The 57,671-nt window shown below is 61.2% G+C and carries 48 protein-coding genes (2 of these 48 running past the window's edge); 22 read left to right on the top strand and 26 right to left on the bottom strand.

What is annotated here, in order from left to right; genetic code table 11:
• On the top strand, window positions 1-484 hold the 3' portion of the coding sequence (gene cobA / locus HU742_RS17280; RefSeq protein ID WP_186636707.1) for a uroporphyrinogen-III C-methyltransferase. Its footprint begins 272 nt before the window's first position; only the last 484 of its 756 coding nucleotides appear in the window; its start codon lies off the left edge, out of view; it ends in the stop codon at window positions 482-484.
• 656 nt (window positions 485-1,140) lie between these two features.
• On the opposite strand, the gene HU742_RS17285 is transcribed toward cobA, so the two are convergent.
• The 8 genes from HU742_RS17285 to ppsA all read right to left on the bottom strand — a co-directional run bounded on the left by HU742_RS17285 (window position 1,141) and on the right by ppsA (window position 9,190).
• A complete protein-coding gene (locus tag HU742_RS17285; protein WP_058542369.1) occupies window positions 1,141-2,175 on the bottom strand; it encodes an OmpA family protein in 1,035 nt (344 codons plus the stop codon).
• A gap of 107 nt (window positions 2,176-2,282) precedes the next feature.
• Window positions 2,283-2,873 (bottom strand): RNA polymerase sigma factor SigX, encoded by a 591-nt coding sequence (gene sigX / locus HU742_RS17290; RefSeq protein WP_025212681.1) that lies wholly within the window; start codon window positions 2,871-2,873, stop codon window positions 2,283-2,285.
• Between the two features lie 91 nt (window positions 2,874-2,964).
• On the bottom strand, window positions 2,965-3,789 hold the full coding sequence (locus HU742_RS17295) for a mechanosensitive ion channel family protein (protein WP_045155488.1): 825 nt from the start codon (window positions 3,787-3,789) through the stop codon (window positions 2,965-2,967).
• Between the two features lie 2 nt (window positions 3,790-3,791).
• Window positions 3,792-4,037, bottom strand: a complete 246-nt coding sequence (locus HU742_RS17300; protein ID WP_014337331.1) for a hypothetical protein — start codon at window positions 4,035-4,037, stop codon at window positions 3,792-3,794.
• A gap of 63 nt (window positions 4,038-4,100) precedes the next feature.
• The gene (cmaX, locus tag HU742_RS17305; RefSeq protein WP_186636710.1) at window positions 4,101-5,096 is read right to left on the bottom strand and encodes a divalent cation transporter CmaX; all 996 of its coding nucleotides are present in this window, start codon (window positions 5,094-5,096) and stop codon (window positions 4,101-4,103) included.
• 25 nt (window positions 5,097-5,121) lie between these two features.
• Window positions 5,122-5,613 carry a ribonuclease E activity regulator RraA gene (gene rraA / locus HU742_RS17310; RefSeq protein ID WP_041021633.1) on the bottom strand — a complete coding sequence of 164 codons (492 nt, stop codon included), beginning with the start codon at window positions 5,611-5,613 and terminating at the stop codon, window positions 5,122-5,124.
• A gap of 127 nt (window positions 5,614-5,740) precedes the next feature.
• Window positions 5,741-6,730, bottom strand: a complete 990-nt coding sequence (locus tag HU742_RS17315; protein ID WP_186636712.1) for an alpha/beta fold hydrolase — start codon at window positions 6,728-6,730, stop codon at window positions 5,741-5,743.
• A gap of 84 nt (window positions 6,731-6,814) precedes the next feature.
• Window positions 6,815-9,190, bottom strand: a complete 2,376-nt coding sequence (gene ppsA / locus HU742_RS17320; RefSeq protein ID WP_186643136.1) for a phosphoenolpyruvate synthase — start codon at window positions 9,188-9,190, stop codon at window positions 6,815-6,817.
• A gap of 184 nt (window positions 9,191-9,374) precedes the next feature.
• On the opposite strand from ppsA, the gene ppsR reads away from it, so the two are divergent.
• Entirely contained in the window at window positions 9,375-10,193 is an 819-nt protein-coding gene (ppsR, locus tag HU742_RS17325; RefSeq protein ID WP_186609894.1) for a posphoenolpyruvate synthetase regulatory kinase/phosphorylase PpsR, read from the top strand.
• Between the two features lie 58 nt (window positions 10,194-10,251).
• Here the strand turns inward: ppsR and HU742_RS17330 are convergent, their stop codons facing one another.
• From HU742_RS17330 to HU742_RS17345, 4 genes are all read right to left on the bottom strand, one after another.
• On the bottom strand, window positions 10,252-10,479 hold the full coding sequence (locus HU742_RS17330) for an MbtH family protein (RefSeq protein ID WP_186609895.1): 228 nt from the start codon (window positions 10,477-10,479) through the stop codon (window positions 10,252-10,254).
• Between the two features lie 84 nt (window positions 10,480-10,563).
• Window positions 10,564-11,976 (bottom strand): aspartate aminotransferase family protein, encoded by a 1,413-nt coding sequence (locus HU742_RS17335; protein WP_186643135.1) that lies wholly within the window; start codon window positions 11,974-11,976, stop codon window positions 10,564-10,566.
• A gap of 118 nt (window positions 11,977-12,094) precedes the next feature.
• Window positions 12,095-13,429, bottom strand: coding sequence for a sensor histidine kinase (locus HU742_RS17340; protein WP_186643134.1), 1,335 nt, complete (start codon window positions 13,427-13,429; stop codon window positions 12,095-12,097).
• Window positions 13,426-14,106, bottom strand: a complete 681-nt coding sequence (locus HU742_RS17345) for a response regulator (RefSeq protein ID WP_186636721.1) — start codon at window positions 14,104-14,106, stop codon at window positions 13,426-13,428. The genes HU742_RS17340 and HU742_RS17345 overlap by 4 nt, the downstream gene beginning before the upstream one ends.
• Before the next feature lie 176 nt (window positions 14,107-14,282).
• Here HU742_RS17345 and dsbD point away from each other — a divergent pair, with 176 nt between their 5' ends.
• From dsbD to dsbG, 3 genes are read left to right on the top strand one after another with little or no spacing between them, the layout of a single operon-like run.
• The gene (gene dsbD, locus HU742_RS17350; RefSeq protein ID WP_186643133.1) at window positions 14,283-16,010 is read left to right on the top strand and encodes a protein-disulfide reductase DsbD; all 1,728 of its coding nucleotides are present in this window, start codon (window positions 14,283-14,285) and stop codon (window positions 16,008-16,010) included.
• Window positions 16,010-16,879, top strand: a complete 870-nt coding sequence (locus HU742_RS17355) for a TlpA family protein disulfide reductase (protein WP_186643132.1) — start codon at window positions 16,010-16,012, stop codon at window positions 16,877-16,879. The genes dsbD and HU742_RS17355 overlap by 1 nt, the downstream gene beginning before the upstream one ends.
• Window positions 16,855-17,622 (top strand): thiol:disulfide interchange protein DsbG, encoded by a 768-nt coding sequence (gene dsbG / locus HU742_RS17360; protein ID WP_186636736.1) that lies wholly within the window; start codon window positions 16,855-16,857, stop codon window positions 17,620-17,622. The genes HU742_RS17355 and dsbG overlap by 25 nt, the downstream gene beginning before the upstream one ends.
• 168 nt (window positions 17,623-17,790) lie before the next feature.
• Here dsbG and HU742_RS17365 read toward each other — a convergent pair whose 3' ends face one another.
• Together HU742_RS17365 and HU742_RS17370 are read right to left on the bottom strand one after the other, a co-directional pair.
• Window positions 17,791-18,603, bottom strand: coding sequence for an alpha/beta fold hydrolase (locus tag HU742_RS17365; protein WP_186643131.1), 813 nt, complete (start codon window positions 18,601-18,603; stop codon window positions 17,791-17,793).
• 129 nt (window positions 18,604-18,732) lie between these two features.
• Entirely contained in the window at window positions 18,733-31,719 is a 12,987-nt protein-coding gene (locus tag HU742_RS17370) for a non-ribosomal peptide synthetase (protein ID WP_186643130.1), read from the bottom strand.
• Window positions 31,720-31,990: 271 nt separating this feature from the next.
• Here HU742_RS17370 and HU742_RS17375 point away from each other — a divergent pair, with 271 nt between their 5' ends.
• Entirely contained in the window at window positions 31,991-32,539 is a 549-nt protein-coding gene (locus HU742_RS17375; protein ID WP_186636745.1) for an RNA polymerase factor sigma-70, read from the top strand.
• Between the two features lie 55 nt (window positions 32,540-32,594).
• On the opposite strand, the gene HU742_RS17380 is transcribed toward HU742_RS17375, so the two are convergent.
• From HU742_RS17380 to HU742_RS17390, 3 genes are all read right to left on the bottom strand, one after another.
• Window positions 32,595-33,608, bottom strand: a complete 1,014-nt coding sequence (locus tag HU742_RS17380) for a GNAT family N-acetyltransferase (protein WP_186643129.1) — start codon at window positions 33,606-33,608, stop codon at window positions 32,595-32,597.
• Window positions 33,609-33,678: 70 nt separating this feature from the next.
• A complete protein-coding gene (locus tag HU742_RS17385; RefSeq protein ID WP_186643331.1) occupies window positions 33,679-34,455 on the bottom strand; it encodes a substrate-binding periplasmic protein in 777 nt (258 codons plus the stop codon).
• A gap of 113 nt (window positions 34,456-34,568) precedes the next feature.
• Entirely contained in the window at window positions 34,569-35,195 is a 627-nt protein-coding gene (locus HU742_RS17390; protein WP_186636752.1) for a TetR-type transcription factor C-terminal domain-containing protein, read from the bottom strand.
• A gap of 227 nt (window positions 35,196-35,422) precedes the next feature.
• Between HU742_RS17390 and HU742_RS17395 the strand changes: the two genes are divergently transcribed.
• Both HU742_RS17395 and ppnP read left to right on the top strand, forming a co-directional pair.
• The gene (locus HU742_RS17395; protein WP_186643128.1) at window positions 35,423-35,965 is read left to right on the top strand and encodes a 3'-5' exonuclease; all 543 of its coding nucleotides are present in this window, start codon (window positions 35,423-35,425) and stop codon (window positions 35,963-35,965) included.
• An 87-nt stretch (window positions 35,966-36,052) separates the two neighbouring features.
• Window positions 36,053-36,337 carry a pyrimidine/purine nucleoside phosphorylase gene (ppnP, locus tag HU742_RS17400; RefSeq protein ID WP_186636758.1) on the top strand — a complete coding sequence of 95 codons (285 nt, stop codon included), beginning with the start codon at window positions 36,053-36,055 and terminating at the stop codon, window positions 36,335-36,337.
• Window positions 36,338-36,440: 103 nt separating this feature from the next.
• On the opposite strand, the gene HU742_RS17405 is transcribed toward ppnP, so the two are convergent.
• Window positions 36,441-37,250 carry an MOSC domain-containing protein gene (locus HU742_RS17405; RefSeq protein WP_186643127.1) on the bottom strand — a complete coding sequence of 270 codons (810 nt, stop codon included), beginning with the start codon at window positions 37,248-37,250 and terminating at the stop codon, window positions 36,441-36,443.
• Window positions 37,251-37,315: 65 nt separating this feature from the next.
• Complete coding sequence (locus tag HU742_RS17410) at window positions 37,316-38,245, bottom strand: chemotaxis protein CheV (RefSeq protein ID WP_186636764.1); 930 nt, start codon at window positions 38,243-38,245, stop codon at window positions 37,316-37,318.
• 479 nt (window positions 38,246-38,724) lie between these two features.
• Between HU742_RS17410 and HU742_RS17415 the strand changes: the two genes are divergently transcribed.
• The 3 genes from HU742_RS17415 to HU742_RS17425 all read left to right on the top strand — a co-directional run bounded on the left by HU742_RS17415 (window position 38,725) and on the right by HU742_RS17425 (window position 40,970).
• Complete coding sequence (locus HU742_RS17415; protein ID WP_186636767.1) at window positions 38,725-39,195, top strand: hypothetical protein; 471 nt, start codon at window positions 38,725-38,727, stop codon at window positions 39,193-39,195.
• Between the two features lie 225 nt (window positions 39,196-39,420).
• Window positions 39,421-40,314: a sensor histidine kinase gene (locus HU742_RS17420; protein ID WP_186636856.1), complete on the top strand. Its 894-nt coding sequence runs from the start codon at window positions 39,421-39,423 to the stop codon at window positions 40,312-40,314.
• Complete coding sequence (locus tag HU742_RS17425; RefSeq protein WP_186643126.1) at window positions 40,311-40,970, top strand: response regulator; 660 nt, start codon at window positions 40,311-40,313, stop codon at window positions 40,968-40,970. Before HU742_RS17420 ends, HU742_RS17425 begins: the two co-directional genes overlap by 4 nt.
• On the opposite strand, the gene yegS is transcribed toward HU742_RS17425, so the two are convergent.
• Window positions 40,954-41,871, bottom strand: a complete 918-nt coding sequence (gene yegS / locus HU742_RS17430; protein ID WP_186636784.1) for a lipid kinase YegS — start codon at window positions 41,869-41,871, stop codon at window positions 40,954-40,956. The genes HU742_RS17425 and yegS overlap by 17 nt on opposite strands.
• Before the next feature lie 345 nt (window positions 41,872-42,216).
• Here yegS and HU742_RS26815 point away from each other — a divergent pair, with 345 nt between their 5' ends.
• The gene (locus HU742_RS26815; RefSeq protein ID WP_225923586.1) at window positions 42,217-42,525 is read left to right on the top strand and encodes a hypothetical protein; all 309 of its coding nucleotides are present in this window, start codon (window positions 42,217-42,219) and stop codon (window positions 42,523-42,525) included.
• 55 nt (window positions 42,526-42,580) lie between these two features.
• On the opposite strand, the gene HU742_RS17440 is transcribed toward HU742_RS26815, so the two are convergent.
• Window positions 42,581-43,768 carry a molybdopterin molybdotransferase MoeA gene (locus HU742_RS17440; RefSeq protein WP_186643330.1) on the bottom strand — a complete coding sequence of 396 codons (1,188 nt, stop codon included), beginning with the start codon at window positions 43,766-43,768 and terminating at the stop codon, window positions 42,581-42,583.
• Between the two features lie 22 nt (window positions 43,769-43,790).
• The gene (gene moaB / locus HU742_RS17445; RefSeq protein ID WP_186609916.1) at window positions 43,791-44,330 is read right to left on the bottom strand and encodes a molybdenum cofactor biosynthesis protein B; all 540 of its coding nucleotides are present in this window, start codon (window positions 44,328-44,330) and stop codon (window positions 43,791-43,793) included.
• A 78-nt stretch (window positions 44,331-44,408) separates the two neighbouring features.
• Here moaB and mobA point away from each other — a divergent pair, with 78 nt between their 5' ends.
• Both mobA and HU742_RS17455 read left to right on the top strand, forming a co-directional pair.
• Window positions 44,409-45,011: a molybdenum cofactor guanylyltransferase MobA gene (gene mobA, locus HU742_RS17450; RefSeq protein WP_186643125.1), complete on the top strand. Its 603-nt coding sequence runs from the start codon at window positions 44,409-44,411 to the stop codon at window positions 45,009-45,011.
• Between the two features lie 75 nt (window positions 45,012-45,086).
• Entirely contained in the window at window positions 45,087-45,308 is a 222-nt protein-coding gene (locus HU742_RS17455) for a YgdI/YgdR family lipoprotein (RefSeq protein WP_039588986.1), read from the top strand.
• Window positions 45,309-45,383: 75 nt separating this feature from the next.
• On the opposite strand, the gene HU742_RS17460 is transcribed toward HU742_RS17455, so the two are convergent.
• From HU742_RS17460 to HU742_RS17470, 3 genes are all read right to left on the bottom strand, one after another.
• On the bottom strand, window positions 45,384-46,274 hold the full coding sequence (locus tag HU742_RS17460) for a pseudouridine synthase (protein ID WP_186643124.1): 891 nt from the start codon (window positions 46,272-46,274) through the stop codon (window positions 45,384-45,386).
• Window positions 46,275-46,345: 71 nt separating this feature from the next.
• Entirely contained in the window at window positions 46,346-46,666 is a 321-nt protein-coding gene (locus tag HU742_RS17465) for a transcriptional regulator (protein WP_186609944.1), read from the bottom strand.
• 90 nt (window positions 46,667-46,756) lie between these two features.
• Complete coding sequence (locus HU742_RS17470) at window positions 46,757-46,993, bottom strand: glutaredoxin family protein (protein WP_186636796.1); 237 nt, start codon at window positions 46,991-46,993, stop codon at window positions 46,757-46,759.
• A 188-nt stretch (window positions 46,994-47,181) separates the two neighbouring features.
• Here HU742_RS17470 and HU742_RS17475 point away from each other — a divergent pair, with 188 nt between their 5' ends.
• Window positions 47,182-48,894 (top strand): cation:proton antiporter, encoded by a 1,713-nt coding sequence (locus HU742_RS17475; RefSeq protein ID WP_186643123.1) that lies wholly within the window; start codon window positions 47,182-47,184, stop codon window positions 48,892-48,894.
• 8 nt (window positions 48,895-48,902) lie between these two features.
• On the opposite strand, the gene HU742_RS17480 is transcribed toward HU742_RS17475, so the two are convergent.
• On the bottom strand, window positions 48,903-50,111 hold the full coding sequence (locus tag HU742_RS17480; RefSeq protein WP_186636809.1) for an ammonium transporter: 1,209 nt from the start codon (window positions 50,109-50,111) through the stop codon (window positions 48,903-48,905).
• A gap of 338 nt (window positions 50,112-50,449) precedes the next feature.
• Here HU742_RS17480 and HU742_RS17485 point away from each other — a divergent pair, with 338 nt between their 5' ends.
• From HU742_RS17485 to HU742_RS17515, 7 genes are all read left to right on the top strand, one after another.
• On the top strand, window positions 50,450-50,764 hold the full coding sequence (locus HU742_RS17485; protein WP_186609922.1) for an ElaB/YgaM/YqjD family protein: 315 nt from the start codon (window positions 50,450-50,452) through the stop codon (window positions 50,762-50,764).
• A gap of 2 nt (window positions 50,765-50,766) precedes the next feature.
• Window positions 50,767-51,156 carry a phage holin family protein gene (locus HU742_RS17490; protein ID WP_186609945.1) on the top strand — a complete coding sequence of 130 codons (390 nt, stop codon included), beginning with the start codon at window positions 50,767-50,769 and terminating at the stop codon, window positions 51,154-51,156.
• Window positions 51,153-51,488: a hypothetical protein gene (locus tag HU742_RS17495; RefSeq protein ID WP_186609923.1), complete on the top strand. Its 336-nt coding sequence runs from the start codon at window positions 51,153-51,155 to the stop codon at window positions 51,486-51,488. Before HU742_RS17490 ends, HU742_RS17495 begins: the two co-directional genes overlap by 4 nt.
• Before the next feature lie 137 nt (window positions 51,489-51,625).
• Window positions 51,626-52,954: a deoxyguanosinetriphosphate triphosphohydrolase gene (locus HU742_RS17500; protein WP_186643122.1), complete on the top strand. Its 1,329-nt coding sequence runs from the start codon at window positions 51,626-51,628 to the stop codon at window positions 52,952-52,954.
• Between the two features lie 309 nt (window positions 52,955-53,263).
• Window positions 53,264-53,890 (top strand): response regulator transcription factor, encoded by a 627-nt coding sequence (locus HU742_RS17505; RefSeq protein ID WP_186636811.1) that lies wholly within the window; start codon window positions 53,264-53,266, stop codon window positions 53,888-53,890.
• Between the two features lie 11 nt (window positions 53,891-53,901).
• Window positions 53,902-57,522, top strand: a complete 3,621-nt coding sequence (locus tag HU742_RS17510; RefSeq protein ID WP_186643121.1) for a transporter substrate-binding domain-containing protein — start codon at window positions 53,902-53,904, stop codon at window positions 57,520-57,522.
• A gap of 75 nt (window positions 57,523-57,597) precedes the next feature.
• Window positions 57,598-57,671 carry the start of an HD domain-containing phosphohydrolase gene (locus HU742_RS17515; protein ID WP_186643120.1) on the top strand. It continues 2,875 nt past the right edge of the window, so the window shows 74 of its 2,949 coding nt (coding positions 1-74); it begins with the start codon at window positions 57,598-57,600; its stop codon lies off the right edge, out of view.

The raw sequence follows: 57,671 nt of genomic DNA on the forward strand, positions 1-57,671 counted from the left end.
CATCTTCGGTCGCGGCGGTGAAGAGGCGCAGTGGTTGCGCGAGCATGGGGTCGAAGTGGAATTGGTCAACGGCATCACCGCCGGCCTCGCGGGCGCCACCCAATGCGATATTTCACTGACCCTGCGCGGAATCGCCCGGGGCGTGACCCTGGTCACGGCCCACACTCAGGACGGCAGCAGCCTGAACTGGCAAGCCCTGGCGCAAAGCGGGACCACCCTGGTGGTGTACATGGGCGTGGCGAAACTGAGCGAGATCCGCGAGCAGTTGTTGGCCGGTGGCCTGGCGGCGGACACGCCCGTGGCCATGATCGAAAACGCCTCCCTGCCCCACCAGCGCGACTGCCGCAGCGACCTGGCCTCGATGGAAGCCGATGCCAGCGCGTTTCAACTCAAGAGCCCGGCGATCCTGGTGATTGGCGCGGTGGCCGGCGCTGCTGAACTGCCCGCCTCGCAGCGTGCCTGGGCGCGGGCGTCAGCCCTCTGACAGACAACCCCTACCATGTGGGAGCGAGCTTGCTCGCGATGGCAATGTATCAGCAACCTGAAGGGTGACTGACACACCTCAATCGCGAGCAGGCTCCCACAATGAGATTGAAGTACAGCCGCCGGAGATAGGTCGGCTGTCAGGCCGCCTTCGCGAGCAAGCCCGCTCCACAATGAGATCGAGCACGACCGGGAAAGCCAGGTCGGCTGTTAGGCCGCCTCGCTTTTGATTTTGATCTGGGGCGCCCCGTTAACCACGATGGCCGAACGCAGGTATTGTGGAGTGGGCATCTCGGCATGGATGCCGGGATAGCCGCGCTGGGCCATGGATGGCCCTTCGCGGCGGGCCCACGGAGCAATGCCGGAGTGAGGGCATGCCGAGCCTAAGCGAGGCACCGAGTGGTGGGGCAAGCCTTTTTTGCTTACTTTTTTTGGCGTCTGAAAAAAAGTGAGCCGCCGTAAGGGCGGAACCCTAAGTAGCCGTTACCGCAGCAATGGATATGTACCCAGTCAACAACCCCCCGGCCGACTGTCAAACCGCCATCGCGAGCAAGCTCGCTCCCACAGGTCTCGTGCTTTCCCAGCCCCCTGATTTCCATAAATCCCACGCAAAGAAAAGCCCGGCCTAGGCCGGGCTTTTCCAAAGCTGTGGGCTAATTACTTAGCTTGGGCTTCAACCTGCGCTTCTACGCGACGGTTAACTGCACGACCAGCTTCAGTGGCGTTGTCAGCAACTGGGCGGGATTCGCCGTAGCCAACAGACTGAACGCGGGACGATTCAACACCGTACTGGTTGGTCAGAACTTGCTTAACGGCGTTTGCACGACGCTCAGACAGCTTCTGGTTGTAAGCGTCAGGACCGACGGAGTCAGTGTGACCTTCAACAGTGGTGCTGGTGGATGGGTACTGCTTCATGAAATCAGCCAGGTTCTTGATGTCGCCGTAGCTGTTTTCTTTAACGACCGACTTGTCGAAGTCGAACTTGACGTCCAGCTCAACACGTACGACTTCAGCAACAGCTGGGCAGCCATCAGCGTCAACGGTTACGTTGGCTGGGGTGTCAGGGCACTTGTCGACGTTGTCGCACACGCCATCGTTGTCGCTGTCGGAGCAGACTTCAGCTGGCGCTGGAACTGGAGCAGCAGCAGGCTTGGAGCCGCCACCGAAGTTCACACCGATACCGACGCTTGGCGCCCACTCGGTGTCGCCCTGGTCGATGTTGTACTGAGCTTCAACGCCGGCACGGGCGTAGAAGTTGTCAGTGAAATACAGCTTGGCGCCGCCACCAACGTTGGCGAAGGTAGAACGGTTACGACCGTTGCTGCCATTCTGGTCGATGCTCTGGTCCGAGAAACCGGCAGAGACGTATGGACGCAGCATGTCGCCTGGGTTGTTGAAGTGGTACAGAGCGTCCAGAGCGGTGTTGGCGCCCTTGACGTTAGTGCCATCGTCGGTACGTGCGTTGTGCACTTCGTCGTAGGCCAGACGCAGTTCAACGTCGTCGGTCAGGAAGTAACCGACCGAACCGCCGAACAGGTTGCCGTTGTTCTTGAAGTCACGAGCGCTGTCGAACATTTCTTTCTTGGCGAAGCCTTCGATTTCAACTGCGCCTTGGCCTTGTGCCAGAGCGCCGAACGAAGTGGCAGCAATCAAAGAACCAATGGCAAAGCCCAAGGTGTTTTTCAGTTTCATCCGTTAAATCCCCATCTGGTGATTGTGAAGCAGTCCCGCAAACCGGGGGACAACTCGGCGGCAAGTCTATCAGAACTTGCCTACACGTAAGAGATATTTGCGCCGAACTAAGTTTCAGCAATGCCCGCAAATTTCTCACGTAGCTTATCGAGAGCGCGCTTGTAACGCATTTTTGTCGCACTCAAACCCATATGCATTATGTCTGCGATCTCCTGGAATTCCAGTTCTGCGACAAATCGTAGCACCAGAATTTCCCGATCGATCGGGTTCACATAAACCAGCCAGCGATCGAGTCCACCTTTTTCCTCGGGCTTGGGCGCCTTTTCTTCGGACGCTTCCTCGAGAGGGTCAAGGCTCAATGCATCCATCAAGCGACGCTTTCGCCGTTCCTTGCGATACTGCGTGATGCATTCGTTGTAAGTGATGCTGTATAGCCAAGTCTTGAACTTCGATTTCCCCTCGAAGTTCTTCAGGCCGTACAGCACCTTCAACATCACCTCCTGACAGACATCGTCAGCGTCGCGATCGTTCCCAAGATATCGTGCACAAACGTTAAATAATGTCCGCTGGTAGCGGCGCATCAACTCTTCGTAGGCCCGCGTAACGTGAAACAGCTCCGTATGCGCGCGCGCGACCAACTCCTCATCAGAGAGATCACGGGGGTCGTAGCGCGTGGATAGCGATTGGGGTTTGTTCAAAACAAGTCGGGCCGACAGTCTAGGTCAATGTGCGCCGCACCCTGCGGTGGCAGGCATTTCGCGGCGGCATACATTAGCAGGGTTTGCCGGGTTAGCGGCTACTCACATGCTGTTCCAGCAGGATCCGATTGGAAAGCGACACCAGCTCGCCCTCTTCGGTCAGCAATGTGGTTTTCACCGTGCCGATCTCTTCGATCTGGCCTTCGACCTCGCCAACACGCACTTGTTGTCCAACCTCATACAGCTCACGCACATAGATTCCCGCAAGAATCTGACCGGCGATTTCCCGGCTTCCCAACCCCATCGCCAGCGCAACCGCCAGACCAACGGTAATCAAGACAATCACGATCACATGGTTGAGCAGGTCAGTCTTGACCTCCAACTGGCTGATCGCGACCGAAATACTGATGATGATGACAAGCCCTTGGGCGATTCGCCCAAGTCCCGAAGCGTAGTCCAGTCCAACGCCCTCGGCGGCGCCGCGTACCAGCCCGTTGGCCAGTTGCGCCAACAGGACGCCCACCAGCAACACCAACGCCGCGCCAAACACCTTCGGCAAATACAGCGCAAGCATGTCGAGCGTAGCTGAAACGCGCTCCAGGCCCAGGGATTCAGCCGCCGACACAAGAAATATAAGCAGCACGAACCAATAGACGATCTTGCCCACCAGCGTCGAGATCGGCACCTGGATGCCGCCGCGAGACAACAGTTTGGTCAGGCCGGTGCCGCCCATCAGGCGGTCGAGGCCCAATTTGGCGAGCAGCTTGGAAAGCAGCGTGTCCAGCAGCTTGGCCACGACGAACCCCAGCAACAGCACCACCAGGGCGCCAAAAAGGTTGGGGATAAAATTAGCTATCTTGGTCCACAACGCAGTCATTGCCGTGACGAGGCTCTGGGTCCAGAGATCAAGTTCCATATTCAATCAGCCTTATCAGCGGTGCGAGTAACAGGTTTGCGACGGGAAACCGGCGAGACATGGGCCGACCCGTTGTTCAACGCGATCATCAGCGCGGGCAACCAACGGCCCAGCAGGCTGAACAGATCGCCGGCGCCGACCTGGCGGTTGGCGGTTTTCAGTACACGCCCCAGGCATGCATCGTCGTCCCGGCTGGACGGCGAGGCCTTGAGCATGTCGCGCAGAGACTGTTCGAACGGATCGTGCATACGCACCTCTCGTGATGTCTGTGGAAGACGCGACCAGATTTCGTCGGGTCACATGAAAGCCCATCACACCCAACGCAAACGGCGGAATAACCACCATTGCCCCAAGGCCACGCACGCCATCAGCAGGCAGGCGACCAGGAATCCGTAAGGGCTGTCGGACAAGGGAATGCCGCCGACATTGATACCCAGCAGGCCGGTGAGAAAACTCATCGGCAGGAAGATCCCGGTAATGATGCCGAAGCGGTACATGGTGCGGTTCATGCGCACCGAAAGACGCCGGTCCTCGGCCTCCAGCACAAGCCCCACGCGCTCTCGGGTCAATTCCAGCTCTTCGAGGTAGCGCGTCAGGCTGTTGTTCAATTCATTCCAATAGTCGCCATCGTCCTCGACGAACCAAGGCAACTTGATCCGCGACATCTGGCCGAAGATGTCCCGCTGTGGCGCCAGGAATCGCTTCAGTCCGGCGGCCCTGCGACGGATGTGCAAAATGGCGTCGTGCTCGGGTGTATACCGTTCGTCGGTATCGAGTTTTTCTTCCTCGCTGTCGACGATTTCAGACAGGCACGTCACCAGGTCCTGCACTTTATTGGTCAGGTATTGCGCCATATAAAGGATGAGTTCCGACGCGGTCTTCGGACCCTTGCCTTCAACCAGCTCCGCCAGCAGCTCATCGGTGGCGCGCAGTGGGCGCAACCGCAGGGAGATCACACGCTGGGCCGAGGCAAAGATGCGCACCGACACCATGTCTTCAGGCTCGGCACCCGGATTGAGGTTGATCCCGCGAAGAAACAGCAGCAATTCGGCATTGGGCAGGGGCAACAAGCGTGGCCGGGTGTTCTCTTCCAGCAACAGATCGCAGTTGAATTCACTCAAGCCACTGGATTTGCGCAACCACGTATGGGTTTGTGGATGGCTGCGATCCCAGTGCAGCCACAGGCTTTCATGGGCCTGCAACTGCAAATCGTCAAGTTCGGTCCGGGCTATCGAACGCGCGCCGCCTTTACCATCCAGCACCAGGGCATGAACCAGCCCCCATTGCGCGTTTTCTTCCTCGAACATCCTCATCCCTTATGGCTATTTCGTTTCATTCAGGCATTTTCAGTGGGCTTGGCGAGACGATCACGCCGTTGTTGTCCGCATAGACATACTCGCCCGGACGAAAGGTCACGCCGGCGAAGGTCACGGCAACATTGAGATCGCCGATGCCGCGCTTGTCGGTTTTCATCGGATGACTGGCCAGGGCCTGGACGCCCAGGTCGGTCTGGGCAATGACGTCGACGTCGCGGATGCAACCGTAGATCACCAAGCCTTCCCAGCCGTTCTTCGCGGCTTTTTCCGCGAGCATGTCGCCCAGCAGGGCCCGACGCAGGGAACCGCCGCCATCCACGACCAGCACTTTCCCATTGCCCTTGAGTTCAACCTGCTCCTTGACCAGCGAGTTGTCTTCGAAGCACTTGATGGTCACGATTTCGCCGCCGAACGAATCGCGGCCACCGAAATTGCTGAACATCGGCTCCAATACTTGCACCAGGTCCGGATAGGCATCGCACAGGTCGGGCGTGAGGTAATGGTTCATCGAACAACTCCTGCAGGGCTTGAACGTCTGGCTGAATGAACAACCGTTTGTGACCGGAACAACGTAGCGCGTCATATCTTAGCCGCTAGCCGACCAGAGCGAAATGCCCCTGTCCAGGGCCTTCGCGTTAAACAGCTTCGGCCAATCCGGACGGTTCCGCCAACAGCGGCGCGCATTGATTTTCCAGCCAGCGCGCCACCAGCGGCCAGACCTCGGCGTGCGCGGCTTTGCTGACGAGCATTTGAACATGGCCAAAATCGTCGCTGAAGCCCTGCTCCCGGCCGAGACAGACGAACTGTTTGTACCCGGAACCGATCTGCTCGAACAACTTACGACAGGCCCAGGTCGGGTCCTGACGATCGCCGGCGGCACTCACCGCCAGCACCGGCACTTGCACATCGGCCAGGCCTGCCCACCAGTTTTTTTCGGCATCGCCGAAACGCCCGAACAGCCCATACCAGCGCATGCTCTCCAGGGCCAGCCCGATGGGCTCGTCCTCCGGGCCGCGCTTGAGCCTTGAGCCAGACAGTTGCGCAAACCGCTTGAGGATGAATCTTCCGCTCCACTCCACCGGCGGAATTTTCAGCGGCCAATAGGTGCGGCTGACCTGAGTACCGAAAAACGCCGCCGACGCCACGGCGGGCTCGCCCAGATAATGCCCGCCCAAGGCTGCCGCCAAGGTAATGCCACCCAGGGAATGACCGATCCAATGGGGCACCTGGCCGCTTTGCTCACGCACAAAGGCGCCGATGGCCGGCAAGTCGTAACGGGCATAGTCGGCGACGCGGTTGTTGCGGTAGCCCCGGTTGCGTTGGGACAGCCCATGACCGCGCATCTCGGGAATCCAGACATCAAACCCACGCCGCACCAGATACGCCCCAAGCCCAAGGCCCTTGGGCGAATACCAGAAGCGCCGGTTGGAAAAGCTGCCGTGCAGCAGGATCACCGGGACGCCACGGCGTTCGCCGGCATCCGCCATGCCCAGGCGGGTGACGGCCAGTTCGACGCTGTAGTCCGGGCTGTTGCCGGGTTTCAAGCGATAGACATCTTCGCTCAGATCACCACGCCGCTCGGCGCTGATCAGGGCGACAGGAAATAAGTTGCTGCTGCTTTGCATGATGCTCTTGCACAAAAAAGGCGGATTCCGTGCGGAGCCCGCCCTGCTTCAATCAAAAGGGGCCAACGGGGCCCCTTCACTCAATCAGACCGCAGCCTGACCCTCAGCCAGGAAGAACCAGGTTTCCAGTACGGAGTCCGGGTTCAGCGAAACGCTTTCGATGCCCTGCTCCATCAGCCACTTGGCCAGGTCAGGGTGGTCCGAAGGGCCTTGGCCGCAGATACCAATGTACTTGCCGGCCTTGTTACAGGCGGCGATGGCATTGGCCAGCAACTTCTTCACCGCCGGGTTCCGCTCGTCGAACAGGTGGGCGATGATCCCGGAGTCGCGATCCAGGCCCAGGGTCAACTGGGTCAGGTCGTTGGAGCCGATGGAGAAACCGTCGAAGAATTCGAGGAATTCTTCAGCCAGGATCGCGTTGGACGGCAGTTCGCACATCATGATCACGCGAAGGCCGTTTTCGCCACGGGCCAGGCCGTTTTCCGCCAGCAGGTCGACCACTTGGCTCGCTTCGCCGAGGGTGCGCACGAACGGCACCATGATCTCGACGTTGGTCAGGCCCATCTCGTTGCGCACGCGCTTGAGGGCGCGGCACTCGAGCTCGAAGCAGTCACGGAAAGATTCGCTGATATAGCGCGAAGCGCCACGAAAGCCCAGCATCGGGTTTTCTTCTTCCGGCTCGTAGAGCTTGCCGCCGATCAGGTTGGCGTATTCGTTGGACTTGAAGTCCGACAGGCGCACGATGACCTTTTTCGGGTAGAACGCCGCTGCCAGGGTACTGATGCCTTCCACCAGCTTCTCGACATAGAAACCGACCGGGTCGTTGTAGCCGGCGATACGCTTGTCGACGCTGTCCTTGATTTCCTGAGGCAGGCCGTCGTAGTTCAGCAGTGCCTTGGGGTGCACGCCGATCATGCGGTTGATGATGAATTCGAGGCGGGCCAGGCCCACGCCGGCATTCGGCAACTGCGCGAAGTCGAAAGCGCGGTCCGGGTTGCCGACGTTCATCATGATCTTGAACGGCAGCTCCGGCATCGCGTCCACGGAGTTTTTCTTGATGTCGAAGCCCAGTTCGCCTTCGAAAATGTAGCCGGTATCGCCTTCGGCGCAGGAAACGGTCACGCCCTGGCCGTCCTTGAGCAATTGGGTGGCGTTGCCGCAACCCACCACTGCCGGGATCCCCAGTTCACGGGCAATGATTGCCGCGTGGCAAGTACGCCCGCCACGGTTGGTGACGATGGCGCTGGCGCGCTTCATGACGGGTTCCCAGTCCGGGTCGGTCATGTCGGAAACCAGTACGTCGCCGGCCTGGACCTTGTCCATCTCCGAGACGTCCTTGATGATCCGCACCTTGCCGGCGCCGATGCGCTGGCCGATGGCACGACCTTCCACCAGTACGGTGCCGGTTTCCTTGAGCAGGTAGCGCTCCATGACATTGGCCTGGGTGCGGCTCTTCACGGTTTCCGGACGGGCCTGCACGATGTACAGCTTGCCGTCGTCACCGTCCTTGGCCCACTCGATGTCCATCGGGCACTTGTAGTGCTTCTCGATGGTCATGGCCTGCTTGGCCAGTTCGCTGACTTCGGCATCGCTCAGGCAGAAACGCGCGCGATCGGCCTTGTCGACGTCGACAGTTTTCACTGAGCGACCCGCCTTGGCTTCGTCGCCGTAGATCATCTTGATGGCCTTGCTGCCCAGGTTGCGACGCAGGATCGCCGGGCGACCGGCTTCCAGCGTGCCCTTGTGGACATAGAATTCGTCCGGGTTCACCGCGCCTTGTACGACGGTCTCACCCAGGCCGTAGGCACCGGTGATGAACACCACGTCACGGAAACCCGACTCGGTGTCGAGGGTGAACATCACGCCGGCGGTGCCGGTTTCGGAGCGGACCATGCGCTGCACACCGGCGGACAGGGCGACCAGCTTGTGGTCAAAGCCCTGGTGCACGCGGTAGGAAATGGCACGGTCGTTGAAAAGGGAGGCGAAGACTTCCTTGGCGGCCCGGATGACGTTTTCCACGCCACGGATGTTCAGGAAGGTTTCCTGCTGACCGGCAAAGGACGCGTCCGGCAGGTCTTCGGCAGTGGCCGATGAGCGTACGGCGACGGCAATATCGGGGTTGCCTTCGGAGAGCTTGGCAAAGGCGGTGCGGATTTCGGCGTTCAGCTTCTCGGGGAATTCGGCTTCCATGATCCATTGGCGGATCTGGGCGCCGGTCTTGGCCAGGGCATTGACGTCATCGACGTCGAGGGCGTCGAGCGCATCGTGGATCTGCTGGTTCAGGCCGCTCAGTTCCAGGAAATCACGATAAGCCTGGGCGGTCGTGGCGAAGCCACCTGGCACCGATACACCGGCGCCGGCGAGGTTACTGATCATCTCGCCCAGGGATGCGTTCTTGCCCCCCACATGCTCTACATCATGGACGCCGAGCTTATCGAGGGAAACTACGTACTCTACCAAGGTGATCTCTCCACTAACTGTGTTGGAAAAGCTCAAGAACCGGTAGCTCCAGGGGAGCGAGTCACCGGCGATATGGCCTGGACCTGGAAAATAAGTGAGAATGCGGGCCACGGGCGGCCGGCAAATCGCGCCTATCATATCCAAGAATCGTTACGAGCTCACTAGCTTAAGGCCCAAGGCGCAAATGAAACGATCTGCTTTCTTTATTTCCGACGGCACCGGCATCACGGCCGAAACGCTGGGCCAGAGCCTGTTGGCGCAGTTCGAGAACATTACCTTCACCAAGCTGACACGTCCCTACATAGACAGCGTCGACAAGGCGCGGGCCATGGTACAGCAAATCAATAAAGCCGCCGAAACCGACGGTTTTCGTCCGATCATCTTCGATACCATCGTCAATCAGGACATCCGTGAGATTCTCGCAACGTCCAATGGTTTCATGATCGACATTTTTTCCACGTTCCTCGCGCCGCTCGAGCAGGAATTGAGCGAGCATTCCTCCTACTCGGTCGGCAAGTCACATTCCATTGGCCACAACTCCAACTACATGGAGCGGATCGAAGCGGTCAACTTCGCACTGGACAACGACGACGGCGCCCGCACGCATTATTACGACAAGGCCGACCTGATCCTAGTGGGCGTGTCGCGATGTGGTAAGACGCCGACGTGCCTGTACATGGCGATGCAATTTGGTATCCGCGCGGCCAACTATCCGCTGACCGAAGACGACATGGAGCGCCTGCAACTGCCGAGCGCCCTGCGCGCCCACCAGCACAAGCTGTTTGGCCTGACCATCGACCCGGACCGCCTTACCGCGATACGCAACGAACGCAAGCCCAACAGCCGCTATTCGAGCTACGCGCAATGCGAGTTCGAGGTGCGCGAGGTGGAAAACCTGTTCCGGCGGGAGAACATTCCCCACATCAACTCCACGCATTTTTCCGTGGAGGAGATTTCGGCGAAGATCCTGGTGGAGAAAGGGGTGGAGCGGCGGTTCAAGTAAACCGGGACAACCTGTCGAGAGCGAGCCCGCTCGCTCTCGACAGAAGCTGGACCGCTGTTCAATGAGCCGCAGTCGCCTGCTCTTCCATCTTCTTGCGCAGGCTCAACGGTCGCATATCGGTCCAGACCTCTTCGATATAAGCCAGGCATTCCTTTTTGAAACCGCTTTTGCCAACGGTGCGCCAGCCTTCCGGAACGGCCTTGTAGTCCGGCCAGATCGAATACTGCTCTTCGTGGTTGACCACGACCTGGAAGAGGATGTCCTCGCGGTCGAATACTGAAGTCATGGGTGGTTCTCCATCGTTGCTCAAGGTTCGCCGCGCGCAGGCGCAGCCAAGGTATGAAAAGGAACGTACCGGACCGGATGAAAATTAGGTGTCGGCCACGGCGGCTTCCAAGGCACGCCGAAAAATCTCCGCGACCCGGTCGATCTCCGCTGCGGTAATGATCAGCGGCGGCAGGAAACGCACCACGCCGCCCTGTCGACCACCCAACTCCAGGATCAGCCCACGCTTGAGGCATTCACGCTGCAGCCGTGGCGCCAGCCGTGCATCCACCGGTGGATGGCCCAAGGCGTCCGATGTGCCGGCCGGGTCTACCAGCTCGACGCCGAGCATCAGCCCGCGACCACGAATGTCGCCCAATTGCGGGAAGTCCCTCTGCAGGATATGCAGGTGTTCGCTCAGGCGCTCGCCCATGGCGGCGGCATGGGCCGGCACGTTGTGTTCGACCAGGTAGCGCATGACCGCGCTACCCGCCGCCATGGCCATCTGGTTGCCCCGGAAAGTCCCGGCGTGGGCGCCCGGCAGCCAGGTGTCGAGCCAGTCGCGATACACCACCACCGCTAGCGGCAGGCTGCCGCCGATGGCCTTGGACAGCACGACCACGTCCGGAATGATCCCGGCGTGCTCGAACGCAAACATCTTGCCGGTTCGGCCAAAGCCGCTCTGGATCTCATCGACGATCAGCGCCACGCCGGCCCGCTCGGTGATCCGTCGCAACCCGCGCAGCCAATCAAGATCGGCGGGTATCACACCCCCTTCGCCCTGCACCACCTCGACAATTACCGCTGCGGGCAACTGCACGCCAGCCTCGGGGTCGGTCAGCAGGTTTTCCAGGTAATGCAGATTGGCCTTGACGCCTTCAGCCCCCCCGAGCCCGAACGGACACCGATAATCGTAGGGAAACGGCATGAACTGCACGCCACTGCTGAGCAAGGCCCCCAACGGCTTTTTAGGGCCCAGGCTGCCCATCAGGCTCAACGCGCCTTGGCTCATGCCGTGATAACCGCCCTGGAACGACAGCACGGTGCTTCGTCCCGTGGCGGTGCGCACCAACTTGAGGGCCGCTTCCACCGCGTCTGTGCCCGTGGGGCCGCAAAACTGGATTTTCGCTTCGGCGGCGAGGGCCGCTGGCAACAGGCCGAACAGGTCCTGGACAAAGCGATCCTTGACCGGCGTGGTCAGGTCCAGGGTATGCAGCGGCAGCTCATCGGCAAGCACCTGCTGGATCGCCTCGATCACTACCGGGTGATTGTGCCCAAGGGCCAGCGTGCCCGCGCCGGCCAGGCAATCGATGAAGGTGCGGCCCTCGACATCTTCAACGTACAGGCCCTTGGCGCGCTTGAGGGCCAAGGGGATCCGTCGTGGGTAACTGCGGGCATTGGATTCCTGCCGGTTCTGGCGGGCCAGCAACGGCGATTCGTTGAATTGATAGAGCGTCTCGACCGGTGTGGGACTGACCCGGACAGGCAATGCTTGGATAGGACTGTGAGCGACTGACATTTTTCGACCCCGCGATGAGTAACCAAACGGCGCACCGGGCAGGTGCGCATTCGGGGCGCACGTGCAGGCTTCTGTTGGAAACGCATCAGCGAGGCAAGGATTTACCCACAGGAACCCGTCACTGGACAGGCGACACTTGCACCGGCACGGTGAATTCAACTCGCAGCCCATCCGGGCGGCTGTCGAAGTGCAAGCCACAGCCGCAACGCTGGACGATGGCCTGGACAATCGCCAGCCCCAACCCGCAGCCATTGCTCTGGCCGTTGCGCCAGAAGCGCTGGGTCAGGTGCTGGATATCGTCGGCGGCAATGCCGGGACCTTGGTCGCGCACCTGGAAACGCACACGTTGGCCGATCATCTCCAGGTTCAGCTCGACCTCGGTATCGCCCGGCGTATGGCGCAGGGCGTTTTCCAGCAGATTGCGCAACGCGGCGATGGCCAGTACCGCTGGCATCTGCACTGGCGCGTCGGACAGTTGCGGCGATCGATGCAGCCTGATCCGCTGGGGCGCGCCACCGGTCGCATCCTGGATGGCCAGCCGTGCGACCTGCTCGGCATTGCATTGCACGCCGTCATCGAACGACAGGCTGCCCTCGACCCGGGCCAGCAACAACAGTTGTTCGAGCGTGCGATGCAACCGGTCGGCGCCCTCCTCCGCTCGCGCCAGGGACTGGTCGCGCGCGGCGCCCTCGGTCATGCGCGCCACTTGCAGGTGGGTCTTGATGGCCGTCAGCGGGCTGCGCAGTTCATGAGCGGCGTCGCCGGTCAGGCGGCGCTCGCGTTCGATGGTCTTGCCGATGCGCTGGAGCAACTGGTTCTGAGTTTCCAGCAAGGGACGCAGCTCGCTGGGCAGCGGATGAATCTGCAGCGGCTCCAGGGAGTCGGCGTTGCGCCGCATCAACGCATCACGCATGCGGTTGAGCGGCGCCAGACCCTGGCCAATGCCGAGCCACAACAGGCACAGGCAACCGAGCAGCGCCACGCCGACCGGCACCGACGCCGCCAGCAACACCGACATGTTCAAGGCTTCGCGCTCGATCTGGCGGTCGGCGGTGGTAATGCGCAAATCACCTCGGGCCAAGGTAAAACTTCGCCAAGGCGCGCCGTCGATCATCTGGTCATGAAAACCCATTTTCTCGGCTTCAAGAGGTTGCTCCGGGGTGCCGTGGCTGCGCGCCAGGATCTCCCCGCGCAAGGAGCTGACCTGGCAAGCCATGCCGCCCGGAATACTCAGCTGTTCGGCGCTGAAATGCGTGCCGTCACCCTTGGTCGGCAAGGGCGGCAGTTGCTCCAGCAACCCGGCGACCATCCGCGCCGAAGCCACCAGGCGCTGGTCGAGGGAGAACATCATCTGGTTGCGCAGGTCGCTGAGCATCCAGGCGGCGGCCAGGGCCCAGATCAGCGCGAAGGCCGCGCCAAGGGTCAGGCTCAGCCGCAGTCGCAAGCTCATCACTTGGAGGATTCCCCACCATCGGCCGGCCCCAGCCGATAACCCAGGCCGCGCACCGTCTCGACAATCCCGTTGCCCAGCTTGCGCCGCAGATGATGGATATGCACGTTGAGGGCATTGCTTTCCAGTTCGTCGTTGAACCCGTAGACGCTGTCCTTGAGCTGCTCGGTGGACAACACCCGCCCGCGGCTGTGGAGCAGGGCCTGCAACAACGACTGCTCGCGGCGGGACAGGTCCACCGAATGACCGTCCAAAGTGGTTTCGCGGCTGCTGGGGTCATACGTCAGGCGGCCGTGCTCGATCAGGTTGACACTGCGCCCGGCCACGCGCCGCAACAAGGTGTGCAGGCGCGCCGCCAGCTCGCGCAAGTCGAACGGCTTGAGCAAGTAATCATCGGCTCCAGCCTGCAGGCCTTCGACCCGGTCGGTCACCGAATCACGAGCGGTGAGGATCAGCACCGGAATCTCCAGGCCTTGCTGGCGCAACTGCCGGAGCAGCTTGAGGCCGTCCTCATCGGGCAGGCCAAGGTCGAGCACCATGACATCGAACTCAGCCACGCCGATCATCGCCCGCGCCGCCGCTGCCGTGGCGACGTGTTCGACCGTCAGCCCTTGGGCCGCAAGCCCAGCGACTATGCCGCTGGCGATCAACTCATCGTCTTCGCAGACCAGTACGCGCATGGGGAGCCCCGTTGAAAAAGGTACATTAGGCCGCCGGCCGATTAAGCCGACATTATGCGACGAGTACGCCCGATATGGGCGATCATTGCTGCAAACCGGTTGTCGACCAGGTTAATCGACGGTTAATCGCCGGCCGCCATTGTGCCTTCCACCTGCTTCGTTCTAAGGCTTTACCCATGCGTCGATTGCTTTTGCTATGGCTGTTCCTGCTCTCAGGCCTGGCCCAGGCTGCCAATCCCTTCGAGACCAAACCCGACTTCCTGCCGGTGGAAAAGGCCTTCGTCTTTTCCTCGCAACGCCTGGATTCCGGTGAGACCCAGTTGTTCTGGCAGATCGCGGACGGATACTACCTGTATCAGCAGCGGCTCAAATTCGACGGTTTGACCGAAGCGCAGAAGCCGAAGTTGCCGGAAGGCGAAGCTCACAGCGACGAGTTTTTCGGCGATCAGCAAGTGTATCGCCAGGCACTGGAGCTGAAGATTCCCGCCGGGGCCACCGGCAAGATCAAGGTCGGCTTCCAAGGCTGTGCCGACGCGGGCCTGTGCTATCCGCCCCAAACCCAAGTGGTCGACCTGGGTGGCGGCGCAGCAGTAGCGGCCAACGGCGAGGCGCAGGACCAGGCCTTGGCCAGCGGTCTGCAACAGCGCGCGTTGGGCTGGAGTCTGCTGGTGTTCTTCGGCCTGGGCCTGCTGCTGGCGTTCACCCCCTGCTCGCTGCCGATGCTGCCGATTCTGGCCGGGCTGGTGGTGGGCAGTGGCGCCGGGCCCCGGCGCGGTCTGGCCTTGGCCGGCAGCTACGTGATCAGCATGGCCTTGGTGTATGCCGCCATGGGCGTGCTCGCCGCGCTGTTGGGGGCCAACCTCCAGGCGCTGCTGCAGCAACCGTGGCTGCTGGGCAGTTTCGCGGCCATCTTCGTGTTGCTGGCGCTGCCCATGTTCGGTTTCTTCGAACTTCAACTGCCGGCCGCCCTGCGTGATCGCCTGGAGAACGCCGGCCGCCAGCGGCGCGGGGGTAGCCTGGTGGGTGCCGGCGTGCTCGGCGCACTGTCCGGCCTGTTGGTGGGCCCGTGCATGACCGCGCCGCTGGCCGGTGCGCTGCTGTACATCGCCCAGAGCGGCAACGCGCTGCACGGAGGCCTGATCCTGTTCACCATGGGCGTCGGCATGGGCCTGCCGCTGTTGCTGCTGGTAACCGTGGGCAATCGCTTCCTGCCTAAGCCCGGCGCCTGGATGAACCTGCTCAAGGGTGTATTCGGCTTTTTGTTCCTCGGCACCGCGTTGCTGATGATTCGCCCGATCATCGATGGCTCGCTGTGGATCGGGCTGTGGGGCGCGCTGCTGGTGATCGCCGCCTATTGCGCCTGGCGCCAAACTCAAGGATTCGGTCGCGCCGCTTATCTGTGGGGCAGCGTGTCGCTGTTGTTCGGCCTGTGGGGCAGCCTGCTGGTGATCGGTGCAGCGGGCGGCAGCGACGACCTGTTCAGGCCCCTGCAGATCTACGGCGGGGGACAAGGCAACGCGACCCTCAGCGCCGACGATGCCTTTGTTACAGTCAGCGAGCCTGCCGCCCTGCAAAGGGAACTGGACGCTGCCAAGGCGCAGGGCCAGTGGGTGTTGCTGGATTACTACGCCGACTGGTGCGTGTCCTGCAAGATCATGGAAAAACAGGTGTTCGGCCGCGCCGAAGTGCTCGACGCCCTCAAGGACGTGCGGCTGCTGCGCCTGGATGTCACCGCCGACAGCGCCGCCAGTCGTGAACTGCTAAGCCGCTACCAGGTGCCTGGGCCACCGAGCCTGCTGTGGATCGGCGCGGACGGCACGGAACGCCGCAGCCAACGGATCACTGGCGAAATCGACGCCAAGGGTTTCCTGGAACGCTGGAACATGACCCGGAACGCGCCCTGATGCTGACGTTAACCTTGGGCACCTTCGCCATCGCCCTTAACCATTTGCTGCTGATCAGCGCACTGGCCCTGGCGACCTTCGTCGGTTGGCGCGTGGCCAAGCGCGGTGGCGAGAACCCCGAGTCAGTGCTGTTCGGGCTGTTCCTGCTGGGGCTGCTTGCCGCAAGAATCGGCTTTGTCGCCGCCTACTGGAACCATTACCAGGACGATCCGTGGCAGATTGTCGATTTACGCGACGGCGGTTTCCTGGCCTGGCCAGGCATCGTCGCACTGCTGATCGCTGCGTTGCTATGGGCACGTCGCCGACCGGGCCTGCGCCGCCCGCTGGGTTTCAGCGTCGGCAGCGGGCTGCTGTTCTGGCTGGTGGCAACAATGTCGTTGACGATTTATGAGCAAGGGACCCGCTTGCCGGAGATCGATCTGCGCAACGCCCAAGGCGAAACCGTGAACCTCGCCGACTACCAGGGCGGCCCCTTGGTGATCAATCTCTGGGCCACGTGGTGCCCACCCTGCCGGCGTGAAATGCCGGTACTGGAAGAAGCACAAAAGCAGCGCCCGGACCTGACCTTCCTGTTCGTCAATCAAGCCGAAAGCATGCAAAGCGTCAGCACCTACCTGGCCACCCAGGGCCTTAGCCTGACAAACGTGCTGTTCGATGGCAGCGGTCGTCTTGGTCAGGCTGTCGGCTCGATGGCATTACCGACAACCTTGTTCTACAGCGCCGACGGCCGCCTGCTGGGCAGTCATCTGGGCGAGTTGTCGGAGGCGAGCCTGGCCCGCGCACTGGAAAATTTCGAAACGCCTGGCTCGACCACGGCGGCCCACCCCGCGACAAGGACACTGCCATGCCCCGCCTCCACCACCTGCTGACCCTGGCCTTTGCCGGCGCACTCTTGCAAACCCCGGTGCTTAACGCCGAAGAGTTGCCGGCGGCGATCAAGAAGATCGAAGCCAAGGGCGCGAAAATCGTCGGCACCTTCGACGCACCGGATGGGCTGCGAGGTTACGCGGCGCAATACCAGAACCGTGGCATGGCCCTGTACCTGACGCCGGATGGTAAACACGTTCTGCTGGGCAACCTGTACGACGCCGAGGGCAAGGACCTGAGCGCCGAACCGCTGCAAAAACTGGTCTATGCACCGATGGCCAAGGAAATCTGGGCAAAAATGGAAGCGAGCAATTGGATCGCCGACGGCAACAAGGACGCACCGCGCACTGTGTACCTGTTCAGCGACCCCAATTGCCCATACTGCAATATGTTCTGGGAACAGGCCCGACCGTGGGTCAAGGCCGGCAAGGTGCAGTTGCGCCACATCATGGTGGGCATCATCCGCGAAGACAGCCCAGGTAAATCCGCCGCGTTGCTGGCCGCCAAGGAACCGGAGAAAGCCCTGGCCGAGCATGAAACGGCCGGCAAGGGCAGCTCGCTCAAACCGCTCAAGGACATACCGCCGGCCATCCAGGCCAAGCTCGACGCCAACCTGCAACTGATGGAAGAACTGGAGCTGTCGGCCACCCCGGCGATTTTCTACCTCGATGAGAAAGGCGAACTGCAACAACAGCAAGGCGCGCCATCGCCGGACAAGCTGGTGAAAATTCTCGGGCCGAAGTAAAGCCCAAAAAACCTGACGCGCCGCCGACTGCTTTCGTGGCGAGGGAGCTTGCTCCCGCTGGGTTGCGAAGCAGCCCCTGGCTGTCTTGCTGCGGTTCGTCAGGTTAAACGCATGCGCTTTTTTGGGGCTGCTGCGCAGCCCAGCGGGAGCAAGCTCCCTCGCCACAAGTCAGCGTTTTTGCTTCAAGAATTCCAGCAACACCTCGGTCACAAACTCCGGGTTCTCCAGATTCGAGATATGCCCCGCCTCCGGGACCAGCACATGCCGACAGCCAATCAGCTTGGCCATTTCCAACGCCTCGGCCGATGGCCGTGGCTTGTCCTGGTCGCCGCACATCACCAGCGTGCGCTCGGCGTCCAGTCCGGGCAGGCGCGGCAGGATATCGTCCCGCCCGAAAATGATCCGCCCCAGCGGTACGACACTGTTGCGCAGGCGATCGGCGGGTAGCGCAGCGAGCGAGGCGCGGAACTGTTGATAAAGCGCCGACTGCGGATCGATGCCTGGCCGGAAGAAGATCGGCACGATGATATCCAGCAACGGTTCAGGAATGCCGCCGCTGGCCTCGATCTTGTCGAATAGCGAGAAGTAATACAGGCGCGTCGGTTCCGGCTCGACGCCGACGTAGGTGTCCATCAACACCAGCGATTGCACGCGTTCAGGCGCCGCCAACGCCAATCGCGCGCCCCACATCCCGCCCACCGACAGCCCCACCAGGCTGAAACAACCGACGTCCAGATGATCCATCAACGCCAGCGCCTGGCGCGCCAGGTCGTCCAGGGAAGTCGTGCCCTCCGGCAAGCGCCCGGACTGGCCGTGCCCCCACAGCTCAGGAACGATCACCCGACAGTGCTTCGACAGGGCGTCAATCTGCGGCGCCCACATGCTGCTGTCCCACAAATAGCTGCTGCCCAGCAGCACCACCGGCCCCCGGCCTTGGTCGAGGTAATGGAGCGGTTGTCCGTCAATCGTTGCAAAGGGCATCGGTGACCTCCTTTTGTTGAGTCAGGGAAAACCTTCGGGAGACTGAGCTGCGACAAGCGAGGCGTCAACCACGGGGTTGCCCTGCTTGTGCAGCCAGCTCGCGATGGGGTCCTTATAGACGCCGCAAAACTACAATCCTTCCAACTCTGCCATCAAATCATTCAACCGATCCGCTTTCTCCTCGGTGATTTCGCTGGCCGCCAGCCCTTCGATGTATTCGGCCAGTTCCTGCACCGTGCTGCACTCGAACATGGCCCGGAGCGGCACGTTGCGTTGCAGGGCTTTTTGCACACGCGAGGCAATTTGCGTCGCCAGCAACGAATGCCCGCCCAGCTCGAAGAAGTTATCGCGTATCCCCACCCGCTCGACCTTCAGCACCTCGGCCCAGATGTCCGCCAGGGTCTGCTCCAGATCGCTGCGAGGGGCTTGATAATCCTGGCTTTGCAACTGGCCAATCTCCAGGGCCGGCAAGGCCTTGCGATCCAGCTTACCGTTAGCGTTGAGGGGCAGCCGGTCGAGCCATAACCAGTGCAGCGGGACCATGTATTCCGGCAGCTCAGCGCGCAGCCGTTGTTTGATGCGCTCCAGGCGTTCAGTCGGGTTCAGCGTCGAGTCGGCGGCAACCAGGTAGCCCACCAGATGCTTGCCGTGGGTGCCCTCCTGCACGCCCACCGCGCCGTCGCGGATTTCCGGTTGCTCGTGCAGCCGCGCTTCGATTTCCCCAAGTTCGATGCGGTAGCCACGAATCTTCACCTGGTGATCGATGCGTCCCACGTATTCCAGCACGCCGTCGCTGCGACGTCGCGCCAGGTCGCCGGTGCGGTACAGGCGCTCCCCGGGTGCGCCGAACGGGTTGGGCACGAACACCGGCGCGGTGCGCAACGGATCGCTGACATAGCCACGCCCGACCCCGGTCCCGGCAACACACAACTCGCCCACCGCGCCCAGTGGCACCAGTTCCAGCGCGCCGTCGAGCAGGTACAAACGGTTGTTGTCGGTGGGTGTGCCGATGGGCAGGTAAGTGCCACGGGTCGAGGCCATGTCGACGCGGAAGAACGCGACGTCATCGGAACATTCAGCCGGACCGTAGGCATTCACCAGGCCGATATCCGGGTAACGCAACAGCCATTGGTGAGCAAGCTCTGGAGGCATCGCCTCGCCGGTCGGCAGCATCCAGCGCAGACCATCGAGGCCGATGCGGTCGTGGGTGAGCATGCCTTGGATCAGTGACGGCACGCTTTCCAGCACCGTGATGTCCTGGCGTTGCACATGGTCCAGCAGCCCTTGTGGGTCATGGGCGACGGCGTTGGGCACGATGTCCACCCGAGCGCCGAACAACGGCGCGGCGAGGAACTGCCACACCGAAATGTCGAAACTCTGGGACGCCGTCTGGGCAATCACGTCCGTCTCGTCCAGCGCCAGGTACGGCACTTTGCTGAGCTGGTTATTGAGCATGCCGCGCTGTTGCACCATGACGCCTTTGGGCAACCCCGTGGAACCCGAGGTGTAGATCACGTAAGCCAGGTTGTCCGGTCCGCTGTGGACGCCGGGATTGTCCAGCGACACATCGCTGGCCTGGACGTTCTCCCAGACCAGCAGCTTCGGCCGGCCGGCACAGGCGAACTCATCCAGCAACGCCAGCGCCTGCTCCTCACAGGCGCGGGTGCAAACCAGCAGCGGCGTGCGGCTCAGTTCGATGATGCGGCTCAAGCGCTGGCTCGGCAGGCCCGGGTCCAGGGGCAGGTAACCGCCGCCGGCCTTGAAACTGCCGATGATCATGCCCAACAGATCCGGGTTCCGTTCGGCCAGCAGCGCCACGGGCTGATCGAGACCGACGCCGGCGGCGATCAGCGCATGGCCGAGGCGGTTGCTGCGTTCATTCAGCTCGGCGTAGGTGCAGCGTTCCTCCAGGCAACTGGCGGCGACGCGTTGCGGATGAGCCGCCACCTGGGCCTCGAACAGCTCGACGTAACTGCGCTCCAACGGATAGTCGCGCTCGCTCTGGTTGCAGCCTTCGACCAGAAAGTCCCGCTCCTGGGCGCCGATCAGCGGCAGCTCGGCCATGTCACCGTGGAAACCGTCGATCAACGCCAGCAGCAATCGCTTGAACTCGCCGAGCAGACCAAGGACGGTGGACTCGTCGAAATAACGTTGGTCGTAGGACAGGTGCAGCCCCAGGTCATCGCCCGGATAGCAGACCGCCGTCAGCGGGAAATTGGTGTGGGTGCGGCCCGAGTCCGACGTAGCATTGAGACTTTGGGCGCGGTCCAGCACCGAGACTTCCACCGGCGCGTTTTCGAACACGAAGAGGCTGTCGAACAGCGGCTGGCCCTTGGGCAGTTCACTGGCTTCCTGGATGCTCACCAGCGGCAGGTATTCGTACTCACGCAATTGCATGTTGCTGTCCAGCAACCCGTTGAGCCACTGGCGCACGCTGCAGCGCTGGTCGTCGCCCGGGATCTGCACCCGCAAGGCCACGCTGTTGATGAACAGCCCCACCGTGCGCTGCATCTGCGGCATCTCCACCGGGCGCCCGGCCACGGTCACGCCGAACAATACGTCGCGATCACCACTGACCCGGCGCAGCACCAGGGCCCACGCCGCCTGGGCGAAGGTGTTCACAGTCAACTGATGGGCCTGGGCCAGCTCGCGCAATCGCGCGCCATCCCGGGCGTCGAGCCGCGTGTAGCAGTCGCCGACCACCATGCCGCCGCTATCACCGGCGTGCTCGCGCAGGAACGGCCGGTCGCCGGGGATCGGCGTGGTCCGTTCAAAGCCTTGCAGGTTGCGCTGCCACCACTGCCGGGCTTCGGCCAGGCTCTGGCGTTGCAACCAGCCGATGTAGTCGCGATAGCGCGGCGGCACGGCCAGCAGGGGCTCACGATGCTCACCGAGGGCGGTGTAGATCTCGAAGAAATCGTCCATCAGCAGCGAACGGCACCAGGCATCGATGAGGATGTGGTGATTGCTCATCATGAACCAGTAGCGCGCCGCGCCGACCCGGATCAATCGCAGGTGGAACGGTGCCTCGTTCAGCAGATCGAAACCGGCCTCGCGCTCCTGCTTGAGCAACGCCTGGAGCTTGGGTTCCTGCTCATTCTCGGGGACCTGCGTCCAATCGAGACAGTCCACCGGCGTGCGGCCGGGCTTGTGGATGACTTGCAGCATGTCTTCGCCGACGTTCCAGCAGAACGAAGCACGCAAGGCTTCGTGGCGGGCGATGACCGCCTGCCAGGCCTGGGCGAAACGCTGTGGGTCCAGTTCGCTGTTGATGCGGTAACGGTCCTGCATGTAATACAGGCCCGTGCCCGGCTCCAGCAACGTGTGCAGCAACATGCCTTCCTGCATCGGCGTCAGCGGATAAACGTCTTCGATCTGCGCGGCCGGCACCGGCAGGTTGTCGAGCTGGGCCTGGGTCAGTTTCGCCAGTGGGAAATCCGACGGCGTCAGGCCGCCCGCCTCGTCCGTGAGGCAATGCTCGATCAGGCGCTGTAACTCGTCGAGGTAGGCATCGGCCAGCGCGGCGATGGCTTGGCGGTCATGGCGCTCGGCGCTGAAGGTCCAGCGCAGCACCAATTCACCGCCGCTGACCTGGCCGTCGACGCTCAGTTCGTTGGGCAGTGGCGCGTCAGGGTCGTGAATCGGCCCCAGTGGTGCGTCGAGGGGCCGGAACAACGCCTCCTGGCCGAGGGCATGATCAAGCTGGCCGAGGTAGTTGAAGGTGATCGCCGCTTGCGGCAAGGCGGCCATGGCTTCACGGGTGGTCGTGTCGGCCAGGTAACGCAGCACGCCATAACCGAGGCCTTTGTGGGGCACGGCGCGCAGTTGTTCCTTGATGGTTTTGACCGAGGTGCCGAGATCGTCCCCCCCAGGGCTCAGCCGCAGCGGATAGACGCTGGTGAACCAGCCCACGGTGCGCGTCAGGTCGATGTCATCGAACAGTGCTTCGCGGCCGTGGCCTTCAAGCTGGATCAGCGCCGATGCATGACCGGTGCGGCGACACAGCACACGAGCCAGCGCCGTGAGCAGCAAGTCGTTGACCTGGGTGCGGTAGGCGCTCGGCGCCTGTTGCAACAGCTGGCGGGTGCGCTCCGCGTCCAGGCGCACGCTGACGGTTTGCGCGTGACGCTCCTGTTGTCCACCATCGGCACGCGTGCAAGGCAGCGCCACGTCCGGGCCACTCAGTTGGCTTTGCCACCAGCCCAACTCCTCACGCAAGGATTCGCTGCCAGCGTAGGCCTGCAAGCGCGCCGACCAATCTCGAAACGGGCTGGTCTTGGCCGGTAACTGCGGCGCTTGCCCGTCCACGACTTCGCGGTAGGCGGTTTGCAGATCGTCCATCAATACCCGCCATGACACACCGTCCACCACCAAATGATGGATGGCGATCAGCAACCGTTGCCGACCGTCGGGCATGTCCGCCAGCACGGCGCGCAGCAGCGGTCCTCTGGCCAGGTCAAAGCTGCGTTGCGCCTGGGCAAATATCCCTTCGCAGGCTTGCGGCGAATCCACGACCAAGTGCTGTAACAACGCGCCCTCGAACAACGGCTGATGCTCGGCACGCCAATCCCCGGTCGTGTTGTCAAAGCCCAGGCGCAAGGCATCATGCTGCTCGAAAACAGCACGCAACGCCTGCTCCAGATAATGCGCTTCCAGGTGGATTGCCGGCTCCAGCAGCAGCGCCTGGTTCCAGTGGTGACGGTTGGGTATCGCGCTGTCGAAGAACCAATGCTGGATCGGCGTCAGGCCCGATTCACCGCTCAACAAGCCTTGCTCGGCGCTCACCTGCTCGCTGCGGCTGGCTACGGCGGCCAAGGCCTGCACGGTCTGGTGCTGGAACAGATCGCGTGGCGTGAAGTGGATGCCTTGCTGCCGGGCTCGACTGACGACCTGGATCGAGAGGATCGAATCGCCCCCCAGCTCGAAGAAGTTGTCGTTGAGGCCGACCTGTTTCACGTTGAGCACGTCGCACCAGATCGTCGCCAGCGACTGCTCCAAGGCGTTGCTCGGCGCCACGTAGTGTTGGCGGTTGAGTTCCGGATCCGGCATCGGCAGGGCGCGCCGATCGAGTTTGCCGTTGGCGGTCAGCGGCATGCTCGCCAGCAGGATCAGGTGGGTAGGCACCATGTACTCGGGCAGTTGCGCCTTGAGGTGATGTTTCAGGGTTTCGCGCAAGGCCGCTTGTTGCACCGAGTCCTGTTCGGCGATGTCGGTGGCCAGGTAACCGGCCAGTTGCTTGCCACCCGGCAGATCGAGGGCCAACACCACGGCCTCGCGCACGGCGTCGTGTTCCAGCAGACGGTTTTCGATTTCCCCCAGCTCGATGCGGAAACCGCGGATTTTCACTTGGTGGTCGATTCGGCCCAGGTATTCGACCTGGCCGTCGGCGCACTGGCGTACCAGGTCGCCGGTGCGGTACAGCCGTCCGCCATCGGCGGTAAACGGGTCGGCGACAAAACGCTCGGCGGTCATGCCCGGGCGCTGGTGATAACCCTGGGCCAGGCCGGCGCCACCGACATACAACTCGCCCGTGGCGCCTTGCGGCACCAGCGCCAGGTCGGCGTCGAGAATGTAGGCCACCCGAGCGCCAATCACCCTGCCAATCGGCACGCTGCCCGCGCCCTCCTCCAGCCGTTCCGGGGCCAGGCTCGCCAGCGGCATTACCACGGTTTCGGTCGGCCCATAGGCGTTAAAAAACAGGCTCGGATTGAAGGCGGCGCGGATGCGTTGCAGGTGCTCGCCGGTCAGGGCCTCGCCACCGGTGATGCACATGCGCACCGGCAACGTCTGCCCCTGGCTCGCCAGCCATTGCGCCAACTGGCTGCCGTAGCTGGGCGTGAAGCCGAGGATGTTGATGCGGTGCTGGCGAATCAACCCACAGATCTCCTGGGCGTCCCACTGGCCCTGGGCGCGCAGCACCACATGGGCGCCACTGAGCAACGGCACCAGCAGGCGCTCGGTGGCGGCATCGAAGTTGATGGAATAGAAATGCAGTTCGCAATCGTCCGGGCACATGCCGAAGCGCTGGATCACCGCTCGGCAATGCATGGCGATTTCACCGTGGGAGACCACCACGCCCTTGGGCTTGCCGGTGGAACCGGAGGTATAGATCAAATAGGCCTGATGTTGCGGCAGGTTGATCAGCGCCGGCGCATGATCCGCGTATTGCGCCAGGGCCGCCGAATCGTCTTCCAGGCACCAGCGCTGCACGCCCTCCGGCAATGGACCAAGGACCTCGAACATGGCCCGGTCGCTGAGCAACAGGCCGACGCCGCTGTCTTCGATCATGTAGTGCAAGCGGTCCAGCGGATATTCCGGATCCAGCGGCACGTAGGCGCCGCCCGCCTTGAGAATCGCCAATAGGCCGACGACCATTTCCAGCGAGCGCTCCAGCGCCAGGCCCACCCGCACCTGCGGCCCGACGCCACGTTCGCGCAACATCCAGGCCAGGCGATTGGCCCGGCCTTCGAGTTCGGCGTAGGTCAGGGTCTGGCCGGCGAAGGTCAGGGCCGGCGCCTCGGGGCGCGCCTGGGCCTGCTCAGTGAACAGCGGATGGATGCATTGATCCAGGCGATGTTCACCCGCCTCCTCGCCAAGGCTGTCGAAGAGCTGCCGTTGCTCGCTCGCGTCCAGCAGCGGCAGTTCACTCAGTCGCCGGGACGGATCGACCAGCAACGCTTCCAACAGATTGCGCCAGTGCCCGGCCATGCGCGCAATGCGCGGTTCGTCGAACAGGTCAGTGCTGTAAGTCAGGCAGCAACCCAGCCGATGGTCGAGGTCGGTGACTTCCAGGTTCAGGTCGAACTTGGTCGCGCGGGCGTCGTTGACCAAGTAGTCAACGCTCATGCCAGCCAACGTGCGACTCTGCTGGAATTCCCAGCGCTGCACGTTGCACATCACTTGGAACAGCGGGTTGTACGCCGCACTGCGCGGCGGTTGCAAGGCTTCCACCAGATGGTCGAACGGCAAGTCCTGGTGGGACTGCCCTTCGATCACGGTGTGGCGAACTTGCTCGAACAATTCGCCCACCGACATCTGCCCGTCGAGCTGGCAGCGCAACACTTGGGTGTTGAGGAATGCGCCAATCAGCCCTTCGCTTTCCGGACGAATGCGGTTGGCCACCGGCGCGCCAATACGCAGGTCGGTCTGGCCGCTGTAGCGATAGAGCAACACGGCCAGGGCAGCGGTCATGGTCATGAACAGGGTCAAGCCACGTTCGGCATTGAAGGCACGTACGCGCGCGGCCAGCTCATCGCTGAGGTCAAAGCGGAACAACTCGCCACGATGGCTTTGCACCGGTGGACGCGGGCGGTCCGCCGGCAGTTCCAGCAGCGGATGTTCGCGGCCCAATTGCGCGGTCCAGTAATCCAGCTGTCGCTGGCGCTCGCCGGACTCCAGCCATTGGCGCTGCCAGACGCTGTAGTCCAAGTACTGCACCGGCAAAGGCTCCAGCGGCGATTCGCGGTCATCGACGAAGGCTTCGTACAGCGCGCTCAGCTCTCTGGCAAAGATGTCCATCGCCCAACCTTCGGTGACGATGTGGTGCAGCGTCAGCACAAAGTAATGCTCATGCTCGGCGGTCTTGACCAGGCAGGCCCGCAGCAGCGGCCCGGTTTCCAGGTCGAAGGGCTCGTGGGCCTCGCTGCCCGCCAGTTGTTGCACGCGCTGCTGGCGAGTATCGGCGTCGAGCATCGAGAAGTCCTTCCAGTCCATGCGCAGGCCTGTTTCGCTGCGCACCTGCTGGCGGGCCACGCCGTCGATGCTCGGGAACGTGGTGCGCAGGGTTTCGTGGCGCAGGAGCAAGGCTTGCAAGGCTGCTTCGAAACGCCCGACGTCCAGCACCCCGCGCAACCGCGCCATGCCGCCGACGTTGTAGGCCGGGCTGTCCGGCTCCATCTGCCAGAGGAACCACATGCGCTGCTGGGAGTACGACAGCGGCACCGGTTGGCTGCGATCGACTTTCTCGATGGGCGGCTGGCGGTTGGTCTGGCCGCTGGCCTGGATCAAGCGCACCTGTTCGGCGAAAGCCCCCAGCTCACTGGCCTCGAACAATGCCCGCAATGGCAGCTCGACGTCGCAAGCCTGACGGGTGCGGGAAATGATCTGGGTCGCCAGCAACGAATGACCGCCCAGGGCAAAAAAATCGTCCCGCAGGCCAATGCGCGCAAGCCCCAGCACATCGCGCCAGATGCCGGCGATCTGCTGTTGGAGTGCGCTGGTCGGCTCGACGTGCTCGCGCACCTGCCATTGCGGCTCGGGCAAGGCGCGGCGGTCGAGCTTACCGCTTGGGCTCAACGGCATGGCGTCCAGGCGCAGCAGTTGCGCAGGCACCATGTACTCCGGAAGCTCGGCGGCCAGGGCGGTCTTCAGGCGCGTGGCCTGGGCGCTTTCGTCTTCATGGGCCGCGTCGGTCGTGTAGTAGCCGATCAACTGCGGGCCGGCCGCCGTGTCCCGCACCAGCACCGCCGCTTGGGCGACGCCAAGCTGGGCCAGCAGTCGGGCCTCGATTTCCTGTGGCTCGACCCGAAAACCGCGCAGCTTGACCTGCTGGTCGAGACGGCCAAGGTATTCGATTACGCCATCGGCGCCCCACCGCGCCCGGTCACCGGTACGGTACAACCGCGCGCCCGCCGGCCCTTGCGGATCGACGATGAAACGCTCGGCCGTCAGGCCCGGACGTCCCAGGTAACCCCGGGCCAGGCCCAGGCCACCGATGCACAGCTCGCCCGGCACACCAATCGGCACGGGATTGAGCTCAGCGTCGAGCACCCGGCACAGCACATTGGCTAACGGCCGGCCAATCGGCGAGCGCTCGCCATCGGCTTCGGTGCAGTGCCAATGGGTGACGTTGATGGCGGTTTCAGTCGGGCCGTAGCGGTTGTGCAACTGCGTCGACGGCAGTTGCGCCAACACCCGGTTGCGCAACTCGGCCGGCAGGGGTTCACCGCCGGAAAAAATCCGCCGCAGGCTCGTGCAGCGGGCGCTCAACGGTTCGTCGACGAACAGGCTGAGCAGCGGCGGCACGAAATGCAACGTGGTCACGCCAAACCGCTCGACCAACTGCGCAATGCGGTGCGGATCGCGGTGTTCGCCTGGCCCGGCCAGTACCAATTGGCTGCCGGTGACCAGCGGCCAGAAGCACTCCCACACCGACACGTCGAAACTGATCGGCGCCTTTTGCATCAGCACGTCGCTTTCATCCAACCCATAGGCGGCTTGCATCCATTGCAAGCGCTCAGCCAGGGCGGCGTGGGTATTGCCGACGCCTTTGGGTTGACCGGTCGAGCCGGAGGTATAAATCACGTAGGCCAAGTGATCGCCGTGCAAGTGCAGGCCCGGTGGATTGCTCGGCCATTGCTCCAAGTGCAGGGCGTCCATGGCGATGACGCTGACGCCCTCGCAGGCCGGCAAGCGTTCGAGCAATGCGGTCTGGGTCAGCAGCAAATCGACGCCGCTGTCCTGGAGCATGTAGGCCAGGCGTTCGCTCGGGTAATCGATATCCAGCGGCACGTAAGAGCCGCCGGCCTTGATGATCGCCAGCACGCCGATGAGCAATGGCGCCGAACGCTCGGCGGCGATCGCCACGCACACGTCGGGGCCGACGCCTTTGTCGCGCAGGTAATGTGCCAGCCGATTGGCCTGGGCGTGCAGCTCGGCGTAGTCCAGCGAACCACCGTCCCACTGCAGCGCGGTGCGTTGCGGGGTGCGGCGGGCTTGTTCATTCAGCAGTTCCGGCAGCCACTGCGCGGCGGGTCCACAGGGCGCAGCTTCCCAACGCCGTTGCTGGGCGAGTTCCTCGGCACTCAACAACGGCACATCACCGATGGCCTGCTGCGGGTCGCTGCAGACGGATCGCAACAGGTTGCAGAAATGCTCGGCCAAGCGCGCGATGGTCGCCGCTTCGAACAGTTCGTCCGCGTAATCGAACGACAGCATCAGCCGACCGTTGCGGTCTTCTTCGCTGTGCAATTGCAGGTCGAATTTGGCTTCGCGGCTGTACCACGGCAACTCGTCGGCCAGCAGTCCGGGCAGACGCCGCAACGCACCCAGGTCCCGCTGCTGGTGATTGAACATCACTTGGAACAGGCCTTGCTCGCGGGCCTGGGGGAACGCTTCGAGCAGTTGTTCGAAAGGCAGGTCCTGATGAGCCTGGGCACCCAGCGTGGCCTCCCGGGCCTCGGCCAGCAGCGCGGCGAACGGCTGGCGCGCATCGGTTTGCGCGCGCAGCACCTGGGTGTTGATGAAGAAGCCGATCAGTCCTTGGATTTCCAGGCGCGGGCGATTGGCGTTGGGCACGCCGATGCGGATGTCGGATTGGCCGGTGTAGCGCTGCAATAATGCTTGCAAACCCGCCAGCAACAGCATGAACAGCGTCGCGTCATGAGCCTGGGCGACCTGGCGCAGGGCCTCGCCGAGGCCCTTGTCCAGACGCACGCTGTGGCGCGCGGCGCTGCGACGCTGCTGGGCATTGCGCGGATGATCGGTGCTCAGCGCCAGGGGCGGATGCTCATCACCCAACTGCTGTTTCCAGTATTCCAATTGGCGTTCGGCTTCGCCTTGGGCGAGCCATTGCCGCTGCCAACTGCCGTAGTCGGCGTATTGCAACGGCAACGGCGCCAGTTCCGCCACCTGCCCCTGGGACGCTGCGGCGTACAGCCGCGAGAATTCATCGATCAACAGGTTCATCGACCAGCCGTCGGCGATGATGTGGTGCAGCGTCACCAACAACTGATGCTCGTCTTCATCCAGGCGCAACAAAGTGACCTTGAGCAGCGGTCCCTTTTCCAAATCGAATCGGGTCGCCGCTTGCTCTTCACGGATCTGCAGCGCACGGGCTTCGCGCTGGTCGGCGGGCACGTCGCTGAGGTCGATCACCTGAAGGTTGAACTCACCGGCCGGGTCGATCTGTTGCAAGGCTACCCCGTCACGTTCCAGAAACCGCGTGCGCAGGGACTCGTGGCGTTCGACCAGTTGCTGGAAGCTGGCGCGCAATGCGTCCTCGTCAAGCTCACCGCGCAAGTGCACGGCGCCGGGAATGTTGTAGGCGCAGCTCGAAGGGTCCAACTGCCAGGTCAGCCACAAGCGGTTTTGGGCCAGGGATTGTGGCAGCGCTTCGGCGCGGGACAAGGGCTTGATCAGGCCTTGAGCCAGGCCGCCGTCCTGTTGCAGGTTTGCCACTGCTGCGGCGAAAGCATCCAGGGTCGGGGCTTCGAAAAGCATGCGCAGGCTGAGTTCCAGGCCCAGGGTTTCGCGCAGCCGAGCGATGACTTGGGTAGCGACAATGGAATTGCCGCCCAACAGGAAGAAATGGTCGTCGCCGCTCACCTGGTCGACCTGCAATTGCTCGCACCAGAGCTGGCCGATCAAGGCCTGGAGCTCGGACGAAGACGCAGGCTCATCGACCGTTTGCCCTTCGGTCGAGGGGAACAGCGCATAGCTGTCGAGGCTGCCATCCGCCAACCGGGCGCGACACGCCGAACGCTGCAGTTTCCCGCTGGAGGTCTTCGGCAACGCGCCCGGGTTGAGCAGCACCACGACGCTGGGTGCTTGTTGGCAGCTGTCGGCCACGGCCTGGCGAATCGCTTTGATCAGGGCTTCGGGCGGGAGAATTTTCTGCACGCCGCGGCTGATTTCCGCTGCGATACCAATGCCTTCTTCGCCGTTGTCGTCGACTGCAAAAGCGGCGACCCGTCCTTTGCGCACCACCTCCACTTCGCGCTCGATGGTTTGCTCGATGTCCTGTGGATAAAGGTTATGGCCACGCACGATCAGCATGTCCTTCAGGCGGCCGGTGATAAACAGCTCGCCGTCACGTACAAAACCCAAGTCGCCGGTACGCAGCCACGTGCGACCGTCATGCTGGACAAAGGTCCTGGCGCTGGCCTCGGGATTGCGCCAGTAACCGTGGGCGATGCTCGGCCCGGCGGCCCAGACTTCGCCGACCCGACTGTCGGCCAGCGGCTGCAACGTGGAGGGCTCGACGATCAGCACCGCATGACCCGGCTGGCTCACGCCACAACTCATCACCGCGTTGCCCTGCCCCGGTTCGGCGCGGTTTTGCGCCAATGCCGCGTCGTCCATCCGCATCGCAGGAATGCCTCGACTCCGCGGCGTACCGGCGACGAACAAGGTCGCTTCGGCCAGCCCGTAGGACGCCATGAAGCTGTCGGGGGTAAAGCCGCACGGGGCGAACTTTTCGGCGAAGCGCTCCAGGCTGTCGAGGCGGATCGGTTCGGAGCCGGAATAGGCCACGCGCCAACCGCTCAGGTCGAGGCGGCTCAAGGCTGATTCGCTAACGCGTTCGCTGCACAGCCGATAGGCGAAGTCCGGGCCGCCGCTGATGGTGCCGCCGTACTCGCTGATCGCTTCGAGCCAGCGCAACGGTCGAGCGAGGAAATAAGCCGGTGACATCAGCACGCAGGGCACGCCACTGAAGATCGGCTGCAGCAAACCGCCGATAAGGCCCATGTCGTGATACAGCGGCAACCAACTGACGATGACGTCGTCGGGATTCACATCAATGCCGAAGCCATGACGAATCAATAATTCATTGGCTACCAGGTTGCCATGGCTGACTTGCACACCCTTGGGCAACGCGGTGGAGCCGGAAGTGTATTGCAGGAACGCGATGTCATCGTCTTGCAGGTCCGGCGCCAACCATTCTCCGGCGCGGGCCGGGTCGAGGGCGTCGACGCACAACACCGGCGGTGCCGATTCGATGGCCTGCAAGGTGTCACGCAAGTCAGCGCTGGTCAGCAATAAACGTGGTTCGGCGTCAGCGATGATCGACAGCAGCCGCGCCTGGTGATGGCGACGCGTGGACTCCGGCGGATAGGCCGGCACGGCGATCACACCGGCGTACAGGCAACCAAAGAACGCCGCGACGTAATCCGGACCGCTGGGAAACAGCAGCACCGCTCGATCACCGGCGTCGCACTCGGCCTGCAAGGCGGCGGCGATGGTCCGGGCGCGCAGATCCAGGTCGCGATAACTCAGCACCACGCTCTGCTGCGGGGTGTCGGCGAGGAAGCGCAAGGCCACCCGGTCCGGCGTCAACGCGGCGCGGCGCTGGAGGGCATGAGCCAGGGTGCTGGGAAGTTCGAACGCGTCGGTCATGGGGGGTTCCTGCCTGAATTCGGCTTGCAAGTTGTCACCCATGGGAACGGATAGCGCCGGCAAATAATTAGTCGCCGACCCTTCGCAACAGACCGCTTGACCGTTGCGCAGAGCGACAAAGGGTCGCAGCGTTCAAGCTGGACTTCCGCTCATCAATAATTCTTCTTCTCAATTGACAATAATTATCATTAAGCCTAATTTGGCCGTCGATGTGTAGGACAGGTCCGATGGACCCGTCGTCCTGCTAACTATTTGCAGCAAGGTGAATTCCATGACGGAACAAGTATCCACAAGCAGGTGCGACTCACCGCTACTTCAAGCATTCGTCGATAACCGAACAATCCTGGTCAAGATCGCCGCGCGTATCACCGGTTGCCGATCCCGCGCCGAAGACGTCGTCCAGGATGCGTTTTTCCGATTGCAATCGGCGCCACAGATCACCTCATCTTTCAAGGCCCAGCTCAGCTACCTGTTCCAGATCGTGCGCAACCTGGCGATCGATCATTACCGCAAGCAGGCGCTTGAACAGAAATACTCGGGGCCGGAGGAGGAAGGATTGAACGTGGTGATCCAGGGTGCTTCGCCGGAGACCTCGCACATTAATTTTTCCACGCTGGAGCACATTGCCGAGGCGCTGACCGAGTTGCCCAGCCGTACCCGCTACGCCTTCGAGATGTACCGCTTGCACGGCGTGCCGCAGAAGGACATCGCCAAGGAACTGGGGGTCTCGCCGACCTTGGTCAACTTCATGATCCGCGACGCCCTGGTGCATTGCCGCAAGGTCTCAGGGGTTCGTGCGGACACCTTCGCCCGACGCTGATCATCGGTAGCTGTTCAGCCTCATCGCGAGCAAGCTCGCGATGAGGCTTCAAGGCCTACACCAACGGACACCGCTCAAAAAACCGCTCGCGTCCCAGGATCATCAGCGCCGCTCGCTTGTGCGGGAAATCGAATTCTTTCTCGCAATGAAAGCACTGGTTATGCAAATGCCCGATCATCCGCGCGTTATCGGCGCGAGGCTCGGCCACCACTCGTTGAGTGCGCGGGTCATCGAGAAACAGGTAATGGACCAGCGCCGACAGCCAGCTCGCCACCTTGTGCGGGCCGCGGTGCTGCTCCTCGCCGACCAGCATATGGATACCGCGGTCGTAGTCGCTCGCTTCATAGAACGGCGCGATTCGATCTTCCTTGGCCCAATAGGCTTCGAAATAGGCAAATGGCTGCTCATCGAAACAGCCGATCAGTGTCAGGACCCGAGGGTCGTGCTGCAGTTTGGTCAGGTATTGGCGATGCTGCTCCAGGCTGCCCTCTTCCTGCCAGAAACTGGCCACTCGCGGGCTGTTCTGCCAGCGGTTGAAGCGCGTCAGGTCATGCTCGATTTCCAGGGTTCGCAAGGACACCCACGCCCCCAGACGTGCGTCGAAACGCCGATACACCTCGCCTCGTGGCTTGACGGGTCGGCGAGGATGGCGCTTGCCATCGGTGATGATCATCTGCTGCGGATAACTGCCGCTGAACGATTCGCCCAGCCAGGGCTGCGGCAATTGCCAGAACAGCGTGCGCTCGCACAGGTATTCGTTGGGCTGCGAGGTGCCCACCAGCAAGCCGCTGAGCAGTGCCTCGCCTGGACGTTCATCGAGGTGCCAGACCAGTTGCTGGCACCCCGGATCCCTGGCAAACAACCAATAGCAAGCCGCCCAGAGCGCCGGACCTACAGGCCGATCATTGGGTTCCTGCAAATGCACATGTAACTGGGGACCGCGCTCCAGGCGCAACCGGACCAGCGGCGTGTCCTCGAGCATCAGGCTGAGGTGGCGTTCTGTTTCATCGGCGCCGAGACTACGGCCACCAGGCAAGGGAAGCGTCGTCGCAGGATTGAAGTGAGACATCGAAGGGGCTCGCGTATTCGTCGGTAGTCAACGGGTGACGTGAGCCGGAAGGGGAAATTTAGTCACGCATTCAGTGGGCGTGGGTCGGCACCAGCTCGATTTGGTAGGGCTTGAAAATCGCCAGGAGCTGGCCGCCCTCCCGCAATTTCTGCAGCAATCGACCAAACGCCTCGGCAGAAATGGGCGCCTGCGGTCGGATCAGCGCGTAATGGTGATAAACCTGGTCGATACGCTCGGAGACCAGCAACTGGGAAGCGAGCTGGGGACTGCGCAACAGATAATCGCTGAGGTACGAACGGGTCACCAACGCGATGTCCGCACGCCCGCGCAACATCATTTGCAGATTGCTGTCATGGGAATAGGTCAACGTGGCGTTGAACTGGCCGATGAGGAATTTGGGGTCTGAGTTGAACTGCGCAAAGGCGTAGTGATAGCCGCTGAACAATGCCAGCCGCTTGCCTCGAAGGTCTTCGAAATAGCTCTGCTGGCGATCCGGCAGTTTCTGCGTTACGAAGATCTCCGCATCTTCCAGGCCCATGTCCACCAGCGTATGGGGCACATCCTGCCAGCCCCAGTCCGGATTCTCGAAAATGGCCATGTCGACCCGGCCTTGCTTGAAGTCATTGAAACGGCGTGGGATCGATGTGGGCACCAGGACGAACTGGTAATCGGCCTGCGATCGATTCAACGCCTCCACCAGTTGCGGCAGCAGCCCAGTGTCGGCACCATTCTCGGGACGAACGGTATAAGGTGGAAAATGTGCCGCGCCGATCCGGACCAATTGCGCCGCCTCGACAGGCAGCATCAACAAAAGGGTCAGAGCGGCCAGCAGAACACGCGAGGTCATCCCCATTGGCGAAAAAATCAAGATAACCACTCCCCAAGAATTCCCATCAATACAATGATGCCGGGCGGTTGCAGCCGCTCAGCCAACCGCGTGGCCCTTACGCCTGAGTTCGATTATTGTTGTTCTTTCAGCACCAGGATCAGCGCCTGCTCGGCCAATTCATCGAGACTCAGGCTGCCTTCGGCGCGAAACCAGGTGGAGGTCCAGGACAACGCCCCGGTAAGGAGGCGCCGCATGATCGACACGTCCCCGCGAATATACCCGGCATCCCTGGCCTCGCCCAAGACCTCGAGCCACACAGCTTCGTAGATATCACGCAGGGCCAGCACTTGTCTCTGCCCTTCTTCGGATAAGGAGCGCCATTCATAGACCAGCACCGCCATCGCCTCGCCGGTACCGCCCATGATCGATTGCAGTTCGCAGCGGATCAGCGCCAACACTCGCTCGCGCACGCTGCCACCTTCGGCGAGCGCCGCGCGCATCAACGCGGTGTTGTAGCGGATGGTTTCCTCCATCACCGCCCGCAGGATCTCGTCCTTGCTTTTGAAGTGATGGAAAATGCTCCCCGATTGAATGCCAACGGCGCTCGCGAGGTCGCGCACGGTGGTGCGTTCAAAGCCTTTGTTGCGAAACAGGTGAGCGGCGGTTTGAAGCAATTTGCCGCGTGCGCTGTCCGGATCGGTCAGTTGCCCGTTGTCGACCAGCTCACGCATCACGCGCAGGGCTTTTCGCTCGTCCACCCACTCTCTCCTACCGTTGATCGGCCAACGCGGGCCACTTCAGCAAATCCAGGTGGCGCGGGCAATTTAAGCTGACCGGGGCAGCCAGGCAAGCGCTCGGGCGCGGTCGTCCGGATCAAGCATGCCAGCGGATCGGCGCAATATTGCAAAACAAGACAGGACTAGGCGGATATGCCGGGTTTGGCTACGCTCAAACCCATCAACACGCCGATACCAGGAACCTTGCAATGCCTCAATGGCTGGTGATTGATCTGGAGGCCACGACCGATGAAGGTGGCTGGCCGGTAACCGAAATGGAAATTATCGAAATCGGCGCCACCCTGGTGAATCGAGATGGCCGGGAAGTGGATCATTTCCAGAGGTTTGTCCGGCCTTTGAGGCGACCATTGCTCACGTCTTTTTGTCGCCAGTTGACGCACATCAGCCAGGCCAACGTCGACAGCGCAGCACCGCTTGCCGAGGTCTGGCCAGCGTTCGAACATTGGCTGGCGCCCTATCACGCAAGCCTTGAAGGCTGGGTCAGTTGGGGCGACTACGATCGCAAGCAATTGCTTCAGGAATGGCAGCGGCAGCAATTGCACAGCATTCTCGACCAGGTACCGCATATGAATCTCAAGCAACGCTTTGCCAAGGCCCGTCGGCTGGAGCGCCCCTTGGGGCTCAATGGGGCGCTACAGCTGGCCGGAATGCAATTTTGTGGGCAACAACACCGCGCGCTGGAGGACGCCCGCAACACGGCGAGACTATTGCCCCTGGTGCTCACAGCCTGACCGTAGGGTCCGGCGCGACAGATGACGACGGTTGTGGCCTTGTGCATACTGGCCGGCCTTTTTCAGCCCTTTCTTGAGGAATCGCCCATGTTCAAAGTCAACGAGTACTTCGACGGCACCGTCAAGTCGATCGCCTTCGGCACTGCCGAAGGTCCCGCGACCATCGGCGTCATGGCACCGGGCGAATACGAATTCGGCACCGCCCAGCGGGAAATCATGCACGTCGTTTCCGGCGCCCTGACGGTTAAGCTGCCCGACAGCACCGACTGGGAAACCTTTGCCGCTGGCAGCCAGTTCAACGTCCCGGCCAACAGCAAATTCCAGCTCAAAGTGACCGTCGACACGGCTTACCTGTGTGAATATCGCGGCTGAACCGACGGCGCGGACGCGTCACTCATCTGTGACGAGGTAATGGCGTCGGCGTAACCAAAAATGCCCGTGTCCAATGGCACGGGCATTTTTATTCAAGGGTTCTTTATTCCAGCACTTCGACCGGCATGCCGACTTCAAGGCTGCCATCGCCGTCGTTGACCAGATTCTGGCCGAACATCGCGCCATCCGGGGTCGAACGATACTGCTGCAATGTCGCGAAAGGCTCACGCTTCGGATCACGTTCGCCCGTATGCGGATCGACCGTTGTCATGATGCAGCGCGAGCACGGCTTGACCACCCGGAACTCCACCTCGCCTATGCGAATGCGCTTCCAGCCATCCTCGGCAAACGCCTCGCTGCCTTCGATCACCAGGTTGGGACGAAAGCGCAGCATTTCCAGCGGGCGACCGACCTTGCTCGATAAATCCTGCAAAGAGGCCTGGCCAATCAGCAGCAGCGGAAATCCATCGGCGAAGGCGACCTTGTCGTCGTCCTTGCCGTAGCCGGCCGCCGTGGTGCGAGCCAACTCCACCGGCACATGGACCAACCGGGTGGGATTGCCGATGAATCCGCTGACCCAGGCCGCCGCCTCGTCGCCTGCATCCGGCACGCGCAAGGTGTCACGCCAGATGATCACGCCGCGCCGTTGTTCTTCGCCGGCGGACGGCAGCGGCACCTCGATGGTGCCGTGGCCCGGCGCGCTGAGGGTCAGACCACCCGCCTCGTTCCACACAGCCGAGAGCTGGCTCATTTTCGCCACGGCTCGCTGGGTCAGGAACCGTCCGCTGGCCTCGTCCACCAGCATCCAGCGCCGATCACCGTCGAGCCCGAGCTTGTCCAGGCCAATCCCTTGCAGCAGCTGGCCCTTGCCGGACTTCAACGGATAACGGTACAGCGCGCTCAGCCGCAACATGGTCAACTTCCCTGGTGGCGAAAAAACGCAACCTTATACGAGCCGACTGTCGAAGCAAACCTCGATCAGCCGTGGTCGAGCATCAACCGCTGACGCACCACATCGACCAGCTTGTCCGGCTGGAATTTGGAGAGGAAGTTGTCACAGCCGACCTTCTTCACCATCGAGTCGTTGAAGCTGCCGGACAGTGAGGTGTGCAATACCACGTAGAGCGCGCGTAGGCGCGGGTCGTTACGGATTTCGGTGGTCAGGCGATAGCCATCCATCTCCGGCATTTCCGCGTCGGTGAAAATCATCAGCAACTTGTCCGTCATGACCTCCCCTGTATCCGCCCACGCCTTGAGCATGTTCAACGCCTTCAGGCCATCGCTGGCGATGTGCATCTTCACGCCCAACTGGCCCAGGGTGTCACGCAACTGGGAAAGCGCGACATTGGAGTCGTCGACCAGCAATACTTCACGACCGCGGGCGCGCTCCAATACCGGATCCTCGAGTTTCTCCCGGGACACCTTGGCGTTGTAAGGCACGATTTCGGCGAGGACTTTTTCCACGTCGATGATCTCCACCAACTGGTCGTCCACCTTGCTGATGGCCGTCAGGTAATGCTCTCGGCCGGCGCTGGTCGGAGGCGGCAGGATGGCTTCCCAGTTCATGTTGACGATGCGGTCCACGCCACCCACCAAAAACGCCTGGACCGAGCGGTTGTACTCGGTGACGATGATGGTGCTGTTCGGTCCCGGCACCAGCGGACGCATGCCGATGGCCTGGGACAGGTCGATGACCGGCAACGTCTGGCCCCGCAGGTTGACCACGCCACAGACGAACGGATGGCGCTGGGGCATCAACGTCAGCTTCGGCAGCTGCAACACTTCCTGGACCTTGAAAACGTTGATGGCGAACAACTGCCGCCCCGCCAGGCGAAACATGAGAATTTCCAGGCGATTCTCACCCACCAGTTGGGTTCGTTGATCTACTGTGTCGAGAATGCCGGCCATCGATGACTCCTGGGCTTGTTCGGATGAATCCTGTAAAGGCTTTATCGGCTGCATGAGCCGTTTCTTGACCCCGACATGAAATAGCTGCGAGGGGCATTGATGTCACATTAACATCATGCTTTACTGGCTTCCCGTCTCTACCCGTAATTTTTCTCGCTGCGCGACTTCGGTTTGCGTGCAAAGTTCCCCTGCCTAAGGGATTCCCCTAGGCACAATCAGGTCTAACCTGATATTCCCGCTATCCAATAGCCATTAATGTGACGCCATTCTCATTGCTGAATGGAGTCAGGCCCTTGTGCGCGACCGTAGGACATCGGACTTCCAGTCGTTCGGCCGAGCTTGCCGGTGCAATCGTTTGCGAGCCGGCGTTGGCCGAGCGGCAGAGGCTGGCGACGCGCCGTCGCTCGTTGTCGGTCATGAGACCCAGCCGTTCGCCACACGCGATCACTTTCGCCTGACATGATGTTGTGGAGATAAGCATGCCGAACGATCGCAAGAACTGGAGCCAGCGCCTTCCCGAGTTCCTGATTGAAGCCGAGACGCTCTTGGCCAAGTCAGAGGAATGCCTGAGCCACCTGCAATTGATCAACAACGACAAGGACGCCATTGATTGCATGCTCAGCACCTTGCTGAAGCTGGCAAACAAGGCCGATGCCTTGGCGTTGGAGGCCGTTTCGGAGTTTTCGCTGCACATCCATGGCTTGCTCACTCATGCGCAACATCACATGGAGCTGCACGATCAAGCGCTGGACGCGCTGAAAGATTGTTTCACACTGATGGCCTGGCAACTGGAACTGGTCGACCACACCACCGGCAAGCTGGGCCTGGACAACAGCGAACAGACCTCTCTGATCGAAGCATTTGCTTTTCAGGTAGGCCAAAGTCCTTGCGAGGTATTACAACCACCGCGCTCCTTGGCAGTGGTCCCCTTCGCTCAGAAACAAGCCTGAAACCGCTCGTTACGGCTCGCGATCAGGTGTCCGGCTCGCTGGGCATTGCAGCCGCCAAGCCGAACGCGACCAACGATATTTGAAGTGGTACTATGTCTCGCGTCAGTCGCTTCGAACAGCCGCCGCCAACTGAAGCCGTCCCCGACCTGAAACGTTTACCCGACCCGGCCCGTCAGATGCGCTGACCGGCCTGCCCGCAGCGAACATCCATTGGCTCCATCCGCTATGTACGCCAGCTTCAAGTCACTTATATCCTGGCCACCCTCCCGAGAAAACGCCCGCCGGTTCACGTTGCTGCTGTGCATCTGCTCGACCCTCGGCTGCCTGCTGGCCTACTTGACGGCCGTTACCGTGCCGTTGAGCTTGCTGGCGTTGAATGTCGCGGCCCTTGCCTGTGTCTGGATCCACTATCGACTGTCGCGAAAGTCCATCAAGTTCCAACCGCAGGAACTGGCGGACCGGCTGCTCGAAGTCCAGGAAAACGAGCGCCATCGACTCAGCCGCGAACTGCACGACGACATCGGGCAATTACTGACCGCGGCAAAGCTGCAAAGCGAATGGCTCAAACGCCGCATGCCGGAAGATTTGCAAAGCCAATGTTCCGTGCTCTGCGAGACGCTGGACGAAACCCTGAATAAAGTGCGGGACGTGTCGGCCATCCTCAACCCGAGACAGCTGACCAGCCTGGGACTCGAAGCCAGCCTGCGCGCGCACCTGCTCAAGACGCTGGCCAATACGCCGGTGAATTGGAGCCTGGACTGTCAGCAGCGCATGACCGGCATACCGGAAGAAATGACGGTCGCCGCCTTCCGCATCACCCAGGAAGCGGTCACCAACATCCTGCGCCATGCCCAGGCGACGAATCTCCTGGTACGCCTGCAACGCCTGCCCGAGGGTCTTACGTTGTTGATCAGTGATGACGGCCAGGGATTCGTCCCGGCCACCCATCCCGCCCGCGAAGGGCAACGCGGCATGGCCGGGATGGCGGAGCGAGTCGCACAACTGGGCGGCACCCTCAAGGTTACCAGCGAGGCCGGAAAAGGCACGCATATCGAAGCTCGCATTCCCTGGGCGCCTCGCACCCTGGAACGGGCCAGCAAGAATAAGGTTCTCCATTGACTTGTAATTTGCTTTTGGTAGATGACCACTCGCTGATCCGGGCCGGGGTGCGTGCCCTTGTCCTGGATCTGCCTGGCTACGCCGTCATCGGCGAAGCCAACGACGGCGCACAGCTATTGGAACTGGTGGAGCGGCTCGAACCGGATATCGTGCTGCTGGATATTTCGATGAAAGATACCAGCGGCCTGCAAGCCTTGCAGCAACTCAAGCAAGCGCGTCCCCAGAGCAAGGTGTTGATCCTGTCCATGCACACCGATCCCGCGCTGATCATGCAGGCGCTGGAATCCGGAGCCCATGGTTATCTGCTCAAAGACACCACAGCCACCGAGCTGGAACACGCCCTGGATGCCCTGCGCAATAACGAGCGCTACCTTAGCCCGGCCATCGCCCATACCGTGATCAACCAAGCATTGACCCGTGTGCAAAAACACCAACCCGATCCAGCCCAGACCCATAACCTGACCGCTCGCCAATTGGAGATCCTGCGGTTGATCGTTCGCGGCAAATCCACCCGGGAAATCGCCAACGGCCTGAGCCTGAGCATCAAGACCGTAGAAACCCACCGAGCCCAGATCATGAAGCGCCTGCAAATCCATGATGTCGCGGGGCTGGTGCTATTTGCGGTACGCGAGCAGATTATCAGCCTGGACGACTGAGCAGGCCCGAAGATCCCAATAGAGGCGAATCCGATGGCAAGTGCACGCGCAACGCCTTGGGCCGCACTGTGAAACGCAGCTCATCGACCTCCAAGGGTTCGCCATCCAGATTGATATCCAGGCCTTGGGCTACCTTGATTTCCACCCATGGCAAGCGCGCCCGTACGAACATGTTGTCGATACCCAGCCCGCCGGACAACAGATCCCTGAGGGTACTGACTACTTCCTGAGGTGCGGGCAGGATGCTTATATCGAGCAACCCATCGTCGGCCAGCGCCTCAGGGCACAGCACATGGCCCCCTCCGGCCTGCCGACCATTGCCTATACCCAACGCCAACAGATCGCCACGCCAATGAAAACCGGGCCCCTGCAGCTCGCCATAGGCAGCACTCAGCTCACTGAATCGTGAAAGGCCGGTAAACAGATAGGCGGCACCGCCAAGGACCTTTTTAAGGTCCTCGGAAGTATTCGCAGTGACCTGGCTGCCGAAACCGCCGGTGGCCATGTTGAGGAAGATCCGTCCACCGACCTCGCCCAGATCAACCGCCCGGGGCTCGACATCGAGTAGATCAAGGGCCTGCTCCGGGTCCAGCGGAATCCCCGCTGCCCGAGAAAAATCATTGGCAGTGCCCAGCGGCAGCAACACCAGGCTGGCGTCACCAGCCTGCAGGGCGATGGCCTCGGCGATGTCGCGCAAGGTTCCGTCGCCGCCGCCAGCGATCAGTTGCGTGTAACCTGCGTCCAGTGCTTCCTCGACACATCGCTGGGCATCGCCGGCTTCCCACGTCAGCCGAACCGCCAGATCCCAGCCTTGTTTGCGCTTTAGCATCACTGCCGCACGAACCTCTTCGTTGAGCGCCTGCTTACCGTGCAGGATCAATAGCGCCTTGCCTTTGCTCATCGTTGTCTCCGTCATTGGAAAGGTTCAGGAAATGAGACCGCCCGCGCAGCCGAAAAAGCCCGGATTCGTTCAATCTTTATAAAAAACCCACGGTTCGCCTTTCGTTGCCACAAAAAACCGCACGGCTTCACTCAGGGATTTCCTTATTCAAGGAATTTTCTTACAAGTCTTGGCGAATCCGTTCAATTGACCCTCTAGTCATATTGAGACACCTTGGCATCAGGTTACGTTGAAACAAAAAATCGCTCATTTAGAAGGATGTGTTGCCCATGGACGGATATGCCACGGCCTGTAGAGGTCCGCTTGATCGCGGGAAAAATCATGTTTGCCGGGGAGAAACGCCCCATGCATAGCCATGAAAACAAGGTATCGCTCCGGCAGTTCGTACCCTTCTGTGGTGAACGAGCCGATGGGCAAAATGAAGGAAAAAGCTGCAGTAACCCTGCTGGAGGAACTGATTTGGAACCGCGCGTCGTTGAACTGGAAACCCACCTCAAGTACATCCGCAGGGACATGGATGAAATCCGCACCGACGTCAAGGCGGTTCGACACCGACTTGCCTATATGGCCGGTGCGGCGGCAGTGGTAATCGGATTGCTGGGCTGGGTCGCGAACAACCGATTCGACCAACTGGTGACGTTACTGTCGCGCTAAAAATTACAAGTAGCGGCCCGAGTACCTGCTCGGGCCTGAATATGTTGAATCAGAGCTAACCCAAGACTTCGCTCAAGGGAATAAAGCTCACTTCATCGCCCTCGACCAGCGTTCGCTCTTCGAGGATCTCGACCAGCCCGTCGGCCCAGGCTGCGCTTCGCAAGACGCCCGAACTCTGGTTGCGGTAAATAACTGCGCGGCCATTTTCAATACGGCCTCGCAAGTACTCTCTCCGACTGCCCGCCTTCGGCCAGACGAAACCGGCAGGCACCTTGAACTTGAGCGGTTCCACAGACTGAACGCCCTGGCGTCTCAGTAAATATGGCCGAGCCAATAGGGCAAAAGTCACCAGCGTAGAAGCGGGATTTCCGGGCAGGCCTATTACCGGTACGCCACGGAAATGTCCGAATGTCAGCGGTTTTCCGGGCTTGATGGCGAGCTTCCACAGCGTCAGCTCACCTTCTTCACGTAACGCTATGCCCAGGAAGTCGGCGTCACCCACCGAGACCCCACCCGTGGAAAGGATCAGGTCGACATCTGCCAGCCCGGCCAGGCACCGGCGAGTAGCGGACAAATCGTCAGGCAGGATGCCCGCATCCACGACCTCGCAACCCAGACGCTGCAGCCACCCGCAAAGCAGCACGCGGTTGCTGTTGTAGATCTGCCCCGGCCCCAGGGGCTGGCCAGGTTCCACCAGTTCATCGCCCGTGGACAGGACTGCAACGCGCACTTTGCGCACCACTTCCAGCGATGCGCAACCCAAGGATGCCGCGAGTCCCAGCTCGATAGGACCCAGGCGAGTACCGCTGCACAGAACCTGTTCGCCGACGGTTGTTTCCTGCCCTTGGGGACGGATATTTTGCCCGCTCGCCAGGGGCTGGGTGAACCGTACCCGCTGGTCATCTTCGACCACGACGTTTTCCTGCATCTCGACGCAATCGGCGCCGACCGGAACGGGCGCCCCGGTGAAGATTCGCGCGCAGGTACCCGCGGCCAAGGGGTCTGGAGACTGCCCGGCGAAAATCCGCTGACTGACCACCAGCGCCTCGCCATGCCAGTCGGCCAGGCGCAAAGCGTAGCCGTCCATGGCGCTGTTGGGCCAAGGCGGCAGATCGAGCGTCGCCACCAGATCCTCGGCCAGCACCCGGCCCTGCGCCAGCGCCAGGGGCACCCGCTCGCGCTGGATGATCGGCGAAGACGCCGCCATCTCAAGCAACCGCTCCAACGCGACCTCGACGGCCATCAAGGCCCCAGTCTTGCCCGGTTTACCCACGGGATTCACAAGGAGCCGCCTGTTTCAAATGGGCCACAAAGTTACACGGCCGATGCCGCGCATCCAATTGCTCAGCCAGGATTGCGTCCCATCCGGTGCGCACCGCATTGGTTGAACCCGGCAGGCAGCACACCAGCGTACCGTTGGCCAGGCCGGCCAGTGCTCGGGACTGCACCGTTGAGGTGCCAATGTCCGCCACGGATATCTGCCGGAACAATTCGCCGAATCCGTCGACCTGTTTGTCCAACAGGCACGCAACGGCCTCGGGAGTGCTGTCACGACCGGTGAAGCCGGTACCACCAGTGATCAGCACCACCTGTACTACCTCGTCGGCAATCCACGTGGCGACTTGCGCGCGAATCTTGTACAGATCATCTTTTAGCAACACCCGCGCCGCGAGGTTATGCCCTGCCTCCGTGAGCCGGTCGACAAAGACCTGCCCCGATGTGTCGGTTTCCAGGGTACGCGTATCGCTGACAGTCAGTACCGCGACATTGAGCGGCACGAAAGGTACATCAGCCTTGGCTTTCATAGGCTCTTCCAGTTGTAGAGGAAACAGCCTGGTGTTATATCACAGCGCCTGATTTTTTCGCCCGTGCGGAGACACACGATGACCTCGAACAATCCCCTGCCTTGCTGTTCCGTCCTGCTCCTGGCGGGCGGGCGCGGGCAAAGGATGGGCGGGCAAGACAAAGGTTTGCTGCAATGGCACGGAGAACCGTTGATTGCCCACCTTCATCGGCAGACCCGGACCTTGAGCGATGACCTGATCATCTCCTGCAACCGCAACCCGGAACGTTACGCCCTGTACGCAGATCAGCTGGTGCATGACGAGGAAGGGGATTTTCCCGGCCCACTGGCTGGCATCCGAGCGGGCCTCAGGGTGGCGCGGCATCCTTATCTGCTGGTCCTGCCGTGCGACGTACCGCAGATTGATGCAAGCCTGCTCGACAGCATGCGCGAGACGGCAAGCCAACACCCCGACAAGCCGTTGATGGTGCGTCATGGCGAACATTGGGAGCCGCTGCTGTGCGTCATCCCGGTAGCGCTGGCAGCAACGTTTGAACAGGCGTGGCAGGAAGGCGAACGCAGCCCTGGCCGCATCATGCGCACGCTGCATGCCGTGGCCTTGCAGTGCCCCGCCAATGATCCCCGGCTGGCTAATCTCAACACACCGGAGCTCCTCGCCCATCACGCAGGCGTGTCAGATTGACACTAGCCAGGAACTTGCTCGCGATGTATACGTCTGAAGGTCAGTAACTTGAAGAATTCATTTCGGAGAAACACCATGACTCAACGGACCCTCGCTACTTTCATGCTCGCGCTGGGCCTCGCCACTCTCGCCGGGTGTGCATCGCCAACAGTGATTACCTTGAATGACGGTCGCGAAATCCAGGCCGTCGACACGCCACATTACGATGAAGACAGCGGCTTCTACGAATTCGAGCAACTGGATGGCAAGCAGACTCGCGTGAACAAGGATCAGGTTCGTACCGTTAAAGACCTGTAATCTTCGACGTCACGGCAGATGAAGAAAAGCCCGCATTGTTGCGGGCTTTTTGTTGCCTGTCCTAAAGCGGCGCCATTACCAACGCAGCGCTATCGCGCTTTCAAAGGAGCGCTCCACACCCGTGATCGGATCGATGAAACGCAACCCACGCGCCAGTAACTTGAGTGGATTGGAATAATCATCCTCGGCATCTCGAACCACGTCGGGGTAGAAGGGATCGTTGCAGATGCCCGCCCCCAACGCGTTCATATGAACCCGTAACTGATGTTTCTTGCCGGTCACCGGATACAGGCCGTAGCGCCACAGGTCGCCATTCCTTTCAAGCACTTCAATGGCCGTTTCGGTATTGGGCTCGCCCGGCCCTTCTTGCATCCGAAAGAACGGCTCCCCGTTGATCATCCGGCTCTTGTGCACGCGCGGAAAAGCCAATCCAGGCAATGCGGGAGCAATGGCTTGGTAGTATTTTTCGATCCGTCGCGTCGGAAATAACGATTGATAAGCTGAACGGGTCAGCGGATTGGCTGAAAACAGCACCAGCCCGGCCGTGTGGCGATCGATGCGGTGCAAGGGCACCAGATGGGGATTGTCCAGCCGACGAATCAATCGCCGCAACAACGTCTGCTCAACGTACTCCCCCGCTGGAGTGACAGGCAGGAAATGCGGTTTGTCAGCCACCACCAAGTGTTCGTCAGCATGGAGAATCGACTCCACTACCGGGATCGGCTTTTCGTCGGGGACTTCCCGAAAGTAATGGATGCGCAGCCCTTCACGGTATGGCAAGTCGGCACGAATCGACCTGCCCTCTTCGTCCAATACTCGTCCCCGGGCGATCCGATCCAGCCATTGCTCGCGGCTGATCGCGCTGAAATGCTCGCAGAGACAATCGAGCACTGTCTGCCAGGCGCCGGGCGGCAAATACAGCGTGCTCGCCTGATGGTGAGCCGCGGAAAACGATGAACCAGACATTGAAGACTCTTTAACCTTTACGGGGTCGGCATTATCCGATAGTCACGCAAACCAGCCCAGCAATGATTGGCTCACGCGCGGATTGGGGTCGGTCTCGCTGCTGCTTCGGTGAACTCTTTCAGCCAGCGCAGCACCTCGACCGCCTCCCACCGCCCCGGGTCGTACAATGCATACAACAACCCCTGGTAACCCACCACATCCAGCTGCTTGTGATAACCGGCGCGCTGGAACAGTGCTTCGATCTCGGCGAAACAGGTGTTGAAGTGCAGTTTATTGAAGGGCGTCTTCCCTTCGGTCACCAGACCATCCAGGCGCAACTCCAGGACCGCCTCACGCACAACGTCCGCGGACATCCTGTTCACGCTGTTTTTCAATTGCTCGACATTGACCAAGGCACGCACTCCGGATAGCTGTATGGGCATACAGTACCCGAAGAATCTCATTTCGCCAATGGCGGCGTGTGACTCAAAGGATGGAAGGTATCAACGCAGGAAGGCGGCGACCTGATCGGCATCGAAGGGCCAATCCAGCTCCGCGCCAGTGTCGACCCTGCGTAATACCGGAATGCGCAAACCGTAAGCTTCGAACCACGCCTCGCGTTCGGCGATATCCACCAACTCCACCAACAATCCGTGTTCAACGAAGGGCATCAGCTCGGCCTCTGCAACTTCACACAAATGGCATCCCAGGGTGCCGAACAACTGGCATTCAGGCGGCATGGCAGGTAGACCCAAAAAAGATAGACGGTCATTCTAGGCCTGCCTCGTGAAGCCGTCGAGACGGGTGCCGTGATTCAGAATGTTTCGGTAAAGCGCTGACGCAAATCATTGAGCACAAAAGTATTTTCGACGATGCTCGGTTCATTTCTCCTCTACGCTGAGTGTCAGCACCTGAAACGGAGTATCCCTTGTTTGCCAACTTGCTGATCATCCTCGCCTCGTCCCTGGTGGTCATTGCCCTGTTCCGGCGAGTGCGCCTGCCGCCCGTGCTTGGCTATCTCTGCGTCGGATTGGCCGTCGGCCCGACCGCGCTGGACTGGGTGAACGACAGCGAGGAACTGCCGGACCTTGCCGAACTCGGCGTGGTCTTCCTGCTGTTCTCGCTGGGCCTGGAATTCTCGCTCTCGAAGATGCTCGAATTGCGCCGGGTGGTGTTCGGACTCGGCAGCCTGCAGGTGGTGGGTTCGGGAGCGCTGCTGGGCGCCCTGCTGGTGGGCTGCGGCGCTCCGGCGATGGCGGCACTGTTGCTCGGCGCCGGGCTGGCCTTGTCCTCCACCGCCATCGTCAGCAAGGAGCTGACCAGCCTGGGGGAGATTTTCACCAGTCACGGCCAGAATGCCATCGGCGTGCTGCTGTTCCAGGACGTCGTCGCGGTACTGCTCCTGACCCTGGTGCCGGTGTTTGCCGGCAGCAGCGAGCACGCCTGGTATTGGGCGCTGCCCCTGACGCTGGGCAAGACCCTGGTGCTGTTCGGCGGCTTGCTGTTGGCCAGCCGCTTGCTGCTGCCACGGCTGTTCCACGAAGTAGCGGCGTCCCGGTCCGCCGAGCTTTTTGTGTTGCTGGCCCTGGTGATCGTGCTGCTGACCGCATGGCTTACCCACCTGCTTGGCCTGTCACCGGCTCTTGGGGCATTCCTCGCCGGCATGTTGCTTGGCGAAAGCCATTATCGGCATCAGATCGAGGCCGATATACGGCCGTTCCGCGATATCCTGCTGGGACTGTTCTTCGTCAGCATCGGCATGCTGATCGACTTGCAACTGTTCGTCGAGGATGGCCTGCTGATTCTCGGGCTGACGCTGGGATTGATGATCATCAAGGGCAGCGTGGTCGCCGCGCTGGTGAAGTGGCGCGGCAGCGATGGCGAAACCGCCTGGCGCAGCGGCTTGGCCCTGGCCCAGGGCGGCGAATTCTGTTTCGCCCTCATGGCACTCATGCAACAGAACCGCCTCATGCCCGCCGACATCGGCGGGCTGTTATTGGCCGCCACGTTTTGCTCGATGCTGCTGACGCCGCTATTGCTGCGCGCCGCGCCAGCCATAGCCGCCCGGCTCCATCGCAAGCCCAACGAAGAAGCGCAGCTGGACCAGATCAGCGAGCTCAATGCCGGCTTGTCAGGTCATGTGGTCATTTGCGGATATGGTCGCGTAGGACAGTCGATCGGGCGTTTTCTACGCCGGGAGGGACTGGGGTTCGTTGCCCTGGATGACGACCCGGTCATCATCCGCGAAGCCTCGGTTGGCGAGAAATGCGTGCACTATGGCGACTCACGCCGGGCAGACCTGCTCGCCGCCGTCGGGCTGGGTCGCGCAAGATTGCTGGTCGTCGCGGTAGACAAGACGGACATTGCAATGACCGTGCTCAAGGAGGCCCGGCGGGTCAATCAGCAGGTGCCGATCCTGGTGCGTACCCGCGACGACAGCCAACTGGCCGAGTTGCAAGCTGCCGGGGCCACCGAAGTGGTCCCGGAGTTGCTGGAGTCGAGCCTGATGCTGGCTTCTCACGCGCTGATCATGCTCGGGCTGCCGGAGCAGCGGGTCCGGCATCATGTGGATCAAGTCCGACACGAGCGCTATGGCCTGCTCCACGGTTTCTACCCGGGCAATCAGGACAAGGAACCGTAGCGCAATGTTCAGTCCTGGCTGACCGCTCCAATCTTGTGAATCGACAGGTCGGCGCCGTAGTACTCTTCTTCTTGCGTCAGCCGCAAGCCCAGTACTGCCTTGATCGCACCGTAAACCACAAACCCGCCCACCAGGGCGACGATCACGCCAAGCGCCGTGCCGACCAATTGGCTGGTGAGGCTGACCCCACCCAAGCCGCCCAAGGCATCCTGGCCAAAAATACCGCAGGCGATTCCGCCCCAGACACCGCACAGCCCATGAAGGGGCCATACACCAAGGACATCGTCAATTTTCCACTTGACCTGGGCTGCGGTGAAACACCAGACGAACAAAGCGCCGGCGATGGCGCCGGTCGCCAATGCGCCTACCGGATGCATGAGGTCGGAACCGGCGCAGACCGCCACCAAACCGGCCAACGGACCGTTGTGCAGGAAGCCCGGGTCGTTGCGACCGACAATCAACGCCGCCACGGTCCCTCCGACCATCGCCATCAACGAATTGACGGCCACCAACCCACTCACGCCTGGCAAGGTCTGGGCGCTCATCACGTTGAAGCCGAACCAGCCAACAATGAGGATCCACGAACCCAACGCTAGAAAAGGGATACTCGATGGCGCGAACGCCACCAGGCGCCCTTCCCGATAGCGACCGTTACGCGGCCCGAGCAAAATCACCGCCGCCAGCGCCAGCCAGCCGCCCATCGCATGGACCACCACGGAGCCGGCGAAATCATGGAACCCAGCACCGAAACGCGCCTGAAGCCAGGCCTGCAGGCCAAAATTACCGTTCCAGACAATCCCTTCGAAAAACGGATAGATGAACGCCACGATAAGCACCGTCGCGCATAACTGCGGTACGAACCGCGCGCGCTCGGCAATTCCTCCGGAAATGATCGCCGGGATCGCGGCAGCGAACGTCAACAGGAAGAAAAACTTCACCAGGCTGTAACCATGGTCGGCGCTGAGTACCGCCGCAGGTTGCAGGAAGGTCACGCCGTAGGAGATCCAATAGCCTATGAAAAAATAGGCGAGGGTCGACACGGCGAAATCACTCAGGATTTTCGACAAGGCGTTGACCTGGTTCTTCTGTCGTACGGTTCCTACTTCCAGAAACGCGAAACCGGCGTGCATGGCCAGAACCATGACCGCGCCGAGCAGGATGAACAGCGTGTTGGAACTATGGACGAGACTGTCCACAGCGCTTTGCATATTTTCCATGGTATGGGCAGGCCTGAAGAAGTTGAAAAGCACCAAAGCGGTTCGCTCCGGCCACCACCGCACCAAATTGAAACGGCTCGTCGATTTACCACAGGCAGACGAACCGCTTTGGTGCGCAAATCCGGTAGCTCGACGCAACCGCGTCGAGGTGGCTCACGGGTTTTGATTATTTGAGTTAAGGTTTCCAGAGGCTTTCGCCCAGCTTCAGCGCACTGGCGCGGGTGGACGCACCAGTACATCGCAGAATCCAGAGCAAAAGATGTACCACTCAGTTTCACTGAACCTTCCGGCAAGGCTCATACTCGAACGCTTCAGACGTCACTTACGGAGATGCACCCATGGCCAGAACCCAGGCAAAGACTGCTCAAGAAACCCTGATGGAAGATTTCCAGACGCTGGTCCAGGACACAGAACGATTGCTCGATCACACCGCGACCTTGGCGGGCGATCAGGCTGACGAATTGCGCAGCCAGATCCACGAAACCCTGTTGCGTGCCCGCGACACCCTCAAGTTGACCGAAGACTCTGTGCGTGAGCGCGGCCAGGCGGCGGTCATCGCCACCGAAGAATACGTACAGGCCAATCCTTGGCAATCGGTCGGCATCGCGGCGGGCGTGGGCTTCTTGATCGGACTGCTGGCGACTCGGCGCTGATGATGGGCATCGACGAATCCGGCTCGCCCGAATCGGGCACAAGACCCACAGCGCGTCGCCTGGGCGCGGCATTCCTCGGGTTGCTGCACAGCCATGTCGAATTGTTCGGCATTGAACTGCAGGAACAGAAGGCGCGTACCGTCAGCCTGCTGTTGTTTGCAGGTCTTGCACTGGTTTTTGGTTTGCTGCTGTTGGTTGGGCTGTCGGCGCTGGTGCTGATCCTGGTATGGGACACCTATCGCCTGGCGGGGATTATCGGCCTGTGCCTGTTCTATCTGTTGGCGGCGTTGTTTTGTGGGCTTCGACTCAAGGCAGCGATCTACGATGAGTCCTCCCCTTTCCATGCCACCCTGGAAGAATTGGCCAACGACCGGGAGCGCCTGTTGCCATGAGCCTGCCTGATATTCCCCAAGCCCGTACCCGACAGGAAATGCGCAAGGCGCTGGTGCGCCTGCGCATGGAAATGCACCGCCAGGAAATCCGCCAGGAAACGCGCCAACTGCTGCATCCACTGCAACGGGTACGCGGCTTCACGAAAAGTTGGCATGAGGGCTTCGGCCTCAAGCACGCGTCCCTTTGGGGCGTAGCTGCGGTTTCCTTGCTCGGTTTCCTTGGAGGCAAGCGAACCCGAAGCGGGCGTTCTGGCGGCTTGTCGCGCCTGGTCCGGCTGGCAACGGCAGTGCTTCCGCTGATCAAGCTGGCCAAGAGCGCGCGCAAACCCTGACACCTTCAAGCCCGGGAATGACCCGATCCGGCGGTGGACGCAACACCCAGGCACAACTGATCGCGGCTCTGGGGCCTTGCGGGACACCGCTCGAACCGGGAAGCTAAGGCATCGACTCATCAAACGGAGCACCGGCCTTGGATTGGCACACCCTGCTGACTCGCGAACGCTTGGGAAAAACGCTGCATAGCCCGGAAGAACTGGGTCGCAGCCCATTTCACAAAGACCACGACCGCATCATCTTCTCCGGAGCCTTCCGTCGCCTTGGGCGCAAGACGCAAGTGCACCCGGTGTCCAGCAACGACCATATCCACACACGCTTGACCCATTCGCTGGAAGTCAGTTGCGTGGGACGGTCCCTGGGCATGCGTGTCGGGGAAACCATCCGCAGCGCCCTGCCCGACTGGTGCGAGCCAAGTGACTTGGGCATGGTGGTCCAATCGGCTTGCCTGGCCCATGACATCGGGAACCCACCGTTCGGCCATTCCGGCGAGGACGCGATCCGCTACTGGTTTCAACAAGCGGCGGGACGTGGTTGGCTTGACGCCATGAGCGATGCCGAGCGCAACGATTTCCTTAATTTCGAAGGCAATGCCCAGGGGTTCCGGGTACTCACACAGCTCGAATACCATCAGTTCGACGGTGGCACACGGCTGACCTACGCGACCCTGGGTACCTACCTGAAATACCCGTGGACTGCTCGTCACGCCGACTCCCTGGGCTACAAGAAACACAAGTTCGGCTGTTACCAGAGTGAGCTGCCGCTGCTGGAACAAATTGCCCATAAGCTCGGCCTGCCGCAACTCGAGGACCAGCGCTGGGCGAGGCATCCGCTGGTCTACCTGATGGAAGCGGCCGATGACATCTGCTATGCGCTGATCGACCTGGAGGATGGCGTCGAGATGGACCTGCTGGAATACCCGCAGGTGGAATCGCTGCTCCTGGACCTGGTCGGAGACGACTTGCCAGAAACCTATCGCCAGCTCGGGCCGCAGGATTCGCGGCGCAGAAAACTGGCGATCCTGCGTGGCAAGGCCATCGAACACCTCACCAACGCTGCCGCCCGGGCATTCGTCGAGCAGCAGGACGCCCTGCTGGCGGGCACGCTGCAGGGAGACCTGGTGGAACACATGCACGGTCCAGCCAAGCGCTGCGTATTGAATGCCAAGGACATGGCCCGCAAGAAGATATTCCAGGACAAGCGAAAGACCCTGAATGAAATCGGCGCCTACACCACGCTGGAGATCTTGCTCAATGGATTCTGCGGAGCTGCCCTGGAACAACACGGCGGCCGTACCCCTTCGTTCAAGAACCGGCGCATCCTTGACCTTCTCGGCAATAACGCACCCGATCCTGACGGCTCGCTGCACAACGCATTCCTGCGGATGATCGATTTTATCGCCGGCATGACCGACAGCTACGCCAGCGAAATGGCCCAGGAAATGACCGGTCGCACGCGTCAATGAGGCAACCTCATCCAGCAACCGCCTCCTGAGCGAACGGGAGTCGGTTGCAGGTCTTCGCCTGTCAACCGACGACGATAGCCCTAATTAACTACCTGATTAATTATTAGAACTAAACCCACCCTCAACTGAACATAAAACACCCCCTCCTCACGCCACTTGCCTACCAACCAATTAAATACATCGTGGTACCTCGCCTCTTTTTTTGTAGGAAACTTCTGAAATTGATGATGCCTGCCCGTCTCCTCGCGCGACTTGACCTTAACTGGGCTAAGGTGCGCGCTTTATTTAAGCTCGTAGGGGACTTTATTCATGAACTCCGTTTTCATTGTCGACGATCATCCGGTCATCCGCCTCGCCGTTCGAATGCTCCTCGAGCATGAAGGCTATAAAGTCGTAGGGGAAACCGATAATGGCGTCGACGCGATGCAAATGGTGCGTGAGTGCATGCCGGACCTGGTCATCCTGGACATCAGCATCCCCAAACTTGACGGACTGGAAATACTTTCTCGCTTCAATGCCATGAGCACTCCGCTCAAGACGCTGGTGCTGACAGCACAGTCCCCCACGCTCTTCGGTATTCGATGCATGCAGTCCGGCGCATCCGGTTATGTTTGCAAACAAGAAGACCTCAGTGAACTTGTCAGCGCAATCAAAGCCGTACTGTCCGGTTACAACTACTTTCCCAGTCAAGCGCTCACCCCCGTACGTGACGATGATCCGCGCAGTGTCGAGCTGGATCTTTTCAAAAGCGTCAACGACCGAGAGTTGATGGTATTACAACTTTTTGCCCAGGGCCGCACCAACAAGGAAATAGCCAAAGGCATGTTCCTAAGTAATAAAACGGTCAGCACCTATAAAAAACGGCTCATGCAGAAACTCAAAGTGAAGTCGCTGGTAGATTTGATCGAAATGGCAAAGCGCAACGCACTGGTGTGAGAAATAACAGGATGTTCAAATGCATTGGCAAGTACCTGCTGCTGTTAAGTTCAGGGCTTTATGCGGTGTTTCTCGTGGCTGCGCCGAATGTGCCTGAGCACTACGCCCTGCTGAGCCGTGCGAGCGCCGATCATCTCGAAATCAAGCTTGATGAGACCCAACGTGCCTGGCTGCAAGGCCGTCAGGAACTGGTCCTGGGGACCTCTGCGCCGGATTATCCGCCCTTCGATCTATCCAGCAGCGGTCGCGATTACGAAGGCATGACCGCCGATTATGCCGGAATCATCGCCAAGACCACCGGCCTGCCCATGAAAGTCCTGCGCTTCGATTCCCGCGAAGCAGCCATTGCCGCGCTCGAGAGCGGGCAGATAGACCTGCTCGGCACCGCAAACGGCTTCGAAGCCCGAAACCCGGGCATTGCTCTATCGGCTCCCTATGCCGTGGATCAACCTGTCCTGGTCACTCGGACGAACGAAAACCGCCCCCTGACCGATAATCTGGACGGGCTGCGGCTGAGCATGGTCTACCACTACCTGCCGCCCCGTGAGATCGAAAAGCTGTACCCCAAGGCACTTATCACCACGTACCCCTCCTACCAGAACGCTATCAACGCCGTCGCCTTCGGCCAAGCCGATGTGTTTCTCGGCGATACCATTTCCACCCACTACATGATCAGCAAGGGTTACTTGAGCAACATCCGCATGGCCAGCTTCGGCAAACATGAATCCTACGGATTCGGGTTCGCGGTGCGACGCAACGATACCCGGTTGCTGGAGGTCATCAACGCCACGCTGAACCAGATCTCCATCGCCGAGCAAGCGGCTATCGCCAAGCGTTGGAGTGCCGGCAGCGACCTGTACCTCACGGAGCACAAGATACAACTGACCGACCGGGAAGAACGCTGGCTGGCAAGGCATCCGATGGTTCGAGTGGCGGTGAACGAAACCGCGGCCCCGTTCACCTTCTTTGATTCGGACGGCGATTTTCGCGGGATCAGCGCCGACCTGCTGGAGCTGATCCGGTTGCGTACCGGCATGCGCCTGGACGTCCAACGCCACCAGAACGACAACGACATGATTGCCGCGGTCCTGGAAGGCCAGGCCGACGTGATTGCGGCACTTTTACCCAGCAGCGAACGGCAACAACAGATGAAGTTAAGCCGCCCTTACCTCGATAGCTCATTCGTGCTGCTGACCCGTAAACACTCCGATACACCCACCACCCTCGACCAGTTCGGAGACAAAAGCCTGGCAATCGCCAAAAGCAATCCGATCATAGAGTTTCTACGCAACCAGTACCCGAGCATCAAAATAATCGAAACCGTCGGTTCCTTGCACGCCGCTGAAATGATCGCCCAAGGCCAGGCCGACGGAGGCGTGAACTCGCTGGTCATGGCCAACTACTTCATCTCGTCCCACTCGCTCAAAGACAAGTTGCAAATCAGCAGCACCGTGGGGACTCAGCAGGCCATGTTCTCGCTGGCCACCGCAAGAACCGCCACGGAGCTGAGCTCCATTCTTGACAAGGCCTTGACCAGCATCGATCCCGACGAACTGGGCGTGATCAACAACCGCTGGCGCGGCTACGTCTCGGCCTCGGAACACACTTGGCGCGCCTATAACCGCCTGTTTTTCCAGATCGTCGCCGGCGTCGGCCTGTTATTGCTGCTTTCCCTGGCATGGAACGGCTACATGCAACGACAGATCAGGCAACGCCAGCGGGCAGAACTGGCGCTCAATGACCAACTCGAGTTCATGCACGCCCTGCTCAACGGCACACCCCATCCGATCTATGTGCGAGACCGCGAGGGAGTGCTGCAAAGCTGCAACGACAGTTACTTGGAAACGTTCAACGCGAAGCGTGAGGAGGTCATCGGCAAGAGCATCATGCCCGGTGCCATGAGCAATGCTTTCGAAGCCCGGGAATACCAGGCGGACTATCAACGCGTCATGGCTGAAGGCACCGCGTTGATCACCGACCGGCCACTGCACATTGGCAACCGGAAGCTGACGATCTATCACTGGATCCTTCCGTACCGTAACTCTGCGGCACAGGTGCAAGGGATCATCGGCGGCTGGATTGATATCAGCGAACGGCGCCAGCTCGTCGAGCAACTGCGCTCCGCCAAAGAACAGGCCGACGACGCCAACCGGGCCAAGAGTACTTTCCTCGCGACCATGAGCCATGAAATCCGTACGCCCATGAACGCAGTGATCGGCATGCTTGAACTGGCCCTCAAACACGCCGACAAGGGCCACGTTGACCGCTCGGCGATTGAGGTTGCGTACGAGTCGGCGTCCGGCATGTTGGAGCTGATAGGCGATATCCTCGACATCGCCCGCATCGAAACAGGCCATCTGAGCCTGGCGCCCGAACGGGTTGACCTGAAGGCCCTGGTGCAATCGGTGATGCGGGTTTTCGAAGGGTTGGCCCGGCAAAAGAACATTGGATTGTCCTTGCAATTCGAGCCTGCTGGAATCAACCCGGACGTGCGAATGGACCCACTGCGCTTCAAGCAGGTGCTTTCAAACCTGATCAGCAACGCCCTGAAATTTACCGAGCAAGGCGAAGTGAAGGTCAGCGTGAAGCTGTCCCAGGCCGCCCGGGACAAGACGCTGCAATTGCAGATGGAAGTCAGCGACAGCGGCATCGGCATCAGTCCGGCAGACCTCGGGCGCCTGTTCGAGCCGTTTGCCCAAGCCGATAACGGCAGCCGGATGGCCCGCAAGGGCGCGGGGCTTGGCCTGGTAATCAGCCGTCACTTGTGCGAGGCCATGGGTGGAGAACTGCACATGAACAGCCAGCCGGGCCTTGGAACCCAGGTGCGGATTTCCTTGCCGCTCACCATCCTGCCGAAGGCAGAGGCCAGCGTTCCGGTTACGCCTGTGACTGAAACAGCGAGGTGCACGCTGAACGTCCTGGTCGTGGACGACCATCCGGCCAATCGGCTGCTGATGTCCCAGCAGCTGAATTATCTGGGTCATCCCCACCATGTCAGCCACGACGGCGAGCAAGGTCTCAAGGCATGGCTTGACGGGGATTTCGACCTGATCATCGCCGACTGCAACATGCCCATCATGAGCGGCTACGAACTGGCCCGGGCGGTTCGCCGACACGAAGCCGCACAGCAACAGCCGCCTTGCACCATCCTGGGATTTACCGCCAACGCGCAGCCCGAGGAAAAACAGCGATGCAAGGATGCCGGCATGGACGACTGCCTGTTCAAACCGATCAGTCTGAGCGCACTTAATCAATGGATGAACGCCATCAAACCCCTCAATGCTTCCCGAGCTTTCAACTTGCAAAGCCTGCACACGCTGACCGGCGGCGACCCGGTCTCCACCCACCGCCTGCTGGCAGAACTGCTCAGCAGCAACCGCGCTGACCGTCAGGAACTGCTTGACGTCGCCCGCGGCGCAAACCGGCAGGCGATTACCGAGACGGCGCACAAGATAAAAGGTGTCGCCCGTATCGTGCAGGCCACTGCGCTGATTCAACTGTGCGAGGCGTTGGAACAGGCCTGCCATCAAGCACAGCCCCCCGAACGAATCGATGGCTGCATCAATGCGCTGAGCCAGGCGATGATTGAACTGGGCCACAGCCTGGAAGCAGCGATCGCCAAGGCAAAATAACCCAGTGTTTACTATGCTGTTCGCTCAGCAGTGCGTAGCAGGGGGCGATCTCCCCCAACACTTGGAGTGACGGAAATGCCCAGCGCACCGCGTCCGGAAAAACGCAGGTTTCCCCTGCACGTCCATATCAGCGTGATGTTCACGCTGCT

It is taken from the genome of Pseudomonas marvdashtae, from assembly GCF_014268655.2.
In the GTDB taxonomy this organism is placed as follows: domain Bacteria; phylum Pseudomonadota; class Gammaproteobacteria; order Pseudomonadales; family Pseudomonadaceae; genus Aquipseudomonas; species Aquipseudomonas marvdashtae.

Coding starts and splice junctions, on each gene's coding strand:
- HU742_RS17285 (WP_058542369.1), bottom strand. CDS start 2,175: ATGAAACTGAAAAACACCTTGGGCTTTGCCATTGGTTCTTTGATTGCT.
- HU742_RS17295 (WP_045155488.1), bottom strand. CDS start 3,789: ATGGAACTTGATCTCTGGACCCAGAGCCTCGTCACGGCAATGACTGCG.
- HU742_RS17300 (WP_014337331.1), bottom strand. CDS start 4,037: ATGCACGATCCGTTCGAACAGTCTCTGCGCGACATGCTCAAGGCCTCG.
- cmaX (WP_186636710.1), bottom strand. CDS start 5,096: ATGTTCGAGGAAGAAAACGCGCAATGGGGGCTGGTTCATGCCCTGGTG.
- rraA (WP_041021633.1), bottom strand. CDS start 5,613: ATGAACCATTACCTCACGCCCGACCTGTGCGATGCCTATCCGGACCTG.
- HU742_RS17315 (WP_186636712.1), bottom strand. CDS start 6,730: ATGCAAAGCAGCAGCAACTTATTTCCTGTCGCCCTGATCAGCGCCGAG.
- ppsR (WP_186609894.1), top strand. CDS start 9,375: ATGAAACGATCTGCTTTCTTTATTTCCGACGGCACCGGCATCACGGCC.
- HU742_RS17330 (WP_186609895.1), bottom strand. CDS start 10,479: ATGACTTCAGTATTCGACCGCGAGGACATCCTCTTCCAGGTCGTGGTC.
- HU742_RS17335 (WP_186643135.1), bottom strand. CDS start 11,976: ATGTCAGTCGCTCACAGTCCTATCCAAGCATTGCCTGTCCGGGTCAGT.
- HU742_RS17345 (WP_186636721.1), bottom strand. CDS start 14,106: ATGCGCGTACTGGTCTGCGAAGACGATGAGTTGATCGCCAGCGGCATA.
- dsbD (WP_186643133.1), top strand. CDS start 14,283: ATGCGTCGATTGCTTTTGCTATGGCTGTTCCTGCTCTCAGGCCTGGCC.
- HU742_RS17355 (WP_186643132.1), top strand. CDS start 16,010: ATGCTGACGTTAACCTTGGGCACCTTCGCCATCGCCCTTAACCATTTG.
- dsbG (WP_186636736.1), top strand. CDS start 16,855: ATGCCCCGCCTCCACCACCTGCTGACCCTGGCCTTTGCCGGCGCACTC.
- HU742_RS17365 (WP_186643131.1), bottom strand. CDS start 18,603: ATGCCCTTTGCAACGATTGACGGACAACCGCTCCATTACCTCGACCAA.
- HU742_RS17370 (WP_186643130.1), bottom strand. CDS start 31,719: ATGACCGACGCGTTCGAACTTCCCAGCACCCTGGCTCATGCCCTCCAG.
- HU742_RS17375 (WP_186636745.1), top strand. CDS start 31,991: ATGACGGAACAAGTATCCACAAGCAGGTGCGACTCACCGCTACTTCAA.
- HU742_RS17380 (WP_186643129.1), bottom strand. CDS start 33,608: ATGTCTCACTTCAATCCTGCGACGACGCTTCCCTTGCCTGGTGGCCGT.
- HU742_RS17385 (WP_186643331.1), bottom strand. CDS start 34,455: ATGACCTCGCGTGTTCTGCTGGCCGCTCTGACCCTTTTGTTGATGCTG.
- HU742_RS17395 (WP_186643128.1), top strand. CDS start 35,423: ATGCCTCAATGGCTGGTGATTGATCTGGAGGCCACGACCGATGAAGGT.
- ppnP (WP_186636758.1), top strand. CDS start 36,053: ATGTTCAAAGTCAACGAGTACTTCGACGGCACCGTCAAGTCGATCGCC.
- HU742_RS17405 (WP_186643127.1), bottom strand. CDS start 37,250: ATGTTGCGGCTGAGCGCGCTGTACCGTTATCCGTTGAAGTCCGGCAAG.
- HU742_RS17410 (WP_186636764.1), bottom strand. CDS start 38,245: ATGGCCGGCATTCTCGACACAGTAGATCAACGAACCCAACTGGTGGGT.
- HU742_RS17415 (WP_186636767.1), top strand. CDS start 38,725: ATGCCGAACGATCGCAAGAACTGGAGCCAGCGCCTTCCCGAGTTCCTG.
- HU742_RS17420 (WP_186636856.1), top strand. CDS start 39,421: ATGTACGCCAGCTTCAAGTCACTTATATCCTGGCCACCCTCCCGAGAA.
- yegS (WP_186636784.1), bottom strand. CDS start 41,871: ATGAGCAAAGGCAAGGCGCTATTGATCCTGCACGGTAAGCAGGCGCTC.
- HU742_RS26815 (WP_225923586.1), top strand. CDS start 42,217: ATGCATAGCCATGAAAACAAGGTATCGCTCCGGCAGTTCGTACCCTTC.
- HU742_RS17440 (WP_186643330.1), bottom strand. CDS start 43,768: ATGGCCGTCGAGGTCGCGTTGGAGCGGTTGCTTGAGATGGCGGCGTCT.
- moaB (WP_186609916.1), bottom strand. CDS start 44,330: ATGAAAGCCAAGGCTGATGTACCTTTCGTGCCGCTCAATGTCGCGGTA.
- mobA (WP_186643125.1), top strand. CDS start 44,409: ATGACCTCGAACAATCCCCTGCCTTGCTGTTCCGTCCTGCTCCTGGCG.
- HU742_RS17455 (WP_039588986.1), top strand. CDS start 45,087: ATGACTCAACGGACCCTCGCTACTTTCATGCTCGCGCTGGGCCTCGCC.
- HU742_RS17460 (WP_186643124.1), bottom strand. CDS start 46,274: ATGTCTGGTTCATCGTTTTCCGCGGCTCACCATCAGGCGAGCACGCTG.
- HU742_RS17470 (WP_186636796.1), bottom strand. CDS start 46,993: ATGCCGCCTGAATGCCAGTTGTTCGGCACCCTGGGATGCCATTTGTGT.
- HU742_RS17480 (WP_186636809.1), bottom strand. CDS start 50,111: ATGGAAAATATGCAAAGCGCTGTGGACAGTCTCGTCCATAGTTCCAAC.
- HU742_RS17485 (WP_186609922.1), top strand. CDS start 50,450: ATGGCCAGAACCCAGGCAAAGACTGCTCAAGAAACCCTGATGGAAGAT.
- HU742_RS17490 (WP_186609945.1), top strand. CDS start 50,767: ATGGGCATCGACGAATCCGGCTCGCCCGAATCGGGCACAAGACCCACA.
- HU742_RS17495 (WP_186609923.1), top strand. CDS start 51,153: ATGAGCCTGCCTGATATTCCCCAAGCCCGTACCCGACAGGAAATGCGC.
- HU742_RS17505 (WP_186636811.1), top strand. CDS start 53,264: ATGAACTCCGTTTTCATTGTCGACGATCATCCGGTCATCCGCCTCGCC.
- HU742_RS17510 (WP_186643121.1), top strand. CDS start 53,902: ATGTTCAAATGCATTGGCAAGTACCTGCTGCTGTTAAGTTCAGGGCTT.